General features: G+C 66.7%; 46 protein-coding genes and 3 tRNA genes (2 of these 49 only partly in view). 28 read left to right on the forward strand and 21 right to left on the reverse strand.

All coding sequences use genetic code 11. The features are described 5' to 3' along the window. On the forward strand, nucleotides 1-56 hold the end of the coding sequence (locus EPL00_RS01295) for a hypothetical protein (protein ID WP_135852204.1). 157 nt of this gene lie to the left of the window's left edge; only the last 56 of its 213 coding nucleotides appear in the window; its start codon lies beyond the left edge, outside the window; it ends in the stop codon at nucleotides 54-56. Here the strand turns inward: EPL00_RS01295 and EPL00_RS01300 are convergent, their stop codons facing one another. Beyond that, complete coding sequence (locus EPL00_RS01300) at nucleotides 57-554, reverse strand: DUF7382 domain-containing protein (protein ID WP_135852203.1); 498 nt, start codon at nucleotides 552-554, stop codon at nucleotides 57-59. A 98-nt stretch (nucleotides 555-652) separates the two neighbouring features. On the opposite strand from EPL00_RS01300, the gene EPL00_RS01305 reads away from it, so the two are divergent. The 3 genes from EPL00_RS01305 to EPL00_RS01315 are packed head-to-tail and all read left to right on the forward strand — an operon-like array spanning nucleotide 653 to nucleotide 2,570. Then, nucleotides 653-1,729: an ATP-binding protein gene (locus EPL00_RS01305; protein WP_394352073.1), complete on the forward strand. Its 1,077-nt coding sequence runs from the start codon at nucleotides 653-655 to the stop codon at nucleotides 1,727-1,729. A 60-nt stretch (nucleotides 1,730-1,789) separates the two neighbouring features. Beyond that, nucleotides 1,790-2,194 (forward strand): fluoride efflux transporter CrcB, encoded by a 405-nt coding sequence (crcB, locus tag EPL00_RS01310; protein WP_135852202.1) that lies wholly within the window; start codon nucleotides 1,790-1,792, stop codon nucleotides 2,192-2,194. Nucleotides 2,195-2,222: 28 nt separating this feature from the next. Next, nucleotides 2,223-2,570 (forward strand): fluoride efflux transporter FluC, encoded by a 348-nt coding sequence (locus EPL00_RS01315; RefSeq protein WP_135852201.1) that lies wholly within the window; start codon nucleotides 2,223-2,225, stop codon nucleotides 2,568-2,570. 5 nt (nucleotides 2,571-2,575) lie between these two features. Here the strand turns inward: EPL00_RS01315 and EPL00_RS01320 are convergent, their stop codons facing one another. After that, nucleotides 2,576-2,869, reverse strand: coding sequence for a hypothetical protein (locus tag EPL00_RS01320; protein ID WP_162224113.1), 294 nt, complete (start codon nucleotides 2,867-2,869; stop codon nucleotides 2,576-2,578). A gap of 33 nt (nucleotides 2,870-2,902) precedes the next feature. Here EPL00_RS01320 and EPL00_RS01325 point away from each other — a divergent pair, with 33 nt between their 5' ends. From EPL00_RS01325 to EPL00_RS01345, 5 genes are read left to right on the forward strand one after another with little or no spacing between them, the layout of a single operon-like run. Then, nucleotides 2,903-4,018, forward strand: coding sequence for a hypothetical protein (locus EPL00_RS01325; RefSeq protein WP_135852200.1), 1,116 nt, complete (start codon nucleotides 2,903-2,905; stop codon nucleotides 4,016-4,018). A 55-nt stretch (nucleotides 4,019-4,073) separates the two neighbouring features. Then, entirely contained in the window at nucleotides 4,074-5,117 is a 1,044-nt protein-coding gene (locus tag EPL00_RS01330) for a hypothetical protein (protein WP_135852199.1), read from the forward strand. A 1-nt stretch (nucleotide 5,118) separates the two neighbouring features. Beyond that, a complete protein-coding gene (locus EPL00_RS01335) occupies nucleotides 5,119-5,760 on the forward strand; it encodes a hypothetical protein (RefSeq protein ID WP_135852198.1) in 642 nt (213 codons plus the stop codon). Further along, the gene (locus EPL00_RS01340; RefSeq protein ID WP_202932519.1) at nucleotides 5,757-7,469 is read left to right on the forward strand and encodes an ATP-binding protein; all 1,713 of its coding nucleotides are present in this window, start codon (nucleotides 5,757-5,759) and stop codon (nucleotides 7,467-7,469) included. Before EPL00_RS01335 ends, EPL00_RS01340 begins: the two co-directional genes overlap by 4 nt. Continuing rightward, on the forward strand, nucleotides 7,466-10,690 hold the full coding sequence (locus tag EPL00_RS01345) for an outer membrane protein assembly factor BamB family protein (protein WP_135852197.1): 3,225 nt from the start codon (nucleotides 7,466-7,468) through the stop codon (nucleotides 10,688-10,690). Before EPL00_RS01340 ends, EPL00_RS01345 begins: the two co-directional genes overlap by 4 nt. Nucleotides 10,691-10,946: 256 nt before the next feature. Here the strand turns inward: EPL00_RS01345 and EPL00_RS01350 are convergent, their stop codons facing one another. The 14 genes from EPL00_RS01350 to EPL00_RS01415 all read right to left on the reverse strand — a co-directional run bounded on the left by EPL00_RS01350 (nucleotide 10,947) and on the right by EPL00_RS01415 (nucleotide 29,946). Further along, on the reverse strand, nucleotides 10,947-13,646 hold the full coding sequence (locus EPL00_RS01350) for a COG1361 family protein (protein WP_135852196.1): 2,700 nt from the start codon (nucleotides 13,644-13,646) through the stop codon (nucleotides 10,947-10,949). After that, on the reverse strand, nucleotides 13,639-14,640 hold the full coding sequence (locus tag EPL00_RS01355) for a hypothetical protein (protein WP_135852195.1): 1,002 nt from the start codon (nucleotides 14,638-14,640) through the stop codon (nucleotides 13,639-13,641). Before EPL00_RS01355 ends, EPL00_RS01350 begins: the two co-directional genes overlap by 8 nt. A 3-nt stretch (nucleotides 14,641-14,643) precedes the next feature. Continuing rightward, a complete protein-coding gene (locus EPL00_RS01360; protein ID WP_135852194.1) occupies nucleotides 14,644-17,430 on the reverse strand; it encodes a carboxypeptidase regulatory-like domain-containing protein in 2,787 nt (928 codons plus the stop codon). A 1-nt stretch (nucleotide 17,431) separates the two neighbouring features. Next, nucleotides 17,432-18,640: an FtsZ/tubulin family protein gene (locus EPL00_RS01365; RefSeq protein ID WP_135852193.1), complete on the reverse strand. Its 1,209-nt coding sequence runs from the start codon at nucleotides 18,638-18,640 to the stop codon at nucleotides 17,432-17,434. A gap of 1 nt (nucleotide 18,641) precedes the next feature. Further along, entirely contained in the window at nucleotides 18,642-20,747 is a 2,106-nt protein-coding gene (locus tag EPL00_RS01370; protein ID WP_135852192.1) for a hypothetical protein, read from the reverse strand. Further along, nucleotides 20,744-21,820 carry a hypothetical protein gene (locus tag EPL00_RS01375; protein ID WP_135852191.1) on the reverse strand — a complete coding sequence of 359 codons (1,077 nt, stop codon included), beginning with the start codon at nucleotides 21,818-21,820 and terminating at the stop codon, nucleotides 20,744-20,746. The genes EPL00_RS01370 and EPL00_RS01375 overlap by 4 nt, the downstream gene beginning before the upstream one ends. After that, the gene (locus EPL00_RS01380) at nucleotides 21,817-22,083 is read right to left on the reverse strand and encodes a hypothetical protein (protein WP_135852190.1); all 267 of its coding nucleotides are present in this window, start codon (nucleotides 22,081-22,083) and stop codon (nucleotides 21,817-21,819) included. The genes EPL00_RS01375 and EPL00_RS01380 overlap by 4 nt, the downstream gene beginning before the upstream one ends. Next, entirely contained in the window at nucleotides 22,080-23,285 is a 1,206-nt protein-coding gene (locus EPL00_RS01385) for an FtsZ/tubulin family protein (protein ID WP_135852189.1), read from the reverse strand. The genes EPL00_RS01380 and EPL00_RS01385 overlap by 4 nt, the downstream gene beginning before the upstream one ends. A gap of 150 nt (nucleotides 23,286-23,435) precedes the next feature. After that, entirely contained in the window at nucleotides 23,436-24,911 is a 1,476-nt protein-coding gene (locus EPL00_RS01390) for a hypothetical protein (protein WP_135852188.1), read from the reverse strand. Nucleotide 24,912: 1 nt separating this feature from the next. Further along, nucleotides 24,913-26,526, reverse strand: coding sequence for an FtsZ/tubulin family protein (locus EPL00_RS01395; protein WP_135852187.1), 1,614 nt, complete (start codon nucleotides 26,524-26,526; stop codon nucleotides 24,913-24,915). 154 nt (nucleotides 26,527-26,680) lie between these two features. Continuing rightward, on the reverse strand, nucleotides 26,681-28,624 hold the full coding sequence (locus EPL00_RS01400) for an MFS transporter (RefSeq protein WP_135852186.1): 1,944 nt from the start codon (nucleotides 28,622-28,624) through the stop codon (nucleotides 26,681-26,683). 388 nt (nucleotides 28,625-29,012) lie between these two features. Next, nucleotides 29,013-29,085: transfer RNA gene (locus EPL00_RS01405), tRNA-Asp, on the reverse strand. Between the two features lie 175 nt (nucleotides 29,086-29,260). Further along, entirely contained in the window at nucleotides 29,261-29,593 is a 333-nt protein-coding gene (locus EPL00_RS01410; RefSeq protein ID WP_162224124.1) for a group I intron-associated PD-(D/E)XK endonuclease, read from the reverse strand. Nucleotides 29,594-29,873: 280 nt separating this feature from the next. Next, a tRNA-Asp gene (locus EPL00_RS01415) sits at nucleotides 29,874-29,946 on the reverse strand. 301 nt (nucleotides 29,947-30,247) lie between these two features. Between EPL00_RS01415 and EPL00_RS01420 the strand changes: the two genes are divergently transcribed. The 11 genes from EPL00_RS01420 to EPL00_RS01470 all read left to right on the forward strand — a co-directional run bounded on the left by EPL00_RS01420 (nucleotide 30,248) and on the right by EPL00_RS01470 (nucleotide 45,704). Further along, nucleotides 30,248-30,475, forward strand: a complete 228-nt coding sequence (locus EPL00_RS01420) for a DNA-directed RNA polymerase subunit H (RefSeq protein WP_135852184.1) — start codon at nucleotides 30,248-30,250, stop codon at nucleotides 30,473-30,475. A gap of 2 nt (nucleotides 30,476-30,477) precedes the next feature. Continuing rightward, nucleotides 30,478-32,043: a DNA-directed RNA polymerase subunit B'' gene (locus EPL00_RS01425; RefSeq protein WP_135852183.1), complete on the forward strand. Its 1,566-nt coding sequence runs from the start codon at nucleotides 30,478-30,480 to the stop codon at nucleotides 32,041-32,043. 1 nt (nucleotide 32,044) lies between these two features. After that, nucleotides 32,045-33,871 (forward strand): DNA-directed RNA polymerase subunit B, encoded by a 1,827-nt coding sequence (gene rpoB / locus EPL00_RS01430; protein ID WP_135852182.1) that lies wholly within the window; start codon nucleotides 32,045-32,047, stop codon nucleotides 33,869-33,871. A 1-nt stretch (nucleotide 33,872) separates the two neighbouring features. Further along, complete coding sequence (locus EPL00_RS01435) at nucleotides 33,873-36,797, forward strand: DNA-directed RNA polymerase subunit A' (protein WP_135852181.1); 2,925 nt, start codon at nucleotides 33,873-33,875, stop codon at nucleotides 36,795-36,797. A 60-nt stretch (nucleotides 36,798-36,857) separates the two neighbouring features. Continuing rightward, nucleotides 36,858-39,524, forward strand: a complete 2,667-nt coding sequence (locus EPL00_RS01440) for a DNA-directed RNA polymerase subunit A'' (RefSeq protein WP_135852180.1) — start codon at nucleotides 36,858-36,860, stop codon at nucleotides 39,522-39,524. A gap of 3 nt (nucleotides 39,525-39,527) precedes the next feature. Continuing rightward, entirely contained in the window at nucleotides 39,528-39,962 is a 435-nt protein-coding gene (locus EPL00_RS01445; protein WP_135852179.1) for a NusA-like transcription termination signal-binding factor, read from the forward strand. 210 nt (nucleotides 39,963-40,172) lie between these two features. After that, the gene (locus EPL00_RS01450) at nucleotides 40,173-41,102 is read left to right on the forward strand and encodes a hypothetical protein (RefSeq protein WP_135852178.1); all 930 of its coding nucleotides are present in this window, start codon (nucleotides 40,173-40,175) and stop codon (nucleotides 41,100-41,102) included. After that, entirely contained in the window at nucleotides 41,099-42,808 is a 1,710-nt protein-coding gene (locus EPL00_RS01455) for a pyrroloquinoline quinone-dependent dehydrogenase (RefSeq protein WP_135852177.1), read from the forward strand. Before EPL00_RS01450 ends, EPL00_RS01455 begins: the two co-directional genes overlap by 4 nt. A 215-nt stretch (nucleotides 42,809-43,023) precedes the next feature. Beyond that, nucleotides 43,024-43,452: a 30S ribosomal protein S12 gene (locus EPL00_RS01460; RefSeq protein WP_115794757.1), complete on the forward strand. Its 429-nt coding sequence runs from the start codon at nucleotides 43,024-43,026 to the stop codon at nucleotides 43,450-43,452. A 2-nt stretch (nucleotides 43,453-43,454) separates the two neighbouring features. Next, a complete protein-coding gene (locus EPL00_RS01465; RefSeq protein WP_135852176.1) occupies nucleotides 43,455-44,072 on the forward strand; it encodes a 30S ribosomal protein S7 in 618 nt (205 codons plus the stop codon). 222 nt (nucleotides 44,073-44,294) lie between these two features. After that, nucleotides 44,295-45,704, forward strand: a complete 1,410-nt coding sequence (locus EPL00_RS01470) for a PQQ-dependent sugar dehydrogenase (RefSeq protein ID WP_135852175.1) — start codon at nucleotides 44,295-44,297, stop codon at nucleotides 45,702-45,704. Nucleotides 45,705-45,710: 6 nt separating this feature from the next. Here EPL00_RS01470 and EPL00_RS01475 read toward each other — a convergent pair whose 3' ends face one another. The 3 genes from EPL00_RS01475 to EPL00_RS01485 all read right to left on the reverse strand — a co-directional run bounded on the left by EPL00_RS01475 (nucleotide 45,711) and on the right by EPL00_RS01485 (nucleotide 48,286). Then, entirely contained in the window at nucleotides 45,711-46,904 is a 1,194-nt protein-coding gene (locus EPL00_RS01475) for an ABC transporter permease (RefSeq protein ID WP_135852174.1), read from the reverse strand. Further along, complete coding sequence (locus EPL00_RS01480; protein ID WP_135852173.1) at nucleotides 46,901-47,839, reverse strand: ABC transporter permease; 939 nt, start codon at nucleotides 47,837-47,839, stop codon at nucleotides 46,901-46,903. The genes EPL00_RS01475 and EPL00_RS01480 overlap by 4 nt, the downstream gene beginning before the upstream one ends. A gap of 117 nt (nucleotides 47,840-47,956) precedes the next feature. After that, complete coding sequence (locus EPL00_RS01485; protein WP_135852172.1) at nucleotides 47,957-48,286, reverse strand: cupin domain-containing protein; 330 nt, start codon at nucleotides 48,284-48,286, stop codon at nucleotides 47,957-47,959. A gap of 167 nt (nucleotides 48,287-48,453) precedes the next feature. Between EPL00_RS01485 and EPL00_RS01490 the strand changes: the two genes are divergently transcribed. Continuing rightward, on the forward strand, nucleotides 48,454-48,678 hold the full coding sequence (locus EPL00_RS01490; protein ID WP_135852171.1) for a hypothetical protein: 225 nt from the start codon (nucleotides 48,454-48,456) through the stop codon (nucleotides 48,676-48,678). 11 nt (nucleotides 48,679-48,689) lie between these two features. Here the strand turns inward: EPL00_RS01490 and EPL00_RS01495 are convergent, their stop codons facing one another. Continuing rightward, on the reverse strand, nucleotides 48,690-49,460 hold the full coding sequence (locus EPL00_RS01495) for a DUF5781 family protein (RefSeq protein ID WP_135852170.1): 771 nt from the start codon (nucleotides 49,458-49,460) through the stop codon (nucleotides 48,690-48,692). 200 nt (nucleotides 49,461-49,660) lie between these two features. Between EPL00_RS01495 and EPL00_RS01500 the strand changes: the two genes are divergently transcribed. Further along, on the forward strand, nucleotides 49,661-51,847 hold the full coding sequence (locus tag EPL00_RS01500; protein ID WP_135852169.1) for an elongation factor EF-2: 2,187 nt from the start codon (nucleotides 49,661-49,663) through the stop codon (nucleotides 51,845-51,847). A 348-nt stretch (nucleotides 51,848-52,195) separates the two neighbouring features. Here the strand turns inward: EPL00_RS01500 and EPL00_RS01505 are convergent, their stop codons facing one another. Then, nucleotides 52,196-52,870: a solute carrier organic anion transporter gene (locus tag EPL00_RS01505; RefSeq protein ID WP_135852168.1), complete on the reverse strand. Its 675-nt coding sequence runs from the start codon at nucleotides 52,868-52,870 to the stop codon at nucleotides 52,196-52,198. A 526-nt stretch (nucleotides 52,871-53,396) separates the two neighbouring features. Here EPL00_RS01505 and EPL00_RS01510 point away from each other — a divergent pair. The 6 genes from EPL00_RS01510 to EPL00_RS01535 all read left to right on the forward strand — a co-directional run. After that, nucleotides 53,397-53,939, forward strand: coding sequence for an amino acid-binding protein (locus tag EPL00_RS01510; RefSeq protein ID WP_135852167.1), 543 nt, complete (start codon nucleotides 53,397-53,399; stop codon nucleotides 53,937-53,939). After that, nucleotides 53,936-54,880, forward strand: a complete 945-nt coding sequence (locus EPL00_RS01515; RefSeq protein ID WP_135852166.1) for a homoserine dehydrogenase — start codon at nucleotides 53,936-53,938, stop codon at nucleotides 54,878-54,880. Before EPL00_RS01510 ends, EPL00_RS01515 begins: the two co-directional genes overlap by 4 nt. A gap of 201 nt (nucleotides 54,881-55,081) precedes the next feature. Next, a complete protein-coding gene (gene tuf / locus EPL00_RS01520) occupies nucleotides 55,082-56,350 on the forward strand; it encodes a translation elongation factor EF-1 subunit alpha (RefSeq protein WP_135852165.1) in 1,269 nt (422 codons plus the stop codon). A 3-nt stretch (nucleotides 56,351-56,353) separates the two neighbouring features. Further along, nucleotides 56,354-56,662 carry a 30S ribosomal protein S10 gene (rpsJ, locus tag EPL00_RS01525; RefSeq protein ID WP_135852164.1) on the forward strand — a complete coding sequence of 103 codons (309 nt, stop codon included), beginning with the start codon at nucleotides 56,354-56,356 and terminating at the stop codon, nucleotides 56,660-56,662. Nucleotides 56,663-56,890: 228 nt separating this feature from the next. Further along, the gene (locus EPL00_RS01530; RefSeq protein ID WP_202932520.1) at nucleotides 56,891-57,514 is read left to right on the forward strand and encodes a rhomboid family intramembrane serine protease; all 624 of its coding nucleotides are present in this window, start codon (nucleotides 56,891-56,893) and stop codon (nucleotides 57,512-57,514) included. Nucleotides 57,515-57,611: 97 nt separating this feature from the next. Further along, nucleotides 57,612-57,671: transfer RNA gene (locus EPL00_RS01535), tRNA-Ala, on the forward strand (it continues 12 nt past the right edge of the window).

Consider the following 57,671-nt stretch of genomic DNA (forward strand, 5'->3'; position numbering starts at 1 on the left):
TGGCGCTGTTCGGAGTGGCGGTCGGTCTCCTCGCGGTCCGCGAGGAGTTCGGGTAGTCAGCCGTCGGCCAGCACCAGTATCGCGGTGTTCTCGCGCTCGTCGGCGTAGTCGCTCCCGGCGGGCGGTTTGATTCGCACGGTGAGCGTCCCCTCCCGCTGGTTCGGCGCAAGTTCGGGGTTCACCGAGACGGTCGCGTTCCCGTTCGCTCCGGTGGTCGCGGTCGCGACGCTGTCGAGCGTCGCCGTGCCGCCCGACACGACGACCGTCGCGTCGCTGACCGGGTTGCCTTCGGGGTCCACGACGGTCACGGTGAGTTTCTCCTCGCCGGGGCCAATTACGTCCGGCGCGGGCGCGGCGTCGAGTTCCGTGACGGTCAGGCCGCCGAGACCCGAGAGCATGTTCATCATCACGCCGAGGCTGGCGACCCCGACCACCAAGGCGATGACGAGGCGGACCGGCAGGCCCTCGATGGCCCGGTCGTCGTCGGCAAAGCGGTCGAGACGGTCGGAGGCGGTCTCCTCGAAGTAGCCGTAGTAGCCCAGTAGCGTCGGCATGGGCCGGGTTCGTCCCGTCCCCGGATTTAAACTCTCGGGTGAGAGACGACCCGCGTCGTCCCGAACGTTCAAGTACGAGACCGCGACCAAGCAGTCCCGTGACTCACGTCCTCGGTCGCAGCGATTCCGGCGTCACCGGAATCGCGGACTCCGACGCCGACGAATCATCCGACTCCTCCGCCTCCGGCCGTCTCGGGGCCTACCGCGCCCGCGACGGGAGTCGCGGCGCGACGGTCCGAATCGACCTCGACGGCCCCCACGCCGGACTCGTCGTCGGCAAGCGCGGCTACGGCAAGTCCTACACGCTCGGCGTTCTCGCCGAAGAACTCGCCCGCGCGCCCGGCGTCGTCCCGGTCGTCGCGGACCCAATGGGCATCTTCGGGTCGCTGGCGGACCTCGGCACCGAAGTCGTCGCCGACCCTCGCGTCGCGGCCGACGCGCTCGCGCCGCGAGCGTGGTGCGACTTGCTCGGTCTCGACGCGGCCTCGTCGGCGGGCGCGCTGGTCTGGCAGGCCGCGGCGGCCCGGTCGTCGCTCGCCGGGATGCGCGCGTTCGTCGCCGACGCCGACACGAAGGCCGACCGCCCGACCCGCCGGGCCGCGGACAACCACCTCGCGCTCGCCGAGTCGTGGGGCGTCTTCGCGCCCGAGGGCGTGACCGCGGGCGACCTCCTCGACCCGCCGGAGGGCACCGTGCTGGACCTCTCGGGTCTCGACGGCGCGCCCGCGAACGCGGTTCTGCGCGCGGTCGCGAGCGGTCTCTACGACTACTGCGTCGGCGAGCGCCCGGCCCGCCTGCCGTGGTTGCTGGTGGACGAGGCCCACGCCTTCTTCGACGGACTGGCGGACGCCGGGCTCCGGACCGTCCTGACGAGGGGTCGCCAGCCCGGTCTCAGCTTCGTCGGCGCGACACAGCGACCGAGCGCGCTCCCGGCGGTCGCGGTCTCGCAGGCCGACCTCCTGTTGGCCCACCGGCTTACTTCGCGCGCCGACCTCGACGCGCTGACCGCGGCGCGTCCGAACTACCTCGACTCCTTCGAGGAGCGCCTGCCCGAAGCCCCCGGCGAGGTCCTGCTGGTGGACGACGCGACCGAGAGCGTCCACGCCGTCCGAATCCGGGAGCGCGAGACGACCCACGGCGGCGGGAGTCCGAGCGCGAGTCGCCGGACGGAGTGACCGCGAGCGCGCTCCGAAAACAGTATCCCGGTCGGCGCGCTCGTCTCCGACGAGTATCGAATGTCGGAGGCCGAGGCAACCCCGCTCGAACGACTGAAACCGCTCGTGCTGGTCGCGGTCGGCGGCTTCACGGGCGCAATCGCACGTTACGCGGTCGCGGCGGCGCTCCCCGGCGGCTTCCCGTGGGGCACGCTCGCGGTCAACGTCGCGGGGAGTTTCGCGTTGGGCGTCCTCCTGTTCGAGGCGACGCTGACGGGGCGTCTCAGCTCCGAGACGCGGCTCGTCCTCGGCACCGGATTCCTCTCGTCGTTCACGACCTACAGCACCTTCGCGGTCCAGACCGCGGCGCTGTCGCCGCGGTGGGCGGTCGCCAACGTCGCCGCGAACTACACGCTGGGCTTTCTCGCGGTGGTCGCCGGTCGGAGCGCGGTCCGGTCGCTCGCCGCGCCGGAGGTGGCTGGATGAGCCGGGAACGGACTCCGAGGAGGAACCGATGAACGCCGTCCTGCTGGTCGGGGTGGGCGGCCTCCTCGGCGCACTCTCGCGGTTCGCGGTCGGGTCCGTTGTCGCCGACGGTCGGCGGGCCACGCTCGCGGTGAACCTGCTGGGAAGTCTCGCCCTCGGCGCGCTGACCGCCCGGCTCGCCGCCGACGCGACGTTGGTGGCGCTCCTCGGCACCGGCTTCTGCGGCGCGTTCACCACGTTTTCGAGCTTCGCGGTCGAGACCGTCGAGTCGTACGAGAGCGGCGCGCGACGCGCGGCGCTCGGGAACGCCGCCGCGAATCTGGTCGGCGCGCTCGTCGCGGTCGGTCTCGGCGGCTGGCTGGCGACGGCGCTCTGACCGCGCTACGCGAGCAGGTCCCGGAGCCACATCCCCGCGCCGACCGCCACCATGACGAGGCCCACCGAGGAGGTCAGCGGGTCGGGAAAGAGGACGAGCAACACCCCGAGGACGATGAGCGTCGGAACTAGCTCCTCGTGGAGGAAACTGTCGCTGTCGTCGGGTCGCCGGTCGGTTCGCACCGTCCGACCGACGACGCGCTCGCAGTTACGGTTTTGGGCGGGCCATCGACCGACGGTCTCCGTCGCGAGCCGCCAGCGCGACGCGACTCGCTGTGGAAGCGTACGGACACGTCGCAAACTTTAGTATGTAGGAATGAGGTGAGAAAACCGATGCCACTGCGACCCACCGACACCGATCTTCTCGCTGACATCTGCATGTCGGTCGCACTACAGAACTACGGGTTTCTGTACACCGACCGCGTCAACGACGAGATACGGTCGCGCTACGAGAGCGGAGAGAAGAGCCGACTCAAGGCGAGTTCGCTGTCTCAGACCGAGATAAAGAAGGCGATGGATGAAGTCGTCTCCGACGAGTACTCGGAACTTCAGCGCCTCCGGACGGGCGTCTACTACTACGACCCCTTCGGGGCGGGCGACGACCAAGGAATCGCCGACGAGTTGACCGCGCTGTTCCGCCAGCAACTCGTCGTCACCAGCGAGGAGTTGCGCTCGCGGTTCGACCTCGCCATCGACGACATCGACTTCTTCGCCGAGGAGTTGACCGACCGGAATCTCGTCCGGCGAATCGCCACCGGCGAGCGCGACTACTACACCATCGGGTCGCGACTCAAGGAGCAGGCCGGGGAGGCGGGCGTGGACGCTCGACTCCGCGAGAAAGCCACGTACGGCAAGCTCTCCCACGACCAGTTGGAGAAGGTCATCAACGTCTCGGCGACCGCCGACGTGATTCGGTACCTCGAAGCCGAGGAGTTCGTCATCGACTTGGACGGCGAGTATCTGGTCGAGAGCGCCATCTCCCGGTACGGTCAGTATCTCGCCGACGAGATCGGCGACGACGTGGCCGCCGAGTTCGAGAACTCGGGGTACGTCCTGCCGGAGACGGAGTTCTCGCAGGTCGTGGAGAACGAGGTCTCCGAGCGGTCGGACGTGCTGGCGCAGGCGCGGGGCGTCCGCGGCAACATCCTCAAGGCGACCGAGGAGACCCTGACGGAGGACCTCGGTCTCGACGCGGACTCGCCGGTCGTCCGCCAGACCGACGAGTTCGAGTCCTACATCGACCGACGCGCCGAGGAGATAAAACGCGAAGTCCCGAGTAGCGGCGAGCGCCTCGCCACGGAGTCGGACTTCCGCGATGTCGGTCACCCGATGATAGACGAGATTCACGTCAGCACCGCCGAGCAGGCCAACGAGTACGCTCGCGACGCGATACGCAACCGGTTCGACGAGATGGTTCGGGAGGACTTCTCGGTCGATACCGAGACCTGACCCGACAGACGAAGACAGAGACGACTTACCGACCTAATCGACCACGTACGCTACTATGCCACGAAAATACCAGAATTTCCCGAAGACCGAGATGGCCGACGGAACCTACCGCATCGCAGAGCCAGTCAACCAGACCGACGACGCCGTCCGCATCGAGGCCGGATGGTTCGACACCGAAGACGACATCGAGGGCGAGTGGGAGGAGCCAATCGGTGCTATCATCCGCAACGACCTGACCGGCGGGATGGAGTTGACCGAGGGAACCGGCACGCTCCCGCGACAGCAGGCCGTCGAGAACCTCTCGAACGCGACGACGGACGGCGAACCGGTCGTCGCCGGAGAGGCAGAGGCCGAGGCGCTCATCGACTACTTCGCGAAGAAGGACGTGCTGGAACTCGACGACAAGAGCAACGACGTGGTGTTGCTCAAAGACCCCAACGAGGTGTCGGGGAAGATGGTCCTCAACTGGGCGGCCGCGATGGCCGCCTGCGTCGACAAGATAGACGAGACGATGGACCGCTTCGAGCGGGCCAAAGAGAAGCTCCAGAAGCACATGGAGAACGTCGACGCCAACCCCCAGCGCACCGAGGAGCTGATGAAAGAGAAGGCCCAAGAGCTGATGGCGCTGGGCGAGGGGTCGGGCTTCCCCGACCGGAGCGACCTCTCCGAGCAGGCCCAACAGAAGTACGACATCCTGCGCGAGGACTTCATCTACTACAAGAAGCTCAACGAGGCCGGACAGGAGAACGTCTCGACCGCCCAGCAGGGCGTCGACCAGATAGCCAACATCATCCAGAAGCTGGAGGGTGCCCGCGAGATTCTCGACCAGAAGCAGGGACAGGTTCGGACGCGGGCGCTCAAGGAGCGCGTCTTCCCCGAGAGCGAGGTCAACATCGCGATGAACATGGGCGAACTCGTCACCAGCCTCGCTGGCGTCGGAAGCATCGAAGAGGAGGCCGAGAGCATGTCCGAGGACGACGTGGAGGCCGCCGTGACCGACGTTCTCGGCGACGCCCAGAACATCGAGGGCGCGCTCGAAGACACGCTCGGCGACGACGCCGAGGCCCAAGAGGGGCAGGCCAACGAGTTCACCAGATAGCATGCAGGCCCAGTCGCTCCTCGGTAGCGCCCGCCTCGTCGACCGCCGACTCGACGACCTGCTGTCGGCGACACTCCTCGCGGACGACCCCACGGCGTGGAACCACGCCGCCGTCGTCCGCGCGACGCTGACCGACGTGGCCGAACAACTGCGCGCGGGTGCGCCGTTCCCGACGGGCGACCCCGCCGCGGCCGACGAGTCGCTGTTCGACGTGTTGGGCGTGGTCGCCGAGTGCGAGCGGGCGACGCCCGAACGCGTCGCGGCGGCCATCGACGGCGGCGAGACCGCCCTCGACAGACTCCGTGCGGCCGACCGCGTCGAGGTCGCGGGGTCGCGGCTGGTCGTCCCGCTCGACCGGGATTCGGCGGGGAGCAACTGGTTGGTCGTGCTGGAGTACCTTCACGAGTCGGTCGCCGACCTCGCCGCGAAGGCGAGTCGGGTCCACAGCCGAGTGGTCGTGGACGGGGCCGACCCCGCGCTGGTGGACGCGTGGGACTCCGTGACCGAGCGACTCGACGCGCTCGAAACGGTCCTAGACGAGACGACAGCTAACGGTCGGTACGCCGAGCGGAGCGTCGCCGCGGGCGAGACGCCCGAGACGTTCGTCGCGTGGACGGCCGACCAGTTCCGGAGCCAACAATGAACAAGACGAACCTACAACCGATAACCAACGAGAGCCAACCGACCTCGCACGTCAAAGTCGGCGAGAGCCGAGTCAAATCGTCGGAGATCGTCCGACTCGAACACCGCGGCATCGACGCGTTCTTCTACGCCAAACCGGTCGAGGACTTCGTCGGCGGCATCGGCAACAAGGTCAAGTTCCACGGGAACGTCGCCAAACTCTTCGGCGGCATCGACTTCTCGTCGCCGTTCTACGTGGACGCGAAGGTGAGCAAGCGCGACGTGGAGGCCGCTCGCCGCGTCGAACTCCGCGTCCGGGGCGCGCCCGAGGAGCAGATAGCCCAGTTCATGCGCGACAGCGAGTATCTGGTCCACAACATGGAGGAGGTCGTCAGCAACGGCGACGACCTCGTGCCGGTGCAGGTGTACTCGATGGAGCCGTCGGGCTACCGGACCCTGCGCGTGACCGACGAGACCGAAATCGAGTTCGTCTCCCGGTCGGACGTACAGGACCGGAGTCCCGACGCGCCCGGCGGGTCCGGCGGTGGCGGCGGGTCCGGCGGCGGTCCCGGCGGCGCGGGCGACGACAGCGAGAACGACGTGGACATCGACGTGACGCCAAAGAAGCCGACCAAGAGCTTCGAGGAGGACGTGGCCGGACTCGACACGGTCAAGCAGACCGCCCGGACGATGCTGGCGATGTTCGACCCCCAGAAACAGGAGCAGGTCGAACGCCTCTACGGCGAGGGGTTCGCCTCGCGGGGCGGGAGCATGCTCCTGTACGGGCCGCCGGGGTGTGGGAAGACGCTCGTCTCGGAGGCCATCGCCCACGAGGCGAAAAACGAGACCGACATCGAAGACGAGTACGGCGACGTGAAGTTCCTCGAAGTGAAGGGCGGGGACGTGCTGTCGCGGTATCCCGGCGAGTCCGAGCGCCGCATCGAGGCCGTCTTCGACCAAGCCCATCAGGTCGCCCAAGACGGCTTCGCGGTCCTCTTCTTCGACGAGGTGGAGACGCTGATTCCCGACCGGAGCGACGACAGCCTCCAGCGCCACGAGCGGTCGCTGACCAACGCCTTCTTGCAGGAGATGAACGACATCGAGGACAATCTGCTGGTCATCGGCGCGACCAACATGCCCTTCACCATCGACCCGGCCGCGACGCGGCGCTTCCCCATCCAGCAGTTCATCCCGCAACCCGACGCCGCGGTCATGTCGCAGGTCTGGGAGGTCAACCTCCGGGACCTGCCCAACGCCGACGAGATAGACTTCCAGCGACTCGGCGAGGAGTCCGTCGGCTACACCCCCGCGGAAATCGCCGACCGGGTGCTGGGTAGCGACCTCCAGCGGGAGTTCGTCGAGAGCGTGGTCCACGACGACCGCGAGGCCATCACGCCCGACACCGACTACCTCCTGTCGTGGCTGGACGACACCGAACCGAAGACCGTCCGCCAGTACGTCTCCAGCGTCCGCGAGCAGTTGGACGACTTGGAGGGGTACCCCGAGATGCAACGCTACGTCGAGGAGCAGGCCGAGGAACACGGCATCTCGCTCGGGAACGGCGGCGGCGGACTCGGCGACCTCCTCGCGTCGGCGGCGGGCGGCGGAAGCGACAGCGACGCCGAGAGCGAGGGAGACGCCAGCGAGGGCGGTGGCGATACCGGTAATGCCGGTGGCGACGACGCTCCCGGCGCGCTCCCCGAGGGTCGCGCCGGAGGAGGCGACTCGTGAGCGACCCCGGTCCGACGGGCGGGTACGCCCCGACCGAATCGTTCGAGTCGGGCCGGGTCACCGCGGTCTCGGCCGACGCCGACCGGGTGGTGTTGGGGACCGACGCCGGGACCGTCGAAATCGTCGCGGCCGACGGCCGGACCACCGTGGACTTCGAGGCACCGATAGCCGACCTCGCGGTCGGCAACCGGGTGTACGCGCTGGCCGACGGGAGCGTCGCCGCGCTCTCGACCGGCGGAACGCGCGTCTGGTCGGTCGAACTCCCGGAAGCGAGCGAACTCGCCGCGCTCCCGGAGGCCGACGTGCTGGGCGTCGTGACCGACGACGACCGACTCGTCGGGTTCGACGGCGAGACCGGCGGACAGGAGTTCGACGTGGACCGGCCCCACGCCGACGTAACCGGCGACCCCGGCTTCTTCGGGACCGACGGCGCGTTCGTCCTCGTGGCGTGGTCGTTCCTCGCGGTCCGGAACTTGGACGGGAGCGAGCGGTTCGACGAGAACTTGGACGGTGCCATCGAGTCGGCGGGCATCGTGGACGACACCATCGTCGTCTCGCTCAAGGACGAGCGCGTCGTCGGCGTGGACCTGACGACCGGCGAGAAGCAGTGGGAGCGGGAACTCGCGGTCGCCGACCTCCCCGACCGAGGAGACGACGCCCTGCTGTTCACCGCCGAGGAACAACTCGTCTCGCTGGAAGCAGACGGCACGTACGCCCCGGTCGCGGACCTCCCGAGCGGCGACGTGTACCCGACCAGCGACGGCGACCTGTTCTGCGTGGTCGCGGACGGCACCATCGCGGTGTACTCCTCGACCGCCGGTCCGGACGCCCTCGGCTTCGCGGTCGAGGAGGACCGACTCGTTCGGGGCGAGACCGACGCCGTGACCCTCCGAGTACGGAACCGAGGCGACCGGCCGGTCGCGGCCCCGCTCCGCGTCGTCGGCGACGGCGCGGCCCTCGACCGGGCGTCGTGGACCGCAGACCTCGCGCCCGGCGAGTCGGCGACGCGCTCGCTCGCGGTCGAATCCATGGGAACCGACGACACCGCCGCGCTGGCCGTCGAGTCGGAGGGCGACCTCCTCGGGTCGCTGTCGCTCCCCGTGGAATCGCCGCCCGGCGCGTCGCTCGCCGCGGATGTCTCGCTCGACGCCGTGACCGACGGCGCGGCCGCGCTCACGGTTACGGTCGAAAACGAGGGCGACGCGCCAGCGACCCACGTCTCGGTGTCGCCCGGCGACGTGAAGTTGGGACGACTCGCGCCCGGCGAGTCGGCCGCCGCGGACCTCGAACTCCCCTTCGAGGAGGGCACCGCCGTCCCCGTCGCGGTCCGGAGCGACGACGACGCGGCCGAGGTCGAGACCGCGCTCCCCGACCGCGGCTGTGCGGTGGACGTGGACGCCACCGACGGATTCGTGGACGCGACCGTCGAGAACCGCGCGGACGCGACCGTGAGCGACGACCTCGTGGTGTCGGGCGACTGCTTCGACGCGCCGGTCGAGCGCCGGGTCGAACTCGCCGCCGGGGACCGACTCGTCGTCGCGCTTCGCCCCGACTGGACCGTCGAGACGGCCGACGTGGAGGCCGGGCTGGTCGGTCTCGGCGCGAGCGCGTCGGCCCGGTTGGACGGCCGTCGCTTGGGCGGGTCCGACCGCGGCAGGTCGGGTCGCGGTGGATCTGACCGCGACAGGTCGAGTCGCGGCGGGTCGGGACGCCGAGACGGTCGGTCGCCCGACCGCGAGCGACGTCAGCGCCGCGACGACCGGTCTCGCCGTGACGACGGCCGGTCGTCCCGTGACGAACCGCGCCCCGAGGAGGGCGGTCGGCGCGACGGACCCCGGAGAGAGTCCGGCGAGCGTCGCCAGCGACCGCCCCGCCGCGAGGCGGACGCGAACCGAGCGTCCCGCGAGCGGGACCGACGACCGCCGCGGGAATCGGACCGGCGTCCGCCGCGACGAGAGTCCGACCGCCGACCGCCTCGGCGGGACCGAGATGGCGAGTCGGCCCGCCGAGAGACCGAAGCCGACTCCCGACGCCGCGACCCGGACCCCGGCGCTGTCGAGGAGTCCCGGCGACGCGACGAGAAGGAGCCTCGGCGACGCGACGAGAAGGAGCCTCGGCGACGCGACGACGGGGACTCCTCGGCGATGGTCGAGGACGGCCCGGTCGAGTCCGGGGCCGGAGTCGCCGATTCGGCCGGTCGAGGAGCGACCGGTCCGGCTCTGGCGGCCGACCGGCGACTGGAGACGACCGACCCCGCCCGGACCCGCGGCGTCCGCGAGCGAATCGCGGTCCGCAACGAGGGCGACGACGACGCGACCGGCGTCGAACTCTCGCTGGCCGACGAGACCGTCGCGGTCGGCGACCTCGCGCCCGACGACCGCGCGGTCGTCGAGCGTTATCACGCCTTCTTCGAGGCCGACGAGACCGACCTCCCGGCCGGGCGGGTCGCGGGCGACGACGCCGACTGCGAAATCGAGGGCGAACGTCTCGCGGTCGAACCCGCCGACCTCGCCGCGGAAGTCGTCTTCGAGCGCGAGGACGACGGCTACCTTGTCCGTGCGCAACTCGAAAACGGCCGGGACGCCGACTGCGCGGTCGAGCGAATCGGAACCCGCGACCTCGGTATCTGGGACGCCGACTGCCGGGTCCCCGCCGGTGAGACCGTCGAGTGGACTCGCCGGGTCGAGGGGTCGGGGTTAGACCCCGTGGTCGAGACGGTCGTGGAGTACGCGTTCCCGGACGGCGAGACCGAGCGGTTCGGCACGCTCGGCCGAGTCACGGAGGCGAACGGGACCGACCCGACGGGCGTCGATGCCGTCTCGGTCGGCGTCGGCGACGAGACCCGCGTCTCGGGTGGCTACGGAAGCGTCGTCCTCGCGGTCGAGAACCGCGGCGACGCGCCGGTCGAGGAGCTTTCGGTCGAGGCGACCGGCGAGGCGGTCAGCGACCTGATGTACGCTGGTGGCGAGGAGGTAGACCGACTCGCCCCCGGCGACCGGTTCACCCACTTCGTGGACGTGGAGACCGACGGCCCCGAAGCCAGCGTCTCGGTCTCGCTGGCGGCCGACGACGACGAGGGCGAGGTCGTCCTGCGCGGCCCCGCTCCCGCCGACGAGGACGAGTGGTCCGACGAGACGCTGGCCGACTGGTCGGTCGAACGCGGCGACGACGCCGACGAGACCGACGTGAGCCACCTTCGCTCGTCCTTCGAGACCGCTTGAGCAGTCCAGCGGTTCGGCGACAGCTTTCTCCGTCGCTTTCGGTGTTCCCGCCAGCCTCGCGTGGCTCCCGGCGCTCCTCGCGTCGAGTCGGTCGGCGCTCGAAGCGCGCGTCGGTCGCTACTCGAACCGCGGACTTGCCGGTCGCGCTCGCACCGCGCGTTGACCGTCACCGAACTCGTTCCGGTAGAGACGACGCTACCGACGCGGTAGACGACGAAAAACAATTCTTAACAAATGAAAAATATGTCTCTACTGCCTACGACGCCACGAGGAAGTCGCCGCTGACCGACTCGCGGGCGTCCCGGACGTAGGCGTACGTCGAACGCACGAGGTAGACGACCAGTCCCGCGAACCCGAGGAGGTAGGCCGCGGTCGAACCGTACATCGAGTAGCGGGCCAGCTGGTACTGGCTGGCCATCCGCTGGCGCTCGTCGGCGACGCGCTGGGCCTCCTCGGTCGCGCCCGCTTCGCGGAAGGCGGTCGCGGCCTCGCCGTAGGTCGCCTGCACCGCCGACGAGGTCCGCCCGAAGGCGTCCCACTTCGCCGGGTTGAGCATCAGCGGTTGGCCGAACACGACCGTCAGCATCTCGTCGCGCGCCTCGTCGTGGAGCTTTCGGGCCGACTGACGCTCCTCGTTGCCCTCCTTGACCGTCTCGGTGTAGGCGTCGAACGCCGCGGCCGACTCGGTGCGGAGGCGTTCGGCGCGCTCGTCGTCGCCTTGGAGCGAGGCGAGTTGGGCGAGTTGGCGCTTGATGTGGGCCTGCTCTATCTTCGAGACGTTTCCGGAGTCCAGTCGCGACTGGTAGTAGTCGGTCTGGCGGGTGACGAGTTGCTGGACCGTCTCGTCGGCCGCGGCCCGCGACTCGCCCGCCGAGTCGCGCAGTTGCGAGTCGTCCAGTTGCGAGACGTAGCTATCCAGCAGGTTGTACGTCGCGGCGGCCCGAACCACCTCGTCTTGGGCGGCCTCGTTGCCGTCGCTCGCCCGAATATCGCGGGCGTTCTCGACCGACTCGATGAACAGCAGTGTCGCTCGTCCGGCCGCGATAGAGGTCGAGAGGTCCGTCCGGGACACGTCGCCGCCGTCCCTGAGTTGGCCTTCGAGCGTGTCGAGGGCCGTCACCATCCCCGAAGCCGTCTCGTCCTGCCAGTCGCCCGACCCGGTGTACTCGTTCAGCGGGTCGCGTATCTGGTCGAACGAGTAGGGCTTGGCGGTCGCGGTGACGGTGACGGTGCGGTTCTCGACGTTCTCGCCCGCGACGCGGTACGTCCACGTGTACTCGCGGTAGAGTTCCGCACCCGTATCGAACCGAAGCGCGACGACGAACGGCGCGGCCTCGCCCGCGGTCAGCGTCTCGGGCGGGCGCTCGACCACCGTCAGCCACTGGTCCGGTCCGGAGACCTTCGTCACCGACAGGTCGCTCACGTCGCGGTACTCCAAGTCCTCGGCCACGTCGGTACTCTTCGTGAGGTTCTTCGTGACGATCACGTCGCCGTAACTCAGCGCGGTCTTCTCGACGGATAGCTTGACGCCGTGACTGACCGAAATTTGCGTATCGACCTGCTTGCTCCCGGCCTCCTCGGCGTTCACGTCGACGCTGAGTCCGTAGTTGCCTTCGGGCGTCGAGGGGTCGGCTTCGACTCGAACCCTCACCGTACCGGTCGATTGGCCAGCGATAGTGTCGGGCGCGTTCACGACGCTCGCGGTGACGCGACTGCTATCGGTACTCGCGCTCGCGCCTCGGAGGTTCATGTCCAAGTCGCCCTCGTTGGGGACCGTCACCTCGACGGTCTTGGTGTGGGAATCGACCTCGGACCGGGGCTGGTCGAACTCCATCGAGGTGTCGCTGGTCCCGAGGCTCCCGAACCGCGCCGGGTAGATGACCCGCCCGTTGAACTCTATCTTTTTGCCGACGCTGTTCTCGCCGTCCGGCTTGAGTCGGACCGTCCAATCGAGGTTGCTGTGCTGTGGCGCGCTGTCGGGCACCGACACGGACACCTCAGCGGTCGCCGACCCGCCGGGCGAGGTGTCGAGGTAACGCAGGCCGTCGAACGCGATGGAACCGTACTGGTCGGCGTTCGTCACCGTCGAGGAGACCCCGCTGATGCCGGTGTAGCCACCCTCCTCGGAGACGGTGAACTCGACGGTCTCGTCGCCGCCGACGAGGATGTCCCCGACTTCGACCTCACCGTTGTCCCCTGCGTCGAGGACTGCGGGCTTCGCCACCGTGACCGACACGTCGAAGCTCTCGGTCTTCCCGAGGTTGTCGGTGACCGTCGCTCGGAACTGGTAGTCGCCCTTCGAGACCGACTGGGCGGCCTCGATTTGGAGCGTCATCGACTTGCTGTCGCCAGCGCCGATTCTGTTCGGCAGGTTCTCGGCGTTCACCGCGAACCCGTCCGGAACGCCGCTGAAAGTGACTTCCGAGGGGCGCATCTGACCCTCTCCGTCGTTCGAGATGTCCACCTTCTTGCTGGCGCTTCCCTGATCGTTCGACTTGAACACCACGGTCACGTCCTGCGTGTCGATGAAACCGAACTGCGGTTCGGTCACTCTGACGGTGAGTTGTTTGCGCTCCGGGCCACTGCCAGCGGTGTACGCCGTGTGGTACCCCTCGCTGGCGCTTGCCGGGATGGTCGCTCGGTAGCGCAGTTCGTACTCGTGGCCCGCTCGGACGCGCCACGAGGTTCCGGTCCCGTCCGCGGTTCCGTCGAGGTCGCTCCACTCTTGGAAGGCGAATTCGACGTTCCCGTCGGCCATCTGGCCGTCGACGTTGACCGTCCGATTCGAAGTCGCCTCGAAGGTCGTGGTCACGGTTCGCGTTATCTGGTCGCCGGAACTCGCGGCGGCCGCCGCCCGACTGACCGACACGTTCGACTGGGCCGTCGCCGCTCCGGCGAAGCCGTGGACCGCGACCAACAGCGCCAGACAGACCGCTACTGCACTGCGCTTATCCATGTCTGACCCCCTCGGTCGCCACGATGTCGCCGATTTGGGCGTCCTCCACGTCGCGCGCCCACGCCGCGAGGCGGTGGGCGAACAGGCTCGCGACCAGCGCCACCGCGGCCGCGAACCCGAGCGCGAGGAGGGCGCTCGCCAGCGCCAGCGACGCGACCGCCGACGAGGTGCGCTCGCGCATCGCGGCGACCGTCTCGGCGCGGTCGGCCAACCCGTGTTCGGCCGTCACGTCCGTGGCGGTGCCGAGTCGGTCGCTGGCCGTGCGTGCGGCCGCGTACCGGTCGAACACCGCCGTCGTGTGGGTGGTGAGCGCGCCGACCGCCGAGCCACACGACTCGCCACACGAGTCGAGGAACTCGCCCGCCGCCGCCACCGACTCGTTGAGCGTCTCCACGTCGGCCCGGTAGGTCGATTGGAGTCGCTCGCGCTGGACGACCAGATTCGAGTACTGCTGGACCGCGCCGCCGCGTTTGTAGGCGGTAGCCGCGCTCGCCATCCGGTCGAGTCTGGCTCGCGTGTCGTTGGTCGCCAGCGCCGACTCGTGGAGCGCCTCGCCCTGATTCTGGTAGAACCGGTCGAGCGCGAGGGTGGTCAGCGCCGCGTACTGGCTCCCGCCCGCCGCTCGGAGGTCGGCCACCAGCGCCTCGGTCCGGTTGGCGCGCTCGATGCTCGCCGTCCGCGCCCCGCTCTGGCTCAGGTTGTAGGCCTCGTCGAAGGTCACCAACACCTCGTACACCAGCGCCATCCGCTCGGCCTTCGCGTCGGTGAACGTCCCGACCTGCACGGTCGAGACGGCCTGCGCCCTGACTACTTCGAACTCGCTGTACTCCTGAAACGCCGCCTGCCCTTCGAGTTCGCGGAACGAGTCGAGGAACTCGTCGGCCGTCTCCGGCGACGACTCCTCGGCCTGCGTCGCGGCCGCCGGAGCGACCAGCGACCAGCAGACGACTGCGACCGCGAACACGCATCGGGCGTACCGCTGTGCCTCTGTCACTGTTTAGAACACCGTCCGTTCGAGTCGTTCGCGCAGTTCGTCGTGGTCGAACAGTTCGTCTATCGCCTCCAGCAGTCCGGCCGCCGCGAAGACGACCGCCGCACCCCGAACCGGGTCGTCGTCGGGCGCGTCGCGCACGAGTTGCTTGACGCCCTCCCAGAGTTCGCGGGCCGGAGCGACAACCGCCACGTCCGACCGCTCGTCGTTGATGCGGTCGTCCACCGCCTGCAGTTGGGTCCGGACCGGTTGGCGCTGTGCCGTGCGGTCCTCCCCGAGGAGACCGAACAACGTCTCGACCTCGAAGTCGCCGTCCCACGAGACGCGCGCGTCGGCCATGTCCACGCAGGCCCCGAACAGGTCGGTGTTGCGCTTGGTCGCCATCGCGTCGTCCACGAGTTCGACGGTCTCCTCGGCCGTGTCGAGGAGCGCCGCGACCACCTCGTCGGGGTCGGCGTCGGCGGTGGCGAACCGGTGGCCCTCCCGCGGGAGTCGTTCGACGGCGTCGAGGAGAGCGGTCACGACGCTCCCGTAGTAACGGGGAATCGCCACGTCGCGGCCCGAACCGGTCGTCAGTTCGTCCACGTCGCGTCGAATCTCGGCGATGCGGTCGCGCTGTCGGCGACCCAGCGAGTACTCGAAACTCGCGTCGAGGGTCGCGCGAGCGCGCCGACCGTCGCGCACGCTGACGCGCTTGGACTGGACCGCGAAGGCGTCGCCGGGAATCTCGGTCCCGACCTCGTACTTGCCGACCGGGAGGCCGGTGAACCCGGCCACGCCCTCGTCGTCGGTCGTCCCCTCGCGCTGGCCGCCGACCTCGCGGACCGCCTGCTCGCGCGAGCGCGTCTCGACGGGCAGTCCCGAGACCGGCGTCCCGTCCACGGTGACGGTCACGTCGAGGCTCCCGGTCCGGAGGTCGAGGGTCAGGGACTCCTCGGGGGCGCTACCGCCGCCGAGCGACACCGTGGTCGCGTCGCCGTCGTACTTCTCGTGGCTGGCGGACAGTTCGACCTCGTCGGCTTCGAGCGGGAGTTCGAACGCCACGCGTCCGTCGGAGTCCGTCCGGCCCGTACTGCTCTCGCCGCCGTCGAGCGTGGCCGTCACCGGGACGTTCGAGAGCGGTTCTCCGTCGTCGTCGGTCACGATCGCCGCGGCGTTCTGCGGGCCGAGTTCGAATCGAAGCGTCGCGTCGGAGTTGATGGTCCGCCGACGCTTCTGGTCGCTCACGTCGCCGGACTCGGCCGTGAACGTCCACCTGCCCCGGCCCAGTGACAGCGACCCGGTGCCGTCGGTCAACTCGATCTCCTCGCGGCCCCCGTCGGCGCGCGCCGTGCTGCCGTGCTTCTTGGCGACGACGGTCACCGGCTCGGCCGCCAGTTCGCTCCTCGCGGCGTCCATCGCTCGAAGCTGGACTTCGTGGTCGGTACCTCCCGAAGTCGCTCCGGCGCTTCCGCTCGAACTGTCTCCTCTGGAATGGAGGAACGCGCCGCCGATGACGCCGACGAGGAGAACTCCTCCGATACCGGCGACGAGCATCAGGTTGTCCTCGATTAAGCTGAACGTCCCCGACGAGCCGTCGCCGCCGCTCCCGCCGTTCGCGGCGTCACCGGCCGCGTAGAACAGCGTATCGCTCGCCGATTCGTTGCCCGATACCTCCGCGCGGACGAACTGCTCGCCCGTCACGACGAGGCGGTAGCTCCCGTTGGGGTGTAGGCGATAGCGCGTCGAACTCAGGTTCACGTCGCCGTTCTCCACGGGGACCGACACCGAGACGTACCGCGACTGGTTGGTCGCCGAGGAGGCCTGCGAGACGTTGGTCAGCCAGACGGTCGTTCGCGTCGCGGATACCGACTCGTCGGCCAGCGACACGACGCTCCCGTTCTGCGTGACGTTCGCCGTAATCGTCTCGGTCGTGCGGGCCTGCTCGGTGACGTTCTCGAACAGCGGTTGGCCGTCGCGGTACGCCGAGACGGTCCAACTGCTCGCGGCCGCGAGCGCCGAATCGGACACTGTGAGTCGGCCGTCCGTCGCGGTCACTGCACCGGCGAATCGCGCGCCGTTCGTCTCGACCGTGAGGTCGTACTCGCCGCCCGCGAACAGCGGGTTCGACACCGCGAGCGTCCCGCCGTCGAGCGCCGTGACGCTGGTCGCGCGCTCGACGTGCGCCCGGAGATTTATCGAGGTCGTCGCGCGGTTCGACACCGCGAGGTTCGCGTTCTCCTTGAGCGGGAGCGACAGCGCGCCCGCGTCGAACGAGACGGCGAGATACGAGTCGTTGCCCTCGTACTGGACCGTCCCCGACACCGGCTTCTTCGAGCCGCCGAGCGTCACCGCCACCGACTGGCCGCCGCCGTAGCCGAGCGCCTGCGTCAGCGGCACGCGGAGTTTCCCGTTCCCGAATTCGGCGTTCTTGGTCTTCCCGAACTTCAGGTGCCGGAGGTTCGCGGTCTCGTTGAACAGTTCGGTACCGTTCGACTTCACCGTCACCCGCGTCCGGTTCAGATTCTGTTTCGGAACGCTGAGTTTCTTCACCGGGACGGGGAACGTCTTCGTCGCGTTCTTCGTCGTCACGCCGACCGTCCTGCCGCCCGCGACCGAGACGGTAATCTTCTTCGTCGCGGTCGCGTTCTCGCCGAGTTGGACGACGAGCGTGTCGCCGTTCCGGGTGACGTGGTCGGTTCCGTCGTTGGCGGCCCCCAATCCGGCGACGCCCGCGACGACCGACAGCGCCAGCAGGGCCGCCAACAGCGCCGCCCCGAGGCGTTCGCGTCGTGAGGAGTTCGTCCCGGCCATGCTACCCCTCGTTGATTTCCATGTACTCGGTCAGGTTCTCCTCGATGCGCCGGAGTTCGTTCGCGGGCAGGCGGGCGTTCCCGAGCGACCGCCCCGACTGGAGGCTCTCCTTGTACTCCTCGAACTCGTCCCACGAGTGGTCGAGCAGGGGGTCCAAGTCGAACCCGCCGAGCAACAGCAACACGTCCACCTCGTTGCTCCGGTCCTGTTTGGGCGTGAGGCTGGTCATCCCCGAGGCACCCAGCAGACCGTGCTTGCGCTTCCACTCGTTGAAGGCGTTCTGCACGTCGGGTTCCGTGATGTCGCCGCTCTCTATCATGTGTTCGGGCGCTCGCACCACCGCGTAAGTGACCCGTGAGGTGCCCACGTCCATCGGGACGAAGGCGTTCTCGGCGGCCTTGTCGAACATGTACTCCATCTCGAAGAGGTCGCCGTTCAACTCGGTCGCCACCGCCGGGGTGAAGTGGTACGCCCCGATTTGGGACGGCACCGTCACGTAGTCCTGAATGTCGATGACGCCGCGGGTCTCCCGGCCCGCGCCGATCATCAGGTCGATGGCCGAGATTATCTGGTCGTTGACCTCGCTGTAGTCGGTGCCGGTGGTCTCGTCGTCGCTGAGATGCGAGTTGGCGACCAGCAACACCATGTCGGCGTTCTGGCTCCCGTCGTCCGACCGGAGGAGTCGCGAGAGACCGCAGACCGCGTTGAACTGGCGCTGGGGTGCCTCGTAGTAGTAGGGCCAGACCGCCAGCGCGGCGTGGATGGTGCTGTCCATCCACTGCTTGTGCTGGCTGGTGTCGAGACCGCTCCGGAACTGGTCGATGACGTAGGGAATCGACCCGTTGCCGGTGCCGCCGCCGAGCGTCGCGGCGTGGAGGAACGCGTCGGTGTGACCGCTCAGGTCGCTGATGCTGGCGACGATGCGGTCCAAGTCCTCGCGCGCGGCCTCCTTGCCGGTGACGAAGAAGTTGCCCGCGCCCTGCTGGGACCCGAACTCCAAGGCGTGGCGCGCCCACGGGTCGCCGTCGATGCGGTCCTCGATTCGGGTGATGGTGTTTCGGATGTCCGCGCGGTTCGTGTTCATCACGAGGATGCGGTCGTCGATACCGGGGTTGTCCGACCGTGTGAAAAACTGCGAGGCGATTCGCCCGCCACCCTCGCCGGAAGCGATGACCATCCACTGCGTGTACGTGTTCTGCTTGCTTGACATGTTAGGCTCGTTTCGTTACTCCGTCGGAAGTGAGTTCGACCGACTCCCCGAACTCGGCGTCGGCGACGGCTTCCCGAATCACGTCGTCGGGGAGCGGTGCCGACAGGAACCGGCTTCTGAAGTCGTCGAACGTCATCGTCTCGTCGTCGTCGAGGTTGTGCTGGACGACCATCTCGACCTCCCGGTCGAGTTGCTCGCCGTCGTAGGCGACCACGCCGTCGGCGTCGGTCCGCGTGACCGAGAGGTCGGCCTCCTCGGCCCAGATGGCCAACAGGCACGGCACGTAGTCGTCGGTGATGGGGTAGTCCATCGACGCCGCCAGATACCCCTCGTCGTCGTACTGGTCGGTCAGGTCGTCTTCGAGGTCGGGCAGGTACTCGCGGATGTCCGCCTCGACGCCCTCGCAGACCTGCTCGCGCAGACCCACCTCGTCCATCGTGAGTTCGACCCGCGCGTCGTCCTCGACCGTGACCGTCTCGGTCGGCGTCCGGTAGTCGTCGGGGTCCGGAACCGCCCGGACCTCGTACTCGCCGAAGGGGACCTCCTCGAAGGTGACCTCCTCGGCGAGGTGGGTCCGGCGGTGTTCGCTGTCGTCGTGGGCCGTGCCCTCGATTTCGATGGCGACGCCCCGCTTGGGACCGCCCTCGTCGAACTGGGCGAACACCGTCACGTCGTGGGTCTCGCCGTCGCCCGCCGCGACGAGCGCCGGTCCCGTCGAGTCGTAGGACACCTCGGCGTGCTTGCGGGCGTAGAGGTCCATGAACGCGCCCGCGTCCTTGACGGGCAGGTCGTCGGACGTGACCTCGGCGTTGGCCCGAATCTCTTGGTCGATGACCGACTCGATGTCGTCGTACGACCGCGCGACCGACGCCTTCTCCGAGAGGGCGTCGAGCGCGTTCGAGAGGTCGCCGACCGCGCCGGTCCACGTCAGCCGGAACTGGTCGAGGTCGTCGGTCCGCCGGAGTTGGGACTCGTACTCCTCGTCTCCAGCCGAGGGCCACTCGTAGTAGTCGGCGGGCACGTCGGCCCGGCCGAGCGCCGACAGGTCGTCTTCGAGGTCGCCCTCCATCTCCGCGACCATCTCGATACAGACCTCCCGGAGGTCGTCGCGATGCTCCCGGAGGTCGCTCACGTCGAGCGCCGAGTCCAGCGACGCCATCGCGGCGTCTATCTCCTCGACGCGCTCGACGTGGCGATTGGAGACGTACTCCTCGACCACCGACGACTGGACGGTCTCCAGCAGGTTCTCGACCGACTCGCGGTCGGCCTCGAACCGCCCGGAGAGGTCGCCTTCGAGCGCGGCCTGCGCGTCGAGTACCGCGTCGACCGCGCCGTCGTAGTCGTCGGCCTCGGCCCGCGACTGGGCGTCTTCGAGGAGGTCCCGAACCTGCGCGTCGTCCACCCGGCCGTCAACGTCGCCGAGGAGCGTCTCGACCTCGCCGCTGGCTCGCTCCACGACCGCGGCCGCGTCGGCGCGGTGGTCGGCCAGCACGTCTTCGAGTGCCTCGATTTCGTGGCTCGCGTCGTCCACGGCCTGCTGGCCGCGCCACGACCGAACGTCCACGAGGTCGGCGTCTTCGAGTCGGCCGAGGGTGTCGCGGAGTCGCCGGAGTTCGCTCCGGACGAACTCCTCGAAGGAGTCGGTCAGGGTCGCGTCGAGGTCCCGCACGTCCGACTGGATGCGCTCCAAGTCTTGGATGTCGGCCGACCCGAACCGCTTGGTCGAGTACGTTCCCGCCGCGGTGTCGAAGCTGACGCCCTGTTCTTCGAGGTCGTCGGCGACCTGCTCCACGTCGGTCTCCACGTCGTCGGCGGTCCAGTCGGGGTACTCGGTGCGAAGCGCCTCGAATTCCGTGTGGAAGTCCCGAAGGTCGGTCGCCGTCTCGGTCGCCTGCTGTTTGGTGTAGTTCGATTCGCTGGTACCCTGTCGGGAGACCACGCTCCGGACGTAGACGCCGACGCCGACGACCAGTAGCGTCGGAATCCCGATGGCGATGAAGCCGACGCCGAGCTGTGAACTCGTGAACAGGAACAGTCCGAGTCCGACCGCCGCCGCGACGATGACGATGCCGCCGATGCCGAGTGCCGATTTGGTTTCTCGTTTCATAGGAGTCCTCCGAGGGTCGAGAGTCCGCCGAGTGCGACCAGTCCGCCCGCCGTCAGCGCGACCACGAGGAGCGCGAGGCCGACCGCCCGCGTCAACACGCCCAGCCCGTAGCTCACGTCCGAGTTGACCTGTCGGTCGTACCGGATGGCTTCGAGTTTGCTCGCGGTCAGTTTCCAACCGGGGAGCGCGCCGACGACCAACCCGACGAGAGCCGCCCCGCCGAGGTTGAATAGCACCGTCGTCTTCGCGTCGCCTCCGGCGGTTTCGAGCGCCGAGCGGTATCGCTTCATCGCGCGCTCGGCCTCGGCGTCCGCTCGCCGCTCGTCGCTCCGAGCGGCTTCGAGCGCCGCCAGCGCGGTCGTCCGTCCGTCCGCCCGCCACGCCGTCTCGTAGAGGAGCGTTTCGAGCCGCTTACCGCGAGTCGCCACGGCGCTCCGGTCGTCCGCGACCGCGGCGACGACCGTCTCGTTGATCGTTTCGGAGTCGGCGTCACCGGATTCGAGCGCGGCGGCCGACTCGTTCAGTCGCTCCGCCGAGTCGTTGAGGTCCGAGAGCGACGCGAGGTAGTTCCGTTCGGCTTCCCGGTACTCCTCGGCCGCCGACGCGTTGTCGAAGGACAGCGAGCCGTTCGCCAGCCTCGAATCGACGCTCGGCGTCTGCTGGACGACGACCGAGACGCCCGCCAAGTTCTGCTTGCCCGAGACGAGTCCCGGCAGGTCCACGCTGGACTCCTCGCCGGTCACGCGCACGGTCACGGTCGCGTCGGTTCGGTTCAAGACTTCCAAGCCCTCGGGGTTCTGGAGCTTCCACTCCGGCCCGCGGGTGGACTTCACGTCGCCGTCCTTACACAGGGCGACGCGGAACGTCGTTCCGGGGTAGAGCGTCGTCTCGTCGGTCAGAACCTGCTGTGGCGTCGGGTTCGACGCGCCCGGCAGGACGCCGACCAGCACCTCGCCGCCGGAGGTCTGGCCGCACGCCGCCTCCGCGTCGGGGTAGGTCGCCGCACCCGCAGTCGCCGGGACCGCCCCGAAAAGTAGGGAAACGACGATCAGTCCGGCCAAAATCCGTCTCATCCGCTCTCACCTCGGTTCACGTACGCCACGACGCCGCCGCCGACCAGTCCGACCGCGAGTCCGAGTCCGGCCCCCGCGATTCGGGGAACCCACGGGTCCTCGGCGGCCGCCAGCGCGGCCGTCGTCGCGTCCGTCTGTGCGTCTATCTGGTCGGCCAGCGCGGACGCGGCCACGGGGTCGGCGACGCTCGCGGCGGTTCCGGCCGACGCCGCGAGGAGCGTCGAGACGGCCACAAAGCCTATCAAGATGACACTTCGTCTCATGCCACTTGCCGCGCCTCGTTCTGTCGCTCGTACTCGTCCGCTCGCTCCTCTATCTCCGTGATTCGGTCCACGTTCTCGCGCCGATAGGTGTAGAGCGAGGTGAACGACGCCAGATTCCGGCGCGTAAGCGCGACGCCCATGTTCACCTCGGGGGACTTCGATTCGAGGAACCGACGCATGGTCGAGGTCTCGATGCCCTTGCTCCCGCCCGAGACGTACTCGACGGGCGCGCGGACGAGACCGATGGCCTTCTCCGCGTCGTCGGGCGACGCCTCCGAGAGCGTCCGCTTGCTCGCCGCGAGTCGGGGGAGCGCGCTGCTGTCTACCGACTGACCGCCGACGAACGGCAACAGGTAGCCCAGCAGGGAGCGTGTCATCGTGACCGACCGACCGAGCGTCGCGTACCCCGGCCGGGCGTTCGTCCCTCGCGTGTCGAACGACAGCGAGGTCACCACGTCCTGTAGGTCCACGACCGGCGGGTCCACGTCGTCGTACTCGCCGGGGTCGATTCGCTCCAAGGTCGATCCCGAGATGAGATCGACCAGCCCCGACGCCACGTACTCGTTGTACTCCGAGAAGCGGCCCTCCGCGGCGTCCTCGTAGGCGAGCCGCTGGTTGTCCACGAGGATGACGCCGTCGACGGTCTCCTCCAGTCGGTCGAGTCCGTAGACGGTGTTCCACGCCTGTCGGCCCGCGCTGATCTGTTCGTCGTCCTCTGCGACTGGTCCCTTCGTGTTGGGCAACACCGCGACGCCGATGACCTGCGCCACGCCGTCGGTGTACTCCTTGATGGCCTCGGCAACGTGGGGCGCGATACCGCAGCCGGTACCGCCGCCCAGTCCCAGACAGACGAACGCGAACGGGATGTCTCCCGGCGTCCCGTCCGGTTCGTCGAAGTGCGCCGAGAGCTTGTCCAGCAACTCCTCGCGGTGGCTCTCCATCACTTGGTCGGCCTGCACTGGATTCCGACCGAAGCCACCGGTCACCTGCTCCTCGAATCCCGGCGTGCCTCGCTCGACGAGACCGTGACGCTCGGCGATGCCGTACTGGTGTGCCTCGCTCACGTTCGAGAGGTTCCGAAGGTCCCGGATGGTCGAATTGAACACCAAGGGAGCCGCGGGCGTGGAGACGCGCCTGTGCCCGAACACGTCGTCCACGATTGCGCTGCCCGCTTGCCCGGTGCCAGCAAATATATATACCATGTCGGTACGTCGGTCACTTATCCACAAAGCGAACACATATACCTAACGGAAAAAGAAATTCAAGGATGCGCGAATTCGAGCAGGATTGGTAAGTTTTGCGCGGTTACGCTTCTAGCATGGAAGGCCGACGATAGGTCGGCCGCCGGTCACCTACCCCCGAAGTCGTCGGAGCATCACGCTGTACTCGTTTCGCTCGTAGAGCTTCTCCACGTGGTCGAGCGTCTCGTCGGCCGCCGCGGCGAGTCCGGTCGCTCGGGCGTCGTCGCCGACCGACGCGGCCTCCTCGGCGTCCTCGCGGAGCGCGTCCACCAGCGAGAGGAAGTGCAGTGGGATGCTGTGGTTGTGGTCCCTGCGCCCGTCCACGTAGCGGTCCTCGAACTCCTCGCGGCGGTCGGCCACCGACGCGATGCGCTCGTCGGCCCCGGTCCCCGATTCGTTCGCGCCCTCGTCCGTGTCCGCGCCGTCGCCGAACGCGTCGTCGCCGAACATCCCGTCCCCACCGGTCTCGCCGACACTCCCGCTCGATTCGTCGAGTCGGTCGAGGAGGGTCCGGTCGTAGAATCGGAGTTCGTTGCGGACCGCGTAGGGGATGACCGCGTTCGAGTCGTCGGCCCGGTCGGCCATCCCGCGGAGGTCGCCGACCCGCTCGTCCAGCGCGTCCGCGACCGGTCCCGACCGCCCGTCGAGTCGGTCGGCCACGCTATCAGCCAACTCGGCGACCTCCTCGGGGTCCAACTCCGCCACGATGCTCTGGGTCGTGGAGGCGGCGTCCAACTGCTCGACCGCGGTGTCGAGCGCGGCCCGGAGGTCGCCGATGCCCGGCGAGGCGAGGCGGTCGAGCATCCGCTTGGCGACCGCGCTCTCGGGGCGCTGTTCCCGGCGGACCGCGGCCGCGACCGACTGGACGCCCTCGTCGTCGCGTTCGTCGCTCCCGCTCTCGTCGCTGGCGTCGCTTTCGTCGTTCTCGTCGGCCGCCGCGACCTCCTCGACCAACTGCCGGAGGCCCGCCGCCACGTCGCCGTCCGCGCGGTCGAGGTGGTCCGCGGCGCGCCGGGCGTCGCCGGGCGTGACGGCTCTGTCGTCGGGGACTTCGCTCACCGCGCGTTCGAGCGCCCGCTGGCGGTCGAGCGCCGCCACCGCACGCTCCAACGCGGCTTCGAGTTCGTCGGGGTCCGCTCGGTCGGGCGCGGCTACGGCGTCCAGCAGTCGGCGGGCCGCGGGCGACGAGGGCGTCCGGTCGCGCTGGAGTCCGGTCGCCGCAGTTGCGACCGCGCCGTCCGCGTCCGAATCGCCGGTCCGGGGCGGGCGAACCGAGAGCCTGTCACCCTCGACCGCGCGAGCGAGCGCCTCGGCCTTCTCGACGCTCGTGGCGTCCACGGCGGGCGGGTCCCGGAGGTGACGGTCGAGGTCGGCGTCGCCCGCGAGGTCGTCGAGCGCGGCTTCGAGGTCGTCGAGTCGCCGGGCTATCGCGTCGGGGTCCTCGCGGGCGTCGAGTCGCCGCGCGATGTCGGCGAGGTCGTCCTCGTCGTCGGAGCCGCGACCGAAGAACCCGGCCACCCCGAGCGCGGCCAGCGAACAGACGGTTCCGGCTACCGCGAGGCCGCCGAGGGGAACGAGCGTCTGCATGTCAGGCCATGTTCTCCCGGCCGAGACACGAGAACAGCGGGTCCACGAGGTGCCAGATGTCCCGGAGGTTTTCGGCCTGCTGGTTGTTGCCCTCCTCTTTGAGTTGCTTGGCGTGGTCGTACATCGCTTCGAGCGACGGCATCCGGGGGTTCCAGAGGGCACCCCAGAGGTACACGTCGTCCAGATACGGGATGACCATCTGGCTGACGTGGATGTCGATGGACCCGGCACTGCTCACGTCGTCGACGTTCAGGAACTCGTCGCCGCCGATTATCTCCCTGAGCGTGTTGTCGTTGACGTAGGGCGAGACTTGCTCCATCTTCTCCTCGGGGCCGTAGACGATGAAGGTACCACCCCACGCGGTCGTCGGGTCGAAGTCCGAGAGCCGGTTTTGGAACAGGGTGTTTCGGACCATGATTTCGAGCGACGACTTGTCGAGCTTTGCGTCGCGCGACCGCCCGAGAACCGGCGCGAGAATGACCGCAGGGGTGTACTCGCGGTCGATGTCCAGCGGATACTTGTCCTCGACCGGCCGGAAGCTGTCGGACACGTCGAACACCTCGCCCTGAATCGACATCGTGGCGTCCTGATCCACGATTTGGGGCGTCGAGGACATGGTGAACGCCTCCAAGTACGCGACCAGCGGCTTGTTGAGTTCGGTGTACTGGGGCGGGTTGTACTTCTCGATGCCGTCGATGCGGGGCTTCACGTCGCCCTGCACGTCCTGCAGTCGCTCGTTGTTGAACGGGATGATGGCGTCGGCCGTCTGGGAGATGCGCGCCAGTCCGACCGCGCCGTTGGTCCGCGCTCGTCCGCCGAACTTGTCCTCCGCCGAGGGGATGACGACCGAACTCAGCAGGGCCTTGTCGATGACGTAGTCGTCCGAGAGGACCTCCTCACGGACTTTCTCGGCCAGCGGCGGGGTCGAACCGCACCCGGTCCCCTTGGTGACGCTGTGGACGAACATGATAGCTTGGGCGTCCCGGATGTCTTGGGGGTCCATGTCCCAGCGGTCCCGGAAGGGGTTGCCCTCCTCGAAGTCGGCCCGGACGACCTTCTCGCCGAGGTCCCAACGCCGACCCATCCCGGAGTAGTCCTGCACGCCGAACCCGATGATGGCGTTGGGTAACAGGTCGTTACGGCTGTACTGCTTGAGTTCTTGGGCGTAGTAGGTCTGCTCCAACTCGGCGATGTTGGTGTTGAGCATCCCGTACCCGGCGAGGCCGCCGCGCCACACCATCGCTCGCTCCTCGTTGTTGCGCTCCAAGGTGTTTTTTCGGAGTAGGATGGCGTCCATGATGTTGTTGCCCGCGCCGCCGACGCCGATCATGTACCACTTCTTGCCGTACGCCGAGTCCAGCAGGTCGTCGTCCATCGCGGGACCGTCGTCCATCGGGGTCCCTATCCGATCGACGGACCCGGAGTCGTCCGGTTCCGAGTCGTCCTCGTCGCCGAGGTCCGCGGGTTCGCCCTCCTCGAACAGTCGGTCGTACCGGTCGCTGTACACCGCCCGGACCGACGTTTCGTCCGCGGCGTGCGAGCCGAGGAGGTGTTCGTCGAGGCTGTCTTCGTCCCATTCGGTCTCCGTCTGAAAGCAGATTCTGCACTTTGTCATTGTTGTCGCTCGCGTCTGTCTCCCGCTGTCTGTCGCTCTCGTACCGTGCGCCGGTCTCCTGCCGTCGGTCGCTTTCCTGCCACCGCTCGCTCTCCTGCCGTCGGTCGCTCGCCCGTCACGTCCGTCGTCGGTCGCTCGTCCGCCGTCGCGAGACTCACGCGTACTGCTCCTGATACCGCTCGTGGAGCGCGTCTATCGCCCGGTCGGTCGAGGTCCCGTCTTTCGGCACTAACTCTACGAATCCCGGCGGCGCGCCCTCCTGCACGTCGAACTCTGCGACCACGTCCGTCTGGCGCTCGGCGAACTGCTCCAAGCGATTCAGCACCGTGGGCGTGGCGACGCTCTCGGGGAGGTCGTCGGTCTGGAGCTGTGCCCGGTCGGCGTCGGTCTCGCGTCCGGCGTTCTTCAGCTCTCGGAGGACGAACAGCACCGAGTCGATTATCTCCTCGGGGCGTGCCCGCTCGTCCCGCCGGTCGCGGCTGTCGTCGGCGTCCCGGCCGCTCGCGTCTCGACTCCCTGCCTCTCGACTCTCTGCCTCCCGGCCGTCGCCGCGGCTCTCGACAGCCCCGACCGACCCGGAACCGGACGCGGCGCGAGCGGCGTCGCTCCCGGCAGTCGCTGGCTCCTCGGGGTAGGTGAGCGACACCGCGCCGTCTTCGACCCGGAACTCCACGTCGTAGTCGCGCTCGAACGCCGGTCGGAGTTCCGCGACTAGCTCCTCGTCTACGCCGCTCGGGAGCGAGACGCGCTCGCCGCCGTGGTCGATGGTCCCGACCACGCTCCACAGGAACTCCACGAGCGTCACGAGTTCGCCCGCGTCGGCCGCGGCCGACTCCACCCGGCGCTCGGCGTCGTCGAACCGACAGTCGTGGAGGTCGTCTTTCCCCGCGTCGAGTTCCGAGCGGACGTTCCGGACGCTCGGGAGGTCGTCGTGACGCCCTTCGATTGCCACCTCGGCGAGTCGGTCGGCGACCTGCCCCTCGAACCGCTCGGTCTTGTTCTCGACCGTTTCGAGGTCCGCCTCGGCCGCCTCGGCCGTCTCGGCGAACGCGGCCTCGCGCTCGCCGACGTGGGCCTCGATTCGCTCGACGTGGTCGTCCACCTGCCCGACGGCCGCGCCGACCGTCTGGAGGTCGTCGCCCTCCTCGACGTGGTTCGACAGCACGTCGCTCACGCGGTCGAGGTGGACCGACGCGTCGAACGCGGGCACGTCTACCTCGCGGAAGCGACTCGGCAAGTTCACGAGTTCGTAGGCTCGGTCGTACCGCGACCAGCACTGGACGGTGCCGTAGGTGGTCGTCACGCCCGAGGCGACCCGCTCGCGGAGTTCGTCGTCGATTCGCTCGACTTCGGCCGCCGGGTCGAGCGCGTCCACGCGACTCCGGAGCGCGGCCGCGTCCGCACGAAGCCGGTCGGCCGACTGGCGCTCGGCGGCGTCGAGGTCCTCCGCGATGTCGTCGCACTCGCGGCGGAATTCCCGGCGAGAGTCCTTCGCGCGCTCGACGCCGGTCGGCGCGACTTCCGAGAGCGCGTCGAGGTCGCCGATTCGCCGCCGGTAGGTTTCCTCGAACTCCTCGCGCTTCTCGTCCAGCTCCGCGGTCACTTCGGCGAGTTCGGCCGACTTCTCCTCGACTACCTGCTCGTCCCAGTCGTGACGAAGGGCGGCCCCGATGGCCGCGCCCGAGGCCACCACCGGCACTGCGAAGAAGCCGACGACCTGCACCGTCGGCACCTCCATGCCGAACATCGGCGCGTAGACGCCGAAGAAGAGCGCGAAGAAGAGGACCGAGACGAGTCCGGCGGCCGCGAAGGTCACGTCCCGGTTGCGCCGTCGGAACTGGGCGACGCCCTGCGCGCCCCACGCGCCCGCGATGAGGATAAAGAGGCCGAACACGAGCGTCGGACTCTGCCACATCAACACGGCGGCGGCGTCGAACACCGCGACCGACCGAATCGCGCCTTGGACACCGCCGAGTCCCGCCGACCCGAGCGTCGTCTCTACCATCGCCAACGTCGTCTGCACGAACGTCGCAAGTATCGGTACCCCTGCGAGCCCCCACGCCGCGAGCGTCGCTTTCGTTTCACGACCTGTAGCCATCACCTACATATCTCACAGGGGGGTTTCAAAACGTTTACCCTTGCTACAGATGCGGAAAATGGCGAGACAGCGCCGGAGTCGGTCAGTCCTGAAAGCTACCTGAAGAGACTGGTCTCGACGGAGACGTACGTTCGAGTCGCCTCGCTCGCCGCCGGGTCGGGACTCGCCGCACCGACCGCTCTGGCTGGCGGCGTTCTCCGGTCGAGGAGAGACGGGACTCCTCGGTCGTGAGGTAGCGTCGATAGAAAGCGCCCGAGGCGGGATTTGAACCGGAGTCAGACGGTCCGGGCGTGCGACTGATAGGGTTCAACTCCATCTAATCGACCGTTTCCGAGTCACGACGAAGCGAAGAGAGCAGTTGCTCGCCCGTTAGTTCGTCGGCAGAAAGCGCCCGAGGCGGGATTTGAACCCGCGTCACGACCGTGACAGGGTCGTATGATGGGCCACTACACCACCCGGGCTTCCGAGTGCATTTCCTCTTTTCTGCCGCGCTTATTAATGGGTATCGGTTTCGTCGCCCATTGGTAAAATCTGCCGCACGTGGGCGGGCTACTCGAACCGTTCGGACATCTCGTACTCGTTCGCCCAGTTAATCCTCGATTTCGGGGCCTTCGGATTGGGTTCCTCGACCCGTAGTCACATCTCGCCGCTTCCCGTCTCCTCGATGGGGACCCAGTACGCGGTGTCCGTATCGGGCGAGTAGACGGCGTACGCGTCGATTTCGTCCGCGGTGTAGTCGGCGTCGATTCGACCGTCGGAGTTCGTGGTCGAGGAGTAGAGATTGAACCGGACCGTGCCGTCGATTCGACTCCTCGTCTTGCACTGGACGCGGTAGCGCCGGGTTCCGTCGTCTACGACGAGGTCGTAGCGGTCGCTGTCTCCGAAGGGGACCGACACGGAGACTCCGGCGGCCATTAGTCGCCCGAGAAGCGTCGCTTCCGTCTCGTCTCCTCTGCGTGATGGATTCACGAGTCGCTACAAGATGTGCCGTCATCGTATTTAACGGACGGGTCATCTCGGAGAACAACGAATCGACCACTCGAAGCGAGGAGACGCACCGCTCCACGATTAGTTCGTCGGCAGAAAGCGCCCGAGGCGGGATTTGAACCGGAGTCAGACGGTCCGGGCGTGCGGCCTACGGCCGTTCCGGGCGTGCGACTGACAGGGTTCAAATCCCTCTAATCGACCGTTTCCGAGTCACGACGAAGCAAGAGAAATCACTGCTCGGAAGTTGGTTCGTCGGAGAAAGCGCCCGAGGCGGGATTTGAACCCGCGTCACGACCGTGACAGGGTCGTATGATGGGCCACTACACCACCCGGGCTTCCGAGTGCATTCCTTCGTTGTCCCCGGTTAGACTTAAGGCTTCTCAAACGACTCCGGTACGGGACTCCCTCTCGGTGTCGTCGGCTTCCGTTCTGCGCGGATGCTCCTCGCCGCAAACAATTTATATCTCGACGGAGTGGGTGACAATCGTAGGCACCCTCCTCGGTTGGGGGTAGTGGGGTCGAACAGCTAGCGGTCCGAGAGCTACTTAGCAAGCCTTAAATGAATTCCCTGTGTAATGCCCTGTAGTATCTCGTGATAGCCATTTCTCCCTCTGCGCAGACAACCCATCGCCACACATGGTAGACGTAAGCCAACACGACATGGTTCCGGACCACAGCGTCGTCGACGACGAGGAGTTAGACGGCGTGTTAGAAGAGTACGACATCAAATCGACCGACTTGCCGAAGATAAAACGGACCGACCCCGCGCTCCCCGACGACGCGGAGGTCGGCGACGTGATCAAGATCGTGCGCGACTCCCGAACGACAGACACCGCGACCATATACCGACTCGTCGTAGAATAATAATGAACAGAGAAGACCGACGCGAGATTTCCCGAGAGTACTTCTCGAAGGAACGGCTCGCAGAACACCACTACCGCTCGTTCAACAGCTTCCTGAGTCGCGGCATGCAGCAGGTCGTCGACGAGAAGGGTACCGTCGACACCGACATCGGCGACAAGGAAGACGAGGAACCAGTCCACGTCGAGTTGGGTGACGTTCGCATCGTCACTCCGCGCGTGCGTGAGGCGGACGGGAGCGAGGAACTCCTCTACCCCCAAGAAGCCCGCCTCCGGAACATTACCTACGCCGCGCCCGTCTTCATGGAGATGTCCATCGTCAAGGGCGAGGGCGAGGACGAACGCGTCGTGGACTCGACGGAGACCAAGGTGGGGCGGATGCCCATCATGGTCGGCTCCGAGAAGTGTAACATCGCGGGCTTCTCGGACGACGAACTCATCGAGATCGGCGAGGACCCCGCCGACCCCGGCGGCTACTTCATCGTCAACGGCTCCGAGCGCGTCCTGATGACGAGCGAGGACCTCGCGCCGAACAAGATTCTCGCGGAGTACGACACCAAGTACGGCGACGAGATTCAGGTCGCCAAGACGTTCAGCCAGCGTCGTGGCTACCGCGCGCTCGTGCTGGTCGAGCGGACCCGCGACGGCCTGTTGGAAGTGTCGTTCCCCTCCGTCTCGGGGAGCGTCAACTTTGTGACGCTGGTCCGGGCGCTCGGCCTCGAATCCGACGAGGAGATCGTTCACCGCGTCTCCGACGACCCCGAGGTCGTGAAGTTCATGCTGGAGAACCTCGAAGAGGCGGAGGTCCAGACCGAGGAGGAGGCCATCGAGTCACTGGGTAAGCGCGTCGCCTCCGGGCAGGGCAAGAACTACCAGCTCAAGCGCGCCAACTACGTCATCGACCGCTACCTCCTGCCCCACCTCCACGAGGAGGGCGTCGAGGAGGAGGACGTGCGCATCAACAAGGCGTACTACCTCTGTCGGATGGCCGAGGCCTGCTTCGAGTTGGCCCTCGACCGGCGCGAACCCGACGACAAGGACCACTACGCCAACAAGCGCCTGAAGGTCAGCGGCGACCTGATGAAAGACCTCTTCCGGACCGCGCTGAACAAGCTGGCTCGGGACGTGAAGTACCAGTTGGAGCGGGCCAACATGCGCAACCGCCAACTGTCGGTCAACACCGTGGTTCGGTCGGACGTGCTGACCGAGCGACTCGAACACCCGATTGCGACCGGGAACTGGGTCGGTGGTCGCTCGGGTGTCTCCCAACTGGTGGACCGCACGGACTTCATGGGGGTCCTTTCGCACCTTCGGCGACTTCGCTCGCCGCTGTCGCGGAGCCAGCCTCACTTCGAGGCGCGGGACCTGCACGCGACCCAGTGGGGTCGCATCTGTCCCTCCGAGACCCCGGAGGGACCGAACTGTGGGCTGGTGAAGAACTTCGCGCAGGCGATGGAACTCTCCCAGAACATCGAGAACGAACAGGGACTGAAACGAGAACTGGCGTCGATGGGTGTCGAAGGCATCCCCGGTATCGAAGGCGTCGAACCAACTGCAAGCGCAGACGACTAACATGAGTCAGGGACGAGAAGCGAAAGTATACGTGAACGGTAGTCTGGTCGGGACCCATCCCGACCCGGAACAGCTCGCAGAACAGGTCCGCCACGCGCGTCGCCGCGGCGACGTGAGCGAGATGGTCAACGTCTCGGTTAAAGAGCGGACCCGCGAGGTCATCATCAACGCCGACGCGGGGCGCGCCCGGCGGCCCCTGCTGGTCATCGAGGACGGCGAACCCCTCGTCACCGAGGAGGAAATCGCCGCCGTCGAGAACGGCGACTTGGACTTCGACGACCTCGTGGAACGCGGTAAGGTCGAGTTCATCGACGCCGAGGAGGAAGAGGACATCTACGTCGCGGTGGACGAAGACGACCTCACCGAGGACCACACCCACCTCGAAGTGGACCCGCAGCTCATCTTCGGTATCGGTGCGGGCATGGTGCCCTACCCCGAACACAACGCCTCGCCTCGGATTACGATGGGGTCGGGGATGATCAAGCAGTCGCTCGGGCTTCCCGCGGCGAACTACCGCATCCGGCCCGACACCCGCCAACACCTGCTTCACTACCCGCAGCTTTCGATGGTCAAGACCCAGACCACCGAGCAGATCGGGTACGACGACCGCCCGGCCGCCCAGAACTTCACGGTCGCGGTCATGTCCTACGAGGGCTTCAACATCGAGGACGCGCTCGTCCTCAACGGCGGCTCCGTGGACCGCGCGCTGGCTCGCTCGCACTTCTTCCGGACCTACGAGGGCGAGGAGCGACGCTACCCCGGCGGTCAGGAGGACCGCTTCGAGATTCCGAGCGACGACGTGCGCGGCGCGCGCGGCGAAGACGCTTACACCCACTTGGACGACGACGGGCTGGTCAACCCCGAGACCAGAGTAGACGAGAACTCGGTTCTGCTGGGCAAGACCAGTCCGCCCCGGTTCCTCGAAGAACCCGACGACATGGGAGGCCTCTCGCCCCAGAAGCGCCGGGAGACCTCGGTCACGATGCGCTCCGGTGAGTCGGGCATCGTGGACACCGTGACCCTGATGGAGGGCGAGGACGGCTCGAAGCTCTCGAAGGTCTCGGTGCGCGACGAGCGCATCCCGGAACTCGGCGACAAGTTCGCGTCCCGGCACGGCCAGAAGGGTGTCGTCGGCCACATCGCACCGCAGGAAGACATGCCCTTCACCGAGCAGGGCGTCGTTCCGGACCTCATCATCAACCCCCACGCCCTGCCGTCCCGGATGACGGTCGGCCACGTGCTGGAGATGATCGGCGGGAAGGTCGGTGCCCTCGAAGGGCGGCGCGTGGACGGCACGCCGTTCACGGGTGAGGACGAGGAGGAACTCCGCGGCGGACTCGAAGAGCAGGGCTTCAAGTCCTCCGGCAAGGAGATCATGTACTCCGGAATCACCGGAGAGAAGATCGAGGCCGAAATCTTCATTGGCACCATTTTCTACCAGAAGCTCTACCACATGGTGTCGAACAAGCTCCACGCTCGCTCGCGCGGCCCGGTGCAGGTGCTGACGCGCCAGCCGACCGAGGGTCGCGCCCGCGAGGGTGGCCTGCGCGTCGGGGAGATGGAGCGGGACGTGCTCATCGGGCACGGTGCCGCCCTCACCCTGAAGGAACGACTGCTGGACGAATCGGACCGCGAGTGGATCTACGTCTGTGCCAACTGTGGCATGAGTGCGGTCGAGAACGTCGAGCAGAACCGCGTCTACTGTCCGAACTGCGACGAGGAGACCGACATCCACGAGATAGAGATGTCCTACGCGTTCAAGCTACTGCTGGACGAGATGAAGGCGCTGGGCATCGCCCCGCGACTCGAACTGGAGGACGCAGTCTAACATGTCAACAGGACAAACACCCAAAGAGATCGGCGAGATCAGCTTCGGGCTGATGGACCCCGAGGAGTACCGCGAGATGTCGGCGACCAAGATTATCACCGCCGACACCTACGACGACGACGGCTTCCCCATCGACATGGGGCTGATGGACCCGCGACTGGGCGTCATCGACCCCGGTCTGGAGTGCAAGACCTGCGGCAAGCACTCGGGGTCGTGTAACGGCCACTTCGGTCACATCGAACTCGCCGCGCCGGTCATCCACGTCGGGTTCACGAAGCTCATCCGACGGCTCCTGCGCGGGACTTGTCGGAACTGCTCGCGACTCCTGCTCACCGACGAGGAGAAAGAGAAGTACGAGAGCAAACTCACCCGGACCCGCGAACTGGGCAACGACCTCACGGACGTGACCAAATCCGCGATTCGAGAGGCCCGTAAAAAGGACCGGTGTCCCTACTGCGGCGAGGTCCAGTACGACATCAACCACGAGAAGCCCACGACCTACTACGAGGTCCAGCAGGTCCTCACGTCGGAGTACTCCGAACAGATTGCCGCCGCGATGCAGGGCAAGAGCGAGGACGGCGAGGATGAGCGCGAACCGATGGCTCCGCAAGAACTCGCCGAGCAGACCGACATCGACCTCGACCGCATCAACGAGATCATGTCCGGGGAGTTCCGGCCCCGCGAGGACGACCGGAAGGCCATCGAGAAGGCGCTGGACCTCGATCTGACCGAAGAGGACATGAACAAGCTGATGCCCAGCGACATCCGCGACTGGTTCGAGGACATCCCGGACCAAGACGTGGAGACGCTCGGCATCAACTCCGAGCGCTCCCGTCCGGAGTGGATGATTCTGACGGTCCTTCCGGTGCCGCCCGTGACCGCCCGTCCGTCCATCACGCTCGACAACGGCCAGCGCTCCGAGGACGACCTGACTCACAAGCTGGTGGACATCATCCGCATCAACCAGCGGTTCATGGAGAACCGCGAGGCTGGTGCGCCCCAACTCATCATCGAGGACCTCTGGGAACTGCTTCAGTACCACGTCACCACCTTCATGGACAACGAGATTTCGGGGACGCCGCCCGCCCGACACCGTTCGGGCCGACCGCTCAAGACCCTCTCTCAGCGCCTGAAGGGTAAGGAAGGTCGCTTCCGGGGAAGCCTCTCCGGCAAGCGCGTGAACTTCTCGGCGCGGACCGTCATCTCGCCGGACCCGACCCTCTCGCTCAACGAGGTCGGCGTCCCCGAGCGCGTGGCCCGCGAGATGACCCAGACGATGAACGTCACCGAGCGCAACAGGGACGAGGCCCGCCGCTACGTCGCCAACGGCCCGGAGGGCCACCCCGGCGCGAACTACGTCAAGCGACCCGACGGCCGACGCCTCAAGGTGACTGAGAAGAACTGCGAGGAGCTAGCGACGAAGGTCGAGGCCGGGTGGGAGGTCAACCGCCACATGGTCGACGGCGACATCGTCATCTTCAACCGCCAGCCGTCGCTCCACCGGATGTCCATCATGGCCCACGAAGTGGTCGTGATGCCGTACAAGACCTTCCGGCTCAACACCGTCGTCTGTCCGCCGTACAACGCCGACTTCGACGGCGACGAGATGAACATGCACGCCCTGCAGAACGAGGAGGCCCGCGCGGAGGCCCGCGTCCTCATGCGCGTGCAGGAACAGATTCTCTCGCCGCGCTTCGGCGAGAACATCATCGGGGCGATTCAGGACCACATCTCCGGGATGTACCTCCTGACCAACGAGAACCCCCACTTCAACGAGACGCAGGCGCTCGACCTCCTCCGGGCGACTCGCATCGACGAGTTGCCCGAACCGTCGGGCACCGAAGACGACGGCTCGCCCTACTGGACGGGTCGAGACATCTTCTCGGAACTCCTCCCGAGCGACCTGAACTTGGAGTTCACCGGCACGGTCGGCGAGGACGTAATCGTCGAGGACGGCCAACTCGTGCAGGGGACCATCGCCGAGGACGAGGTGGGCGAGTTCGGCGGCGAAATCGTGGACACCATCACGAAGGTCTACGGCAACACGCGCTCGCGCATCTTCATCAACGAGGTCGCGGCGCTGGCGATGCGGTCGATCATGCACTTCGGGTTCTCCATCGGTATCGACGACGAGTCGGTTCCGCCGGAAGCTCAGAACCGCATCGACGAGGCCATCGACAACGCCTACGACCGCGTCGAGGAGCTTATCGACACCTACCAGAACGGCGACCTCGAATCGCTGCCCGGCCGGACGGTGGACGAGACGCTGGAGATGAAGATCATGCAGACGCTAAGCAAGGCGCGTGACTCCGCGGGTGACATCGCCGAGGATCACTTCGCCGACGACAACCCGGCCGTGGTCATGGCCGAGTCCGGCGCACGTGGGTCGATGCTCAACCTGACCCAGATGGCTGGCTGTGTCGGCCAGCAGGCGGTTCGGGGCGAGCGCATCAACCGCGGCTACGAGGACCGCACGCTGAGCCACTACAAATCCGACGACCTCTCGGCGGAGGCCCACGGCTTCGTGGAACACTCCTACACCGGCGGTCTCGACCCCCGCGAGTTCTTCTTCCACGCGATGGGTGGCCGCGAGGGGCTGGTGGACACCGCAGTCCGTACCTCCAAGTCCGGCTACCTCCAGCGCCGTCTCATCAACGCGCTCTCGGAACTCGAAACCCAGTACGACGGCACTGTGCGGGACACCTCCGACACCATCGTCCAGTTCGAGTTCGGCGAGGACGGCACCAGTCCGGTGAAAGTCTCCTCGAACGACGAGGGCGACATCGACGTTGAGCAGATCGCCGACCGAGTTCTCGAAGAGGAGTTCGGCAGCGACGAGCGCAGACAGGAGTTCCTCGGCGAGAAGAAGCCGCCGACGAACCTCTCGGAACACGTCGACGCTCGGCAGGCCCAGAGCGACGACTGACGCCGCCATCGCTTTCCAACCGACACGACCCACCACGACCAACGTACGCCCACGCCACACATGACAGAATACGACGTATCCGAGGACATCGAGGCCGTCGTCGAGGACACCGACCTCCCGCGACGGCTGAAAGACGAAGTGTACAGCACCGTCGAAGCCCGCGACGGCGTCACCGCCGAGCAGGCCGACCAGATCGCCCGCGCCGCCGAGAACCGCTATCTCGACACGCGCGTCGACCCGCTCGACCCGGTGGGGACGGTCTCGGCTCAGAGTATCGGGGAGCCGGGAACCCAGATGTCGATTCCGGCCGACGAGCGCGTTTTGATTCGCCGTAACGGCGAGACCGACACGACGGAAATCGGCCCGCTCGTGGACGACCTGATGGAGGGTCGAGAGACTCGGCGCGTAGACGACCACGAGGTCGCGCTCGCGCCCGACGACCTCGAAGTCGTCAGCCTGCGCGACGACGAACGAGTCTCGTGGAAGACCGTCGAGGAGATCAGCCGACACGAGACGCCAGACGAACTGCTCGAACTCGAACTCGAATCCGGACGCTCGATTCGAGCGACGAAATCCCACTCGTTCGTCACCCGCCAAGACAACGAGGTCGTTCCCGTGACGGGTGACGACCTCAACGCAGGTGACTGGCTTCCGGTCGTCGGCGACCTGCAAGTCGGCGACGGTAGCGACACCGTAGACCTCCGGGAGTTCCTTCCGGCTGGCGACTACTGGTACACGTCCACGCTCGCAGACGGCGGTGTCGAAGCACAGCCCGGCGGCGAGGCGCAGGTCCGGAACAAACGACAGGCACTCGAAGACGGGACCCTCGACGAGCGCACCGTCTATCCGGTCCAAGGGACTACGGGCCTCCCAGAACAGTTCCCGCTCGACGAAGAGACTGGATTCTTCGTCGGTGCGTGGCTCGCCGAAGGCTCGCTGACCGACTACTACGTCTCCGTATCGAACGTGGACGCGACGTTCCAGAACCGCGTCCGGTCGTTCGCCGAGCGGTTCGACCTCTCGGTCAACGAGTACGAGAACACGAGCGGTTTCGCCGACGGGTACGACGTTCGAGTCAACGGAAAAGTTCTCGCCGACTTCGTAGAGGCGGCCTGTCTCGAAGACGGTGAGAAGGTCGTCCCCGGATTCGCGTTCGGCGCGTCTCCCGAGTTCGTTCGTGGCCTGCTCGCGGGCTACTTCAGCGGCGACGGCAACGTCGGCGAGAACTCGGTGCGAGCGAGTTCGACCTCCGAGCGACTCACCGAGGGAATCGCGTTCCTCCTCGCTCGCTTCGGACTCTACGCTACGCTCGGCGAACAGGACGACTCGAAGACGCTTCGCCTCCCGAAGAAACACGTCCCGGCGTTCGAGGAGCGAATCGGGATGGTCGGCGAGCGCGGCGAGCAACTGACCGAACTCGCGACGAGTGTCGAGAGCGACGGGCCCGACGCGACCGACATGATTCCGAACTTCGGCGACGCGCTCGAAGACGCCGCGAGTGCGGCGGAAATCCCTCAGCGGCAGGTCAACAGCGCGACGAAGCGACAGCGAATCGGTCGCCGGACGCTCGCCGACTTCGTTGCTCGCGTCGAGCGCGAGACCGACGAGCGACCCGACGCGCTGGACGACCTCGAACAGGCGGTCTCCGGCGACGTGGTCTGGGACCGAATCGAGTCCATCGAGACTGTCGAGAGTGACCACCAGTACGTCTACGACTTCTCGGTCGAAGGTTTGGAGACGTTCACCACCGCTTCGGGTGTCGTCACTCACAACACGATGAACACGTTCCACTACGCGGGCGTCGCGGAGATCGACGTGACGCAGGGTCTGCCCCGACTCATCGAGTTGGTGGACGCCCGGAAGACCCCCGACACGCCGATGATGACGGTCCACCTCGAAGACGAGTACGCGACCGACCGCGAGAAGGCCCACGAGGTCGTCTGGCAGATCGAGGCGACCCGGATTCTGGCGCTCGGTGACATCTCGACCAACGTCGCCGACATGATCGTCTCCATCGACCTCAACGAGGACACGCTCCAAGAGCGGATGATAGCCCCCGACGAGATAGCGGGCATCATCGAGGACGAACTCGGCGTCCAGACCAACCAGCAGGGGACCGTCATCGAGTTCGGCCCGGAACAGCCGAGCTATCGGGACCTCCTCCAGTTGGTCGAACAGCTCCGGGACATCGTGTTCAAGGGTATCGAAGACATCACGCGCGTCGTCATCCGAAAGGAGGAACTCGACGACGGCGAGGAGTTCGTCCTCTACACCGAGGGGTCGGCGTTCGGCGACGTGATCGAAATCGAGGGCGTCGACGCCTCCCGGACCACGACGAACAACATCCACGAGATTCACAAGAACCTCGGCATCGAGGCGGCCCGCGAGTCCATCATCGAGGAGACCATGAACACCCTCGAAGAGCAGGGGCTGGACGACGTGAACATCCGCCACCTGATGTTGGTCGCCGACATCATGACCAACCGCGGCGAAATCGAGTCCATCGGTCGCCACGGCATCTCCGGGAGCAAGGAGTCGGTCCTCGCGCGTGCGGCGTTCGAGGTCACGGTCAACCACTTGCTGGACGCCGCCATCCACGGCGAAGTGGACGACCTCAACGGCGTCACCGAGAACGTCATCGTCGGCAAGCCCATCAAACTCGGGACGGGCGACGTGGACCTCCGGATGGGTTCTACGTCGCGTAGCGAACCCGAGGCCTCGGACTGAGCGATGGTCGTCACGCTCTCGGACACGGCCCGGCAGTTCATCGCCCTCTTCGAGGACGAGACGGGCGCGACCGCCCGCGACTGCGTGGTCTTCGAGGAGGACGACGGCGACGAGCGCGTCGTCTTCCTCGTGAAAGCCGGGGACATGGCTAAGGCCATCGGGTCGGGCGGCGAGACGGTCCGGGCGGTCGAGTCCCAACTCGACCGCGAGGTCGTGTTGGTCGAGGACGCCGACACGCCCGAGGCGTTCGTCGCCAACGCCTTGGCACCCGCGGCGGTGTACAACGTCACCATCAGCGAGGACGACGAAACGATCGCCTACGCCGAGGTGGACTCGGAAGACACCGGCGTCGCCATCGGCGAGGGCGGTCGGAACATCGCCGCCGCCGAGAAACTGGCCAAGCGCCACTACGACATCGACGACATCCAGTTGACGTAGCGGACCGCCGTCCGCACCGCGGCCCTTTTCCCGTTACTTCGGATAGATGGCGATTGCTTTTGGAAATATCGAGGTTTCTCCAGCAGTCGGTCCGACCGCCGAAGCGGTCTCTCCTCTCGTTGAAACCACGCTCCCGAAATTTTAGCCGTCGAACCGTCGTTCCCGAGGGCAAGTACTTCCCGACTTCCCGTGTGGACTCTGGACGGTAACATGCCAGACAATCGCACACTCGCGGACGGCGTACCGGACGTAGACGAGCGCGACCGGCGCAACTTCCTGAAGGTCCTCGGCGTCGCGGGGAGCGTCGGCGCGGCATCGGAACTCTCGCTGTCGGACTTACGCGGCGCGGTCGGCGAGGAGTCCGCCGGGCAACTGGCGACCTACGGTGAGCGTATCCGGGCCGACCTCGCGGGCGGTCTCGACGGCGGCCGACTCGCGGGCGCGCTCTCGGGCATCGAGGCGGGCGTCGCCCGATTGCCGGAACTCCGCGCCGCGGGGTTCCCCGACGAACCCGGCACCGCGTATCAGGAGGTCGCCGCACCCGCGTGGGACGCCTACGACCACCTCGCGGAAGTGGGCCTGTTCGCGGCGGCCGAGCGCCACCTGCCGGAGTTCTCGCCCGACCACGTGCGCGCGACCGTCGCGGAGTTGGTCCGGGCCGAACCCCTGACCGCGGCGCTGGCCGACGCCGGACTCGACGAGCGCGAGCGCACCGCGGTCGTCGTGGACGCGGTCAACCAGAACGACCGCCTCGCGGAGTGGGTCACGACCGCGAGTCTGCCCGCCGACCCCGAGGGGTACGACCCCGACGACGTGGCTCCGCTCCACCAGCGCGCGCTCGGCGGGGGCCTGCTCTGGATAGACGAACTCGACCAACACCTCTGGCAGCGCGAGGTCGTCCTGACCGACGACCTCCTCGAAACCGGACTCTGGGACGCGAAACGCATCCTCGCCGGGACCCACCTGTTCGTCTCGGCGGCCCGCGACCTCGCCGGGCCGGGCGAGTTGACCGACGAGCAACTCGCGGCCGGACTCGCTGGCGGTTCCGCAGTGGCGATTCGCGGCCAAGAGGCCATCGCGGCCGACCTGTTCAGGGTGACCGACGCCGAGCGCGCTCCTCGGGGAGGTGACGCCGCATGAGTACCGACGAGGCTCACGCGAGAGTCCGCGAGACCGACGAGGGACTGCGCATCGAGTACCTCGCCGACGGCCCGACCACGGTCCGCCAGAGCGCCCAAGAGATTCCGCGACTGAACGTCACCGACGAGATGCTTCGGGACTCGGGTGAGAACCCGCAGAGTTGGCTGATGTACGGCGGTGACTACGCCCAACAGCGGTTCACCACCGCCGACGCGATTCGGCCCCGGAACGTCGATAGGCTCTCGCTAGAGTACACCATCGAGGTCGGCGAGACGGGCCGCGGGAAACTCGAAGGGACGCCGGTCGTCGTCCCCTCGGACCCGCCGGTCATGTACCAGACCAACGGTCCCGACGAACTCCGAGCGGTCAACGCCCGCTCGGGCGAAGTTATCTGGACCTACCGGTACGCTCCCGCCGAGCAGGGACCGGACGAGGCGGCCGCGCTCCTCTGTTGCGGGTCGAACAACCGAGGAGTCGCGGTCTTGGGCGACACCCTCTACATGACGACGCTGGACGCGAACGTCGTCGCCATCGACCGCTACACCGGCGAACAGCGGTGGCTGTACGACTCCGCGCCGACGCGACAGGGCTACTCCGCGACGTGGGCACCGGTCGTCTACGACGGGAGCATCCTCAACGGGAGCGCGGGCGGCGAGTACGGGATTCGGGGATTCGTCGAGTCCATCGACGCCGAGTCGGGCGAACGGGAGTGGCGCACGTGGACCACGCCACAGGACCAGTGGATAGGCGACGCGTGGCGAAACGGCGCGGCCCCCAACTGGATGACGATCACGGTCGATTCGTCGCGCGACATCCTCTACGCGAGCATGGGCAACGCCGGACCGGACGTGAACGGTATCGTCCGGCCGGGGCCGAACGTCTACACCGCCGCCGTCCTCGCGCTCGACACCTCGTCGGGCGACGTGGAGTGGTACTTCCAAGAGAGTCCCCACGGCTGGTGGGACTGGGACGCCTCCGCACCGCCGGTCCTGTTCGACGCCGAGGTGGACGGCGAGACCCAGCGAGTCGTCAGCCACGCGGGGAAGACCGGATGGAACTACCTGCTGGGTGCCGAGGACGGCAAACTCCACGAGCGCAGCGACGAGTTCAGCCAGCATCTCAACATGTGGTCGCTCCCGCAGGACACCCTCGAAGACACGCCGTGGATAATGCCTTCGGCCGACGGCGGTTCGGAGTGGAACCCGACCTCCTACAGCCGCGAGACCGGCAACGTCCACGTCAAGGCGATGAACTACCCGAGCAAGTTCCAGTGGGACGAGGTAGACGAGTGGCAGTACCCCTCGACGTATCTGGGCGGGAGTTTCACCGTCTATCCCGCGATGGACGACCCCGGCCCGGCACCCGACGAGTGGAACGGCCAGAAGGCCATCTTCTCGGCGCTCGACCCGGTGAGCGGCGAGGTCGTCTGGCAGGACGAGTGGGAGGAGTTCGCCATGGGCGGGTCGATGAGTACTGCGACCGGCCTCACCTTCACCGGCAACGGGGACGGCGAGTTCATCGCCTACGACTCGGCGACCGGCGACCGGCTCTGGCAGTACCAGTTCGACGCCGCGGTCAACTCCTCGCCGATGAGTTGGTACGACCCCGGCGTCCGCAAGCAGTACGTCGCGGTGCAGGCGGGCGGCGGCGGTCTGCGGTCGGCCAGCGACGGGAACACGGTCGGGGTGTTCTCGCTGGAGCGGTAGCCCCGCTGGCCGCATAGGTGTCGCCTGTTCGATATCTCGCGCCCCGGTTTTCACTGCGAGCGACTCTCCTGACCGAACCGAACCTAAGCGGCGCGCAAATCGTTTCGCTGAAACGCGCTCAGATTCCGTAATCGCCCCCGCTACAGCGATGTGCGACGGTTTCGTCGGCTCTAAAGAGGGAGGCTTAAGTACCTCGGACGGATAGCACACGCCATATGGCGAACGGTAAATACGCGGCTCGTAAGCTGAGGAAGGACCGCCAGAACCACCGGTGGTCCGACTCCGATTACGCCCGACGCGAGCGCGGTCTCGGGGAGAAGTCCGACCCCCTCGAAGGCGCGCCGCAGGGCCGAGGTATCGTGCTGGAGAAAGTGGGCATCGAAGCGAAACAGCCCAACTCCGCGATTCGGAAGTGCGTCCGAGTCCAGCTTATCAAGAACGGTAAGCAGGTCACCGCCTTCTGTCCCGGCGACGGTGCCATCTCGTTCATCGACGAACACGACGAGGTCACCATCGCGGGCATCGGCGGCGCGAAGGGTCGCGCGATGGGCGACCTCTCGGGCGTCAACTACAAGGTAGAGAAAGTCAACGGCGTGAGCCTCGAAGAACTGGTTCGCGGAAACGCAGAGAAGCCGGTGCGATAATCATGGCAGCAGAAGACCAGCCCGAACCCGACAAACCTGCGGGCACGGACGAAGAGGGAACGGCCGTCGCGGAACTGTTCGGCGAGTGGGACATCACCAACATCGAGTACGAGGACCCCTCGACCGAACGCTACATCACGGTCACGCCGGTCGCACACACGATGGGTCGCCACGCCTCCAAGCAGTTCCAGAAGAGCGAGGTGTCCATCGTCGAGCGTCTCATCAACCGCCTGATGCAGACCGAGGAGAACACCGGCAAGAAGCAGAAGGCGATGCAGATTACGCGCGATGCGTTCCAGAAGATTCACGACCGCACCGACGAGAACCCGGTACAGGTTCTGGTCACCGCCGTCGAGAACGCCGCCCCGCGCGAGGAGACCGTCCGCCTGAAGTACGGTGGCATCTCGGTCCCGAAGGCAGTGGACGTGGCCCCCCAGCGCCGCGTCGACCAAGCCCTGAAGTACATCGCGGAGGGCGTCCAGAGTTCGTCGTTCAAGACTTCGACCGACGCCTCCGAGGCGCTGGCCAGCCAACTCGTCGGCGCGGCCAACTACGACGTGCAGACCTACGCTATCAACCAGAAAGAAGAGAAAGAGCGCGTCGCGGCCGCGGCCCGCTAACTCGGTCCTCTCCTCTCGGTTTCGCTCCTCGGTAGTGACGACTGTCCGGAATTTCGGTCCGAGTCGACGGTCGGAGTCCCCGGTCCGGGTCGGTGGTCCGACGCGTCGGCCGAACCGATACCCGTAACTTCCCCCCCGTCAATTCGGCCATCTAACAGGTTCTGCGTCGGTCTTTCGACCGAATACCGATATTTTTAGGGTGGCCTAAAATCACGGTCGAGTATGGACGCCGATGCTCCCCGACGGTCCCGTCGGGCGCGGTCGAACGGACGGACCGGGCGGACCCGACGCGAACTCCTCGCGGCCGCCGGTGCCGCCGGAGTCGCCGGACTCGCTGGCTGTGGCAAACTCGCCCGAGGAGATTCGCGGCCCGAGTACGAACTGAACCACACCGCCGCCGAGTGGTCGCGCTACGACCCCGAGTGGGAGTCCTCACACGAGACACCTCGGACCTCGCCCCTTGATGCGTCGGTGACGCCCGAGGTGTTGGTCGAGAATCTGGAGATTCCGTGGGACCTCGCGTTCGCGCCGAACGGCGAACTGTTCCTGACCGAGCGCACGGGCCGCGTCCGGCGGTTCGACGGCGACGGACTCGAAACGGTCGCGACCCCCGACGCGGTCATCGACGCCGAGGCGATGGCTCCCGGTCCCGACGACCAACCTCACTGGGAGACGTGGTTCCTCGAGGGCGGCGAGGGCGGGATGCTCGGCGTCGCCGTCCACCCGAAGTACCCGACCGCGCCGTACCTCTTCGTCTACTTCACCGCCGAGACCGACGACGGGAAAGTAAACCGCGTGGTCAGGTACGACGTGACCGCCGACGACCCCGCCAGCACCGGCCGGGTGGTCGTGGACGGGATTCCGGCGGGCGGCGTCCACAACGGCGGACGCGTCGCGTTCGGTCCCGACAACTACCTCTGGGTTACGACTGGCGACGCCGGGCGCGGCGACCTCGCCCAAGACACCTCGTCGCTGGCGGGGAAAGTTCTCCGCGTGAACGCGGTCGGCGACCCCGCGCCGGACAACCCCGACCTACCCGGCGACGAGACCGACGCGCGAGTCTACACCTACGGCCACCGTAACCCCCAGTGCATCACGTGGCTCCCGGACGCGACCCCGGTCGTCACCGAACACGGCCCGGACGGCCACGACGAGGTAAGTCTCCTCGTCCCCGGCGAGAACTACGGGTGGCCCGAGGCCCGGACGCGCGAGGAGTACGCCGGGACCGACTACCGCCGCCCGCTGGTCAACACGCCCGAGTCGTGGGGTCCCGCTGGCGGCGTCTTCTACACCGGCGAGGCGATTCCGGCGTGGCGAAACCGACTGGTCTTCGGGTCGCTCATCGGCCAGCGGGTCAACGTCGTCACGCTCGCCGACGAGGCCCGGACTCTCCCGGCAGTCGGCGACGAACGCGGGATGGCCTTCGACGCCGACTGGCTGGACTCGCAGTACGCCGCGACCGCCCACTGGACGCTGACCGACGTGCTGGGTCGCGTGCGCCACGTCGAACAGGGACCCGACGGTCTCCTCTACGCCGTCACCTCGAACCGCGACGGCAGGCCGAAGGGCGACCGGTTCCCCCGCCAGCGCGACGACGTGCTGGTCAGACTGACGCCGGGCGAGCGCGAGTGAACCTCATCACTCCGCTCGCGGGTCGGTCACGTCACGGAGCGCGTCGCCGAGCGTCTGGAACGCGACGACGACTGCGCCGAGCGCGAGCGTGGGGAACAGCGCGCCCCACCAGTAGAACGTCGGGAAGAAGTCGTTTCGCACGCTGGTCGTCAGCACGTACCCCCACGAGGGGTGGCTCGCCGACCCGATGCCGAGGAACGATAGCGAGGCTTCCAACAGGAGGAGCCACCCGATTTGGACCGTCAACGCGGTGAACACCGCGTTGAGCGTGTTCGGCACGACGTGCTTGCGGGCGACCTCGAAGGTACTCGCGCCCGCGCTCCGGGCGGCCTGCACGTACACCTGTTCCTGCAACTGGAGCGCCTCGGACCGAACGATGCGCGCGACGCCGCCCCAGTTCAGCAGGCCGAACACGAGGACGATGAGCAACAGGCTCCCGCCGTAGGTCTCGTTGACGAACCCGAGCGCCTGCTGGGCGAGGATGATGACGAAGAACGCGGGAATCGACTGCTGGAGGTCCACGTACCGCATCAGAACCTCGTCCACTCGCCCGCCGTAAGTCGCGGCGACGGTGCCGACCGCCGTCGCCAGCGGGACGACCAAGGCGACGCAGACCGCCGAAATCTGGAGCGCGACCCGCGACCCGGCGACTATCATCCCGAACACGTCCTTGCCGCCGGGGGTCGTCCCGAGCGGGTGTTTCCACGTCCCGTGACAGAACCCGTCCACTCTCGGGCCGAGGCAGTAGCCGCTCCGGAGTACTTCGACCCCGACCGGCGGCTGGCCGATGGGCACGCCGTACCCGCCGGTCTGGCCGAAGACGGCTTGGTCCGGTCGGAAGACGAGCGGGCCGACGAGTCCGACAAGCAAGAACGCGACGAGGAGACCGAGACTCGCGGTCGCCAGTCGATTCTCCCGGATGCGTCGGAGGTAGCCGACGGTCCGCTCGCGGTCGGTCGCCAGCGGGAGGCAGACGTAAAAGCCCAGCACGTCGGCGGCGTACAGCGACAGCCAGTCGAGTCCCTTCAGGTTCGCTCCGAAGACGAGTCGGTCGGCCGGATAGACGCCGCGCCAGTCCGCGAGGAAGGCCGCGACGAGGAGGGCGAGAACCACGAGGAACGCCCAGTCGCGCCGGGCGAGTCCTGACCGCCCGCCGTCGGCGTCGGCGAGTTCCGCGTCGGTCACGGTCGGTCGGCTCATCTCTCCGCCTCCACGCGCGGGTCGATGTAGGCGTAGGCCACGTCCTGCAGGAGGTTGCCCAACAGCACCAGCAGGATGGGGAAGATAGTCGTCGCGAGGAGGACCCCGGCGTCGCGGTTCTCGATGCCCTCGTACAGGAGCGTCCCGAAGCCCGGAATCCCGAAGATGACCTCCACGACCACGACCACGACGAACATCACGCCGACGAGTTCGGAGAAAAACAGCGACAGTAGCGACGAGGCGGCGTTCTTCAAGACGTGGCGCGCGAAGTCGGTCGTGTCCGCGCCGGTCGCCCGGAGCGTCCGTACGAAGTCCGCCTGTAGGATTTCGACCGACTCCGACTGGGCGTAGCGCAACTGGACCGCCAGCAGGTTGACCGTGAGGACCAGTCCCGGCAGGACCAAGGCCCCGAGGTTCCGTCCCGTGAACACCGCCATCTCGGGTTCGTAGCTGAAGTTGTACCACCGCAGGCCCTCCTCGGCGAAGATGAACAGCGCCTCCGCCGCGACGAACGTCGGCACGGCGAAGCCCAGATACGACGCACCCTTGACCGCCCGGAGGAGTCGGCTCTCGGGATTCATCGCCACGTAGGTCCCGACGCCGACGCCGATAGCGACCGCCAGAACGACGGCCGGGACGAGATACAGGAGCGTCACCGTACTCGCGTCGGCGAGGACGCCAGCGATGGGTTCGCCTCGGACGGTCGAACCGAGGTCGAGGGTCACCAGACTCTCCACCCACGAGAGATAGCGGTCCAAGAGCGGTTCGTCGTAGTTGCGCGCCGCCCGGTAGGCCTCGCTCCCGCCGCTGAGCGTGTACTGGCCGGGGTCGGGCGTGAGCGCGTACGCGAGGAAGATAGCCGTGAGCGCGCCCCACGCGCCGACGACCGTCCACGCTAGTCGGTAGACGAGATACCGTCGCCTATTCACGAGCATCACCGACGGGAGGGCCGGTCGGGATGTGTCTCGTTCCCGACCACCGTTCGTTACTCACTCGCACGATAGCGTGGACTGGACACGCTACCGACATAAAATTTCCCAGTCGCGGCCGCCTCACTCGTCGCCGGACGCTCCGACCAGCACGAACCGGCTCTCGGTGTCGCCGTTGTGAATCTGGCGGGTCGCCCCGGCGGGAATCCGGAGGGCCTCGCCCGACTCCAGTGCCACCTCCTCGCCGTCTACCGTGACGGTGGCCGACCCCTCGAGGAGGACGTAGACCTCTTCGTGGCCCTCCTCGGCGTGGTCGTGTTCCTTGCCGGTCCAGCCGGGGTCGGCGTCGAGTATCGTCACGCCCAACTTCTCGCAGTCCAGCGGGTCGCGGAGAAAGCGCATCCCCTCGGCTATCGGTTCTACGTCGCGCGAATCGACCTTACTGTAAGACATCGACGGTAGTACGACGCGAGGAGTGTTCAGTGTTGGCGATGGAGCGGAGATTTCCGGGGTTTCGGTCCCTCCCGCGTTCCTTCGCGGAGCGGCCGCCAGCTTTCGAGCCTGAAACTGCCGTTTTCACCACATCTTTGAAGTGGCTGGCGTTTGCAGACGCCGATGCCATGGACGAAGTACTCGAAGTCGTGGACCTCGTCGCGGACTCCGGACTCGAAGGTGTCGTGACGTGGCTACTCCGACTGGTCGGACTGTTCGCCCTGCTGGGCGGACTCGGCCTCTGGCTGGTCGGCGGGATGGAGTTACTCGTCCTCCCGGCGGCCCTGATGGTCGTCGGCGTCGTCCTGCTGGTCGCGCCCAGCGTTCTCCTCGCGCTGGCCGAGTTGGCGTAGGTCGCCGCCGACTAATCTGCCGCTTTCTCCCCGCCGCCGACCGCGTACTCGCGGGTCGCCTCGACCAGCGAGCGCCGGTACTCGCTCTCGTCGGGGTCCGGCCCGAGCGACTTGAACCGGTGTTTGAACGCCGAGAGGCTGACCTCGGGGGCGTCGTTCGCGGCCGCGTGCGCGAGGTCGTAGAGTCGGTGGTCCGAGTCCACGAGGTCGTGGCGCTCGACCAGCGCGAGCGCGAACGCGGCGTTGACCGCCGTAATCTCGGGGTCGGCCGTGCTGGTGATGCGGAGTCCGTCCCGACCGCCCGTCTGGCCGTCTCGGGCGTCTCCGGGCCGGTCGGCGACCGCCGCGGCGAGTTCGGATTCGAGGAACGAGACCAGTTTGTCGGTCGGGCCGACCCGCAACGTGATGTCGTCGGCGTAGATGTCCTTCATGTGGTTGGCTATCTGGTAGCAGTGAGCGACTAGCCTGCGCTCGACCGACTTGCCCGACAGCGCGAGGAACAGAACCTCCTCGGTCGATTGGGTGTGGGACGGGTGGGCCTCCTCGTGGCGAGCCATGTGCGCGAACTCGTGGAGCGCGAGTTCCGGGGCCATCGCGCTGGTCGCGGCCTGCCGGGAGATGTTCAAGACGTGGTCGTCGGGGTGTGAAGTCCACGTCCGTTCGTCGGGGTTCTCCCGGACGTGGACGTGAACTGGCGAGTCGAGGTCGTGTTCGGTCTCGAAGATGTCGCGGGCGCGGAGGAAGGGCGCGGCCGGACCGGGACCGTGGACGTGAACCTCCATGCGTATCTGTGACAAGGCTTCGACCGGTATGACTCTTGCGTTGGTTGCGGCGAGTTGCCGGTGCCTGTGGACCGTCGAGGAGTTTTCAGGCACCGCCGAAGACCGGTTTAATTCAGCCAATCTCGCCATGCGAATGGCTCACGCGGTCGCTCGCGGCGAAACACTACGCTTTTCAACTTCCTTCGGGTAGAAGACCCATAATGGGAAGACGAAAGAAGATCGTCGAACAGTGCGAGCGACTGATGGACAAACCGGAGAACATCCGGAACATCGCTATCGCCGCACACGTCGACCACGGTAAGACCACGCTGACCGACAACCTCCTCGCTGGTGCAGGCATGATCGCCGACCAAGGCGAAGCCACCCAGCTCATGATGGACACCGAGGAGGACGAGCAGGAACGCGGTATCACCATCGACGCCGCGAACGTCTCCATGACTCACGAGTACGAGGACACCAACCACCTCATCAACCTCATCGACACGCCGGGCCACGTCGACTTCGGTGGCGACGTGACCCGAGCGATGCGCGCCGTCGACGGCGCGCTCGTGGTCGTGGACGCGGTCGAGGGCGCGATGCCCCAGACCGAGACCGTCCTGCGACAGGCGCTCCGCGAGGGCGTCAAGCCGACCCTCTTCATCAACAAGGTCGACCGACTCATCTCCGAGCTTCAGGAAGGTCCCGAGGAGATGCAGCGTCGTCTCCTCAACGTCATCGACGACGTGAACGAGCTGATTCGCGGCATGACCGAAGACATGGACGACGTTGACGACTGGACCGTCTCCGTCGAAGACGGCACCGTCGGCTTCGGTTCCGCTCTCTACAAGTGGGGCGTCTCGATGCCCTCGATGCAGCGCACCGGCATGGACTTCGGCGACATCATGGACCTCGAACGCGCCGACAAGCGCCAAGAGCTCCACGAGCGGACGCCGCTCTCGGACGTTGTGCTCGACATGGTCTGTGAGCACTTCCCGAACCCTATCGACGCCCAGCCCCGTCGTATCCCGCGCGTCTGGCGCGGTGACGACGAGTCCGACCTCGCCGAGGGGATGCGTCTGGTAGACGAGGACGGCGAAGTCGTCCTGATGGTCACCGACATCGGTATCGACCCCCACGCTGGCGAGATCGCCGCGGGCCGCGTCTTCTCCGGCACGCTGGAGAAGGGCCAAGAACTCTACGTCTCCGGGACTGCGGGCAAGAACCGCGTCCAGAGCGTCGGGATCTACATGGGCGGCGAGCGCGAGGAGGTCGAGCGCGTCCCGGCCGGAAACATCGCGGCCGTCACCGGCCTCAAGGACGCCATCGCCGGTTCCACGGTGTCCAGCGTCGAGATGACGCCGTTCGAGTCCATCGAACACATCTCCGAGCCGGTCATCACGAAGTCCGTCGAGGCCAAGAACATGGACGACCTGCCGAAGCTCATCGAGACGCTCCGACAGGTCTCCAAAGAGGACCCGACCATCCAGATCGAAATCAACGAGGACACCGGCGAACACCTCATCTCCGGGCAGGGTGAGCTTCACCTCGAAGTCATCACCCAGCGCATCGAGCGCAATCAGGGTATCCCGGTCAACACGGGTGAACCCATCGTCGTCTTCCGCGAAGCCATCCGGGAGCCGACCCAAGTCATCGAGGGCATCTCGCCGAACCGCCACAACCGGTTCTACCTCGAAGCCCGACCGCTCTCCGAGGAGATTACCGAGAAGATCAAGCTCGGCGACGTGTCGATGGACATGCCCGAGCAGGAGCGCCGTGAGGCGCTTCAGGAAGCGGGCATGGACAAGGACCTCTCGCAGAACGTCGAACACATCCACGGGACCAACATCCTCATCGACGACACGAAGGGTATCCAGCACCTCAACGAGACGATGGAACTCGTCATCGAGGGCCTCGAAGAGGCGCTCGACGACGGCCCGCTCGCTGGCGAACCCGTGCAGGGGACGCTCCTGCGACTCGAAGACGCCAAGCTCCACGAGGACACCATCCACCGCGGTCCCGCGCAGGTCATCCCCGCGGTCCGCAACGCGGTCCACAACGCCCTCGTGCAGGGTAAGGTCGCGCTGATGGAGCCGATGCAGGACGTGCGCATCGACGTGCCCAACGAGTACATGGGTGCCGCCTCCGGCGAGATTCAGGGTCGCCGCGGCCGCGTCGACGACATGTACCAAGAGGGCGACCTCATGGTCGTTGAGGGCATCGCGCCCGTCGACGAGATGATCGGGTTCTCCTCGGACATCCGGAGCGCCACCGAGGGCCGCGCGTCGTGGAACACCGAGAACGCAGGCTTCGAGGTCATGGCCGACAACCTCCAGACCGAGACCATCATGGAGATTCGCGAGCGCAAGGGCATGAAGCTCGAACTGCCCGAAGCTATCGACTACTTCTAAGCACCCTGCGGTCTCCCGACTCTGCGGATTTCTCTCGTTTTCGCCGCGCTCAGTACCGACTCGGGGACGATTCTGGCACCGCCTGAGTCCGATTTAGGAGGCGTATAACGAAGGCACTCGTTACCACACGTTTACTCGCCCTGTCATGCTCTCGCTCGTCACCCTCCTGTGGGTCGCCGTCGTCGCGTTTCTGTGGTTTTGCATCGTTGCGAGCATCTGGGCGATGCTTTCGATAGGGACCAAACGGGGCCCGAGTACTCGGACGATAAAAGTGGACGAGTAGTCGGTCACCACGACCGGTCGGACGAGACCGGCGGCCGCTTCCGTCTCAGGTTGTCGGCGTTCGCATTAGGGACACTGGAAGACGCAGTTCAGCCCGCAACTGACGCAGTTACAACTGCACACTTCTCGATACTGCGGTGAACAGACGCTACAGCTGTCACAGGCCCCACACGAGGGACAACCGGGGTAGCCACACGAACAGCTGACACACTCGTAGCTACACTGACACTCTTTGTTGTTCGGACAGCCGCCACAGCTACCTTGGATGCTCGGCCCCTCGATCTCCTTCAGATCTCCCTCTTCCGGATCGAAGATCGCGTACCGGTCGTCAAGTTCAGGCAGGACGACGACGTTGAGCATACCGCCCTCGGTCGGTAGCTGGTAGTGAATCTCCGGCGTGGCCTCGCCGTCAACGCGTCGAGCGTTGAACGACGTGTGAACGTTTCGCGCTTCAACGTCACCCTCGGCGTCCGACGCCAGACCGACGTTCAGTTCGCCAACCGAGGTGCTGGGAAGTTCGATCTCGTCGATTTCGATGGTCTTCTCGAGGACATCCGCGTGGTTGGCAAAGATGTTTTCCACAAGCATGCCGTCTCGATAGTCCTCGACGGCACGCTCGATCTCCTTCTGACGGAGACCGTTGTCGGCCGCGGCCGCTCCGGAGACTCCCATCGTAGTAGCCGCACCTGCACCGATTCCTTGAAGCACGGTTCGCCGATTAAGGTTGGTGTTTTCTTCCATGCAGTTGGAAATATTACTACTAACAATTAAAATTTAATACTTAGATACTTTATATGGTTTGTGTATACTGGGTATAAAATCTGGCGGCGCGCGGACTCACCAGAAGTTCCGTACTATCCTCGGCGACCGATGTCGCACCGGATTCTGTTGATGACTCCGCTCACTGATTCCTTTCGCTCCTAGTTCACGCGCGCGGTCTAGACAGAAACATCATTCGCCCACGTCGGTTCTCGGTGCTAGCGGAGAACGACCCTTGTGTTACTGCCCGGACAGGTGGTCCGCTCGTTCGCGTCTACTTCTCGATACTCACAAAAATGAGTAGTCAGTGTTCGTCTACAGGTAGAGAGACTGACAGTGGATTTAAATAAAATTAGCTATATTAATAATATAAAGGTTGAAATATTTCGTTGTACCGTGTCGCATTTATCATCGTCGTCTAATACCACTATCCTGCCGAAGCAGTGGCCGCACTATTTGGGAACGCCTGAAGCCTTATGCTCGCCCGCGAGTGAGACAACGAGTAACGATGAGCGACGACACGAGCGCTACCGACCCGCGGGCCTACACGGTCCGACTCGAACTAATCGACGAACCCGGCGAACTGTTGGGTGCGCTCGAACCCATCGCGGCCAACGGCGGCAACCTGCTCTCGGTGTTCCACGAGCGCGGGTCGCTCACCCCGCGGGGCCACATCCCCGTCGAGGTCGATCTGGAGTGTCCGCCCGACCGCTTCGACGCCATCGTCTCGGGACTCCGAGAAGCGGGCGTCAACGTGATTCAGGCGGGCGCGGAACGCTACGGCGAGGAGGTCACGGTGCTTCTCGTCGGCGACGTTATCGAGAGCGACCTCTCGGATACGCTCTCGTCCATCGAATCGAAGGCCGACGCCTCCGTCTCGGACGTGTCGCTGTCGGCACCCGGCGGCACCAGCGAGGTAGCGAGCGCCCGCCTCCGACTGGCGGCCGAGACCGGTGCGACTAGCGAGGTCGTCGGCGCGGTCCGCGAAATCGCTGACAGCAAGGAGTTGCGCGTGGTCGAACCCCTGACCGAACTGGAGGGTTCCGCATGAAGTTGGCAGTCCTCGGCGCGGGTGCGGTCGGCCGGTCGGTCGCGGACCTCGCGGGCGAGTACGGTCACGAAATTACGGCGCTGGCCGACTCGTCCAGCGCCGCGGTGGACGCCGACGGCATCGACGTGGCGGCCGCGCTGGCCGGGAAAGACGAGGAGGGCCGCGTCGGGTCGGCCGCGCCCGAGGACGCCCTCGACGCCGAGTACGACGTGTTGGTCGAGGCGACGCCGACGACGCTCGGCGACGCCGAACCCGGATTCGGGCACGTGCGCGCGGCACTCGAAGCCGACCGCCACGTCGTGCTGGCGAACAAGGGACCGGTCGCCGAACGCTACGCCGACCTCCGGGAACTGGAGCGCGACAGCGACGGCCGGGTCCGGTTCGAGGCGACGGTTGGCGGCGCGATTCCGGTCCTCTCGACCGTCGAGAGCTACGGCCCGGACACCATCTCGGCCGCGCGCGGGGTTCTCAACGGGACCGCGAACTTCGTCCTCTCGCGGATGGCCGCCGAAGGGTTGGGCTACGAACACGTCCTCGCGGAGGCCCAAGACCTCGGCGTCGCCGAGGCCGACCCCTCCTTCGACGTGAACGGGACCGACGCGGCGCTCAAGTGCGTCATTCTGGCGAACGTCCTCGGGAATCGAGAGTACTCGCTCGACGACGCCGAGGTCGAAGGCATCGCGGACCTGCCGGGCAACGCGCTCGAACTCGCGGGCGAGGACGGTCGGACCGTCCGACTCATCGGCGAGGCGACGCCCGAGGGCGTCCGCGTCGGCCCGCGACTCGTCCCCGAGAACGGCACACTGGCGGTCTCGGGTACGCGCAACATCGTCCAACTGGAGACCGACCACGCAGGCCGACTCAACTTGAGCGGTCGGGGCGCGGGCGGTCCGGAGACCGCGACCGCGGTCCTCGCGGACGTGAACCGGCTCGGGAATTGACCGAACTCCTCCGAGAAGTGACCGTTCCAGTTCGAGGCGACGACGTAGCTCCGCTCGAATTCCGGTCGCTTGGCCGGAATCGTGAGACAGTCTAGCAATAAACGCGGGACGGCGTCGGGGTCGCCAGCATAGCGTATCGAAATGGTTTTAACTGCTTCTGCCAAAAGATAGCGACAGAGCGCGTCTGCGCGTGAGATACAAATGAGCGAAGACAAACCGCACCAGAACTTGGCCATCATCGGCCACGTTGACCACGGGAAGAGTACGCTGGTCGGGCGACTCCTCTACGAGACGGGGAGCGTACCCGAGCACGTCATCGAACAGCACAAAGAAGAGGCCGAGGAGAAGGGCAAGGGCGGCTTCGAGTTCGCCTACGTCATGGACAACCTCGCCGAAGAGCGCGAGCGCGGTGTCACCATCGACATCGCCCATCAGGAGTTCGACACCGACGATTACTACTTCACAATCGTCGACTGTCCGGGCCACCGCGACTTCGTGAAGAACATGATTACGGGCGCCTCGCAGGCCGACAACGCGGTCCTCGTCGTCGCGGCCGACGACGGTGTCGCGCCCCAGACTCAGGAGCACGTCTTCCTGGCTCGTACCCTCGGTATCAACGAACTCATCATCGGCGTCAACAAGATGGACATCGTCGACTACGAGGAGTCCAAGTACAAGGAGGTCGTCTCCGAGGTCGAGGACCTGCTGAACCAGGTCCAGTTCGGCACCGAGGACGCGAGCTTCATCCCGATTTCCGCCTTCGAGGGCGACAACATCGCCGAGGAGTCGGAGAACACCGACTGGTACGACGGCGAAATCCTCCTCGAGGCCCTCAACGGTCTCGAAGAGCCCGAGCCGCCGACGGAGGCCGACCTGCGCCTCCCGATTCAGGACGTGTACACCATCTCCGGCATCGGTACCGTCCCCGTCGGACGTATCGAGACGGGTCTGCTGAACACCGGCGACAACGTCAGCTTCCAGCCCAGCGACGTGGGCGGCGAAGTCAAGACCATCGAGATGCACCACGAAGAGGTGCCGCAGGCCGAACCCGGTGACAACGTCGGATTCAACGTCCGCGGCATCGGTAAGGACGACATCCGCCGTGGCGACGTTTGTGGCCCCGCCGACGACCCGCCGTCGGTCGCCGAGACGTTCCAGGCTCAGATCGTCGTGATGCAGCACCCGAGCGTCATCACGGACGGTTACACGCCGGTCTTCCACGCCCACACGGCACAGGTCGCGTGTACCATCGAGTCCATCGACAAGAAGATGGACCCCTCCTCGGGCGAAGTCGCCGAGGAGAACCCCGACTTCATCCAGTCCGGCGACGCCGCGGTCGTCACGGTCCGACCGCAGAAGCCGCTCAGCATCGAGCCGTCGTCCGAGATTCCGGAACTCGGCAGCTTCGCCATCCGTGACATGGGTCAGACCATCGCGGCTGGCAAGGTCCTCAGCGTCAACGAGCCCTAACGCATGCAGCAAGCACGCGTCCGACTGGCGGGAACCAGTCCCGAAGACTTAGGCGACATCTGCGACGATGTCCGCGAAATCGCCAACAAGACCGGCGTTTCGCTCTCGGGACCCATCCCGCTTCCGACCAAGACGCTGGAAGTGCCCACCCGCAAGTCCCCCGACGGTGAGGGGACCGCGACGTGGGAACACTGGGAGATGCGCGTCCACAAGCGTCTCATCGACATCGACGCCGACGAACGCGCGCTCCGACAGCTCATGCGGATTCAGGTTCCGAACGACGTGAGCATCGAGATCGTCCTCGAGGACTGAGGGCCGTTCCGGTCCTGTCAGTTCGAGGGTTCGCACTCGACCCCGCCGTTCGACCGGCGGAAACTTTTCCATTTCTTCGCTTTCGATAGCCGCGCACGCGCGACGCTCCCCGGTCTTTTTGACCGCGCCGGACGTACGGACGTGCGTGCGACGGCCGAGCCAAGCAGTCACGAGTGGTGTCGCAGTACCGATCAGCGGCCGGTCTCGCCGGACGGGAGGGCGTCGGCCGTGAGCTACCGGTACGGCGACCCCGAGGAGGCCCGCCACGACTCGGGCTGGCTCGGCGGGAGTCCGACGGTCCAGACGCTCGTGGCGTTCCTCGCCGTCTTCGCGGTCCAGTCGGTGGTCGGCGTCGTCTCCCGCGGACTCGCTATCGGCCTGTTCGCGCTCGGCCCCTCGGTCTCGGCCAAGCCGTGGACGCTGCTGGTGAGCGTCTACGCCCACGCGGGCGTCGGCCACCTCGTCTCGAACGCGGTGGTCCTCGTGCTGGTCGGGCTGGCGGTCGAACGCGTGACGACGACGGTGCGATTTCACCTGTTCTTCGCGTCGGTCGGCATGCTCGCCGGACTCGCGCAGGTCGCGGTTACGGGCGTCTTCGGTCGCGGGAGCATGGTCCTCGGTGCGAGCGGTGCCGTTTTCGGCTTGTTGGGGTATCTGCTGGCTGGGAACCCGGTCACCGACGCGGTCCTCGGTCGGCTCCCGCTGGGTGGCCGGGCACGGGTGGCGTTGCTCCTCGTGCTGGCCGGAGCCGTGACGTTGTTCACCGCCTCGCCGGGCGTCGCGCTGGTTGCGCACTTCACCGGATTCGCGCTCGGCGCGGCGGCCGGGCGCGCCCGACTCCTGCGCGCGTGAGAAGTCCGACGCGAGACCGTGGGGAACACTCACCACCACGCCCGCGTCGAAACATAAGCTTCTAATAAGTGGACACGCTACGAACTATTGCATTCGCGGGCTCGTAGATCAGCGGTAGATCGCTTCCTTCGCAAGGAAGAGGCCCTGGGTTCAAATC

The organism is Halorussus salinus, from assembly GCF_004765815.2.
Lineage (GTDB): Archaea > Halobacteriota > Halobacteria > Halobacteriales > Haladaptataceae > Halorussus > Halorussus salinus.

Coding starts and splice junctions, on each gene's coding strand:
- EPL00_RS01300 (WP_135852203.1), bottom strand. CDS start 554: ATGCCGACGCTACTGGGCTACTACGGCTACTTCGAGGAGACCGCCTCC.
- crcB (WP_135852202.1), top strand. CDS start 1,790: ATGTCGGAGGCCGAGGCAACCCCGCTCGAACGACTGAAACCGCTCGTG.
- EPL00_RS01315 (WP_135852201.1), top strand. CDS start 2,223: ATGAACGCCGTCCTGCTGGTCGGGGTGGGCGGCCTCCTCGGCGCACTC.
- EPL00_RS01325 (WP_135852200.1), top strand. CDS start 2,903: ATGCCACTGCGACCCACCGACACCGATCTTCTCGCTGACATCTGCATG.
- EPL00_RS01330 (WP_135852199.1), top strand. CDS start 4,074: ATGCCACGAAAATACCAGAATTTCCCGAAGACCGAGATGGCCGACGGA.
- EPL00_RS01335 (WP_135852198.1), top strand. CDS start 5,119: ATGCAGGCCCAGTCGCTCCTCGGTAGCGCCCGCCTCGTCGACCGCCGA.
- EPL00_RS01340 (WP_202932519.1), top strand. CDS start 5,757: ATGAACAAGACGAACCTACAACCGATAACCAACGAGAGCCAACCGACC.
- EPL00_RS01350 (WP_135852196.1), bottom strand. CDS start 13,646: ATGGATAAGCGCAGTGCAGTAGCGGTCTGTCTGGCGCTGTTGGTCGCG.
- EPL00_RS01360 (WP_135852194.1), bottom strand. CDS start 17,430: ATGGCCGGGACGAACTCCTCACGACGCGAACGCCTCGGGGCGGCGCTG.
- EPL00_RS01365 (WP_135852193.1), bottom strand. CDS start 18,640: ATGTCAAGCAAGCAGAACACGTACACGCAGTGGATGGTCATCGCTTCC.
- EPL00_RS01370 (WP_135852192.1), bottom strand. CDS start 20,747: ATGAAACGAGAAACCAAATCGGCACTCGGCATCGGCGGCATCGTCATC.
- EPL00_RS01375 (WP_135852191.1), bottom strand. CDS start 21,820: ATGAGACGGATTTTGGCCGGACTGATCGTCGTTTCCCTACTTTTCGGG.
- EPL00_RS01380 (WP_135852190.1), bottom strand. CDS start 22,083: ATGAGACGAAGTGTCATCTTGATAGGCTTTGTGGCCGTCTCGACGCTC.
- EPL00_RS01385 (WP_135852189.1), bottom strand. CDS start 23,285: ATGGTATATATATTTGCTGGCACCGGGCAAGCGGGCAGCGCAATCGTG.
- EPL00_RS01390 (WP_135852188.1), bottom strand. CDS start 24,911: ATGCAGACGCTCGTTCCCCTCGGCGGCCTCGCGGTAGCCGGAACCGTC.
- EPL00_RS01395 (WP_135852187.1), bottom strand. CDS start 26,526: ATGACAAAGTGCAGAATCTGCTTTCAGACGGAGACCGAATGGGACGAA.
- EPL00_RS01400 (WP_135852186.1), bottom strand. CDS start 28,624: ATGGCTACAGGTCGTGAAACGAAAGCGACGCTCGCGGCGTGGGGGCTC.
- EPL00_RS01420 (WP_135852184.1), top strand. CDS start 30,248: ATGGTAGACGTAAGCCAACACGACATGGTTCCGGACCACAGCGTCGTC.
- EPL00_RS01425 (WP_135852183.1), top strand. CDS start 30,478: ATGAACAGAGAAGACCGACGCGAGATTTCCCGAGAGTACTTCTCGAAG.
- rpoB (WP_135852182.1), top strand. CDS start 32,045: ATGAGTCAGGGACGAGAAGCGAAAGTATACGTGAACGGTAGTCTGGTC.
- EPL00_RS01435 (WP_135852181.1), top strand. CDS start 33,873: ATGTCAACAGGACAAACACCCAAAGAGATCGGCGAGATCAGCTTCGGG.
- EPL00_RS01440 (WP_135852180.1), top strand. CDS start 36,858: ATGACAGAATACGACGTATCCGAGGACATCGAGGCCGTCGTCGAGGAC.
- EPL00_RS01445 (WP_135852179.1), top strand. CDS start 39,528: ATGGTCGTCACGCTCTCGGACACGGCCCGGCAGTTCATCGCCCTCTTC.
- EPL00_RS01450 (WP_135852178.1), top strand. CDS start 40,173: ATGCCAGACAATCGCACACTCGCGGACGGCGTACCGGACGTAGACGAG.
- EPL00_RS01455 (WP_135852177.1), top strand. CDS start 41,099: ATGAGTACCGACGAGGCTCACGCGAGAGTCCGCGAGACCGACGAGGGA.
- EPL00_RS01460 (WP_115794757.1), top strand. CDS start 43,024: ATGGCGAACGGTAAATACGCGGCTCGTAAGCTGAGGAAGGACCGCCAG.
- EPL00_RS01465 (WP_135852176.1), top strand. CDS start 43,455: ATGGCAGCAGAAGACCAGCCCGAACCCGACAAACCTGCGGGCACGGAC.
- EPL00_RS01470 (WP_135852175.1), top strand. CDS start 44,295: ATGGACGCCGATGCTCCCCGACGGTCCCGTCGGGCGCGGTCGAACGGA.
- EPL00_RS01475 (WP_135852174.1), bottom strand. CDS start 46,904: ATGAGCCGACCGACCGTGACCGACGCGGAACTCGCCGACGCCGACGGC.
- EPL00_RS01480 (WP_135852173.1), bottom strand. CDS start 47,839: ATGCTCGTGAATAGGCGACGGTATCTCGTCTACCGACTAGCGTGGACG.
- EPL00_RS01485 (WP_135852172.1), bottom strand. CDS start 48,286: ATGTCTTACAGTAAGGTCGATTCGCGCGACGTAGAACCGATAGCCGAG.
- EPL00_RS01490 (WP_135852171.1), top strand. CDS start 48,454: ATGGACGAAGTACTCGAAGTCGTGGACCTCGTCGCGGACTCCGGACTC.
- EPL00_RS01495 (WP_135852170.1), bottom strand. CDS start 49,460: ATGGAGGTTCACGTCCACGGTCCCGGTCCGGCCGCGCCCTTCCTCCGC.
- EPL00_RS01500 (WP_135852169.1), top strand. CDS start 49,661: ATGGGAAGACGAAAGAAGATCGTCGAACAGTGCGAGCGACTGATGGAC.
- EPL00_RS01505 (WP_135852168.1), bottom strand. CDS start 52,870: ATGGAAGAAAACACCAACCTTAATCGGCGAACCGTGCTTCAAGGAATC.
- EPL00_RS01510 (WP_135852167.1), top strand. CDS start 53,397: ATGAGCGACGACACGAGCGCTACCGACCCGCGGGCCTACACGGTCCGA.
- EPL00_RS01515 (WP_135852166.1), top strand. CDS start 53,936: ATGAAGTTGGCAGTCCTCGGCGCGGGTGCGGTCGGCCGGTCGGTCGCG.
- tuf (WP_135852165.1), top strand. CDS start 55,082: ATGAGCGAAGACAAACCGCACCAGAACTTGGCCATCATCGGCCACGTT.
- rpsJ (WP_135852164.1), top strand. CDS start 56,354: ATGCAGCAAGCACGCGTCCGACTGGCGGGAACCAGTCCCGAAGACTTA.